This is a genomic window from Fictibacillus halophilus (assembly GCF_016401385.1).
GTDB lineage: Bacteria > Bacillota > Bacilli > Bacillales > Fictibacillaceae > Fictibacillus > Fictibacillus halophilus.
In genome coordinates this window covers 1,204,928-1,262,598 of the sequence record NZ_JAEACF010000001.1, presented here as the reverse complement: position 1 = coordinate 1,262,598, position 57,671 = coordinate 1,204,928, and the positions used below count along the sequence as shown (strand labels likewise).

The window sequence follows — 57,671 nt, the reverse complement described above, 5'->3', positions numbered from 1 at the left end:
TCACAAATTTGTTGATAGCTACAACAACAGGAACCCCAAATTCTTTCAACGTTTCTAAATGCTTCTCAAGGTTAGGCATTCCTTTTTGCAGAGCTTCTAAGTCAGGGTTCTTCAAATATTCTTTTGCAAGACCGCCATGCATCTTAAGCGCTCTTACAGTAGCAACAATAACAACTGCGCTTGGATTGATACCAGCATATCTCGCTTTAATATCTAAGAACTTCTCCGCTCCAAGATCAGCACCGAATCCAGCTTCTGTAACCACCATCTCACCGAGTTTAGATGCCAATTTTGTCGCGATAACACTGTTACAGCCATGAGCAATGTTTGCGAACGGCCCACCATGAACAAGTGCTGGCGTATTTTCCAATGTTTGTACGATATTCGGTCGAATCGCATCTTTTAAAAGTAATGTAAGAGCACCATGAGCATTCAGATGTCCTGCTGTTACGGGCTGATTGTCGTAATTAAACGCGACTACCATCCTTGAAAGTCTCATTTTCAAATCTTCTAGATCGTTTGCCAAACAGAAGATCGCCATCACTTCTGACGCTACTGTAATATCGAATCCGTCCTCTCGGGGAACACCTTGAACGGGTCCGCCTAAGCCGATAACGATCTTTCTTAATGCTCGATCATTCATATCTAATGCACGCTTCCAAACGATTCGGCGTGGATCTATGTTCAATTCATTTCCTTGGTGTATATGGTTATCAATCAATGCTGCTAATGCGTTATTAGCAGTCGTAATGGCATGCAGGTCTCCTGTAAAGTGAAGATTAATATCTTCCATCGGCATCACTTGAGAGTATCCTCCACCTGCTGCACCACCTTTAATACCCATGCTAGGGCCAAGTGATGGTTCACGTAAAGCGATAATCGTTTTCTTTCCAACACGGTTGAGTGCTTGTCCAAGTCCCACGGTTACCGTCGACTTGCCTTCTCCTGCCGGTGTTGGACTAATTGCTGTTACTAAGACTATTTTTCCATCTTCAACATTCTGAAGCTTTTGAAACAGATCTAATGATAGCTTTCCTTTGTATCTTCCATAAGGCTCCCAATCATCTTCTTCAATTCCTAGTTGTCCTACAATTTCTTCGATTCGCAGCATTTTCGCTGATTGGGCAATCTCGATATCACTCTTGAACGTAACCTTTTCTAGCATGTTGATTTAACCCTCCATCATATGTAATTGACTCCACCCTCTATTGTATATGAAACAAGTATGTGATGCGATTAGTTTTTCTATTACAACTTTTAATCATGTAGTTTACTTGGTAAGAGGTTATCGTATAATAAGAATGGAAAGAAATACTAAGTGTTCATCTTAAGGAGGCAGGTAAAATGGCAAGAATTGATGTGCGTGGATTTGGTACATATGAGATTGAGAATGGCAAAAAACTTGTAAATGCACTTGAAGACAATGGAATTGATATCCTTCACCGCTGTGGAGGCAAAGCGAAATGTACAACATGCCGAGTGGAAGTATTGTCAGGAGACTTAGGACCGATCGGAGAAAATGAAGCTAATATTATCGCCACGAAGGGTCTATCAGGAAATGTAAGATTATCATGCCAGATTTGTGTGAGTAAAGATGCATCGATCAACCCTGTTCTTACTGTAACATCAGAAGGATTAGACGCAGGACCTCGACCAGCAGAAGAGTGTTAAAAATAAATTAAAGGCTGTTTTCTTATATTATGGATGCTCTATGAAAGTAGTTGATTTCCGCTCACACTAGCTCGCTTTCCATGGGGCGAACGGTGAGTCTCCTGCCGCTTTGCACCATTAGGAGTCTCCACCTGTCTAGTTGCAGTGGCAAGCCCCTTGAGATCAAAAGTTTAACGGTCAAGAAGGCAAAGTGCGCCTTCCTCGCCCATCCAACTTTTGCTTGTCGGGGCTGAACGTGCCACTTTCACTTTTCAGACCTTCCGCTCGTCCAATAGGAGTCGGCAATCTTACGCTTCAATCAACTTGCATAGGAAGAGAAAAATAAACATTCAAAAGCAACATTCTTTAGTTTAGATTCTAACTAAAAAAGGCCATTATTTTGGCCTTTTTTTAATGCGGATTATTCAGCTTGAAATTACATGAGAGAATCTGCTTCTCGTCCATACTACTTACTCACTTTCTGCCTTCCCACTCCTCAAAAAATTGCTCTAGGAAGTTCTCTAGAAACGCATGCCGGTCATCTGCTAGTTTTTTTGCATAAGGTGTATTCATCCCATGCTTTAATTTTAATAATTTCTCGTAAAAGTGATTAATAGCTGTACTTCTTTCATTACGATATTGCTCTTTTGTCATCGTTTCTCGAACGGGAATCTCAGGATCATACATCAATTGCCCCTTCGCTCCGGAATACGCGAATGTTCTTCCGATTCCTATAGCTCCAATCGCGTCTAAGCGATCTGCGTCCTGTACGACCTTACCCTCAATAGAGTCCATCTCTTTCCCGTTACCGCCTTTAAATGACATCGTAGAGATGATAGACAAAATGTGCGTGATGTATGATTTTTCCACAGAAATGGATTCTAACCATTGTTTCACTTCTTTTAGACCTTCTTCTTCCGTTCCAGCAATTTTTTCGTCAGCTATGTCATGTAAAAGTGCAGCCATCACACAAACAAAATGGTCTGCATTTTCTTTTTCTGCAATGTTCAGAGCTAGATTTTTAACACGATAGATGTGATACCAATCATGACCACTGCTCTCATTTCTTAACTTATCTTTTACAAACTTCTCTGTCTGTTTCATCATTTGTTCTTTCATACTTACCCCACTGTACAAGTTTGTTTTCTTTCGTTGTTGGTTTGTAGCCGATCTAGTAGTTCATACGCTTTTTTCTTTGAGGTGATATTTTCGCTAACTAAAGACTCTAATATGGCTATAAAGTAACTTCCATCAAAAGATAATTGTTTAATTAATGTAACTTCTAAAGCGATTTTCACTTGAGGTTCACTTGCGTCCGTGTAATGTCTTCCGAAATCCACAAAGTGAAGGTCTCCATCACTAAGACGGAAGCCTTTTGAAGCTAATAATGATATATAGTCGTCTAGAACGTTCTCATTCATGTCTACCTCAACCCCAAAATCAAAAGATTCTAGTAAATTGTACCAGTTATATTCAGGAATTATCAATGACTTCTTTCTTCGCCTTTATGATTTTTCCGTTTAATGCTTGTGTTACGAGATGATCGGCATCTTTGTTCTTGTTTCTAGCCACCCATTGATAAACAGGTTCGATCTGAAGTTTCTTAAATAGTGTTTCGATTTTGTCTGCCCAGTTCTGGAGGTTACTTTCATAACAAGGCCATTCACCTTTGAGCTGCTCGATGACAACCTTTGAATCTCCTTGAATTCTAACTTCTTCATATTGGACTCCAAGTTCTTCAAGTTCTTTTACAGCAATCCACAATGCAGCATACTCTGATTCATTATTTGATTCAATATTGGTTAGACTCGCGTTCTTTTTAATACGATAGGTTATATCGTTTTGAGAGAAATGAATAATAATACCTTGACCACTTGTTCCCGTCTCTGACTTGAAACCTCCATCAAAATAAATGGAAATATCTTTTGGTTCTTCTTTTTTCACTTGGGTTAATTTAGTCAGCTCTTTCTTCGTCCACGTCACACCTTTCGTATCGATAAAGATCATCTCAGATACTCTTCCAGTCTTCTCTATATCAGTTGCCGTAAAAAGTGCCTCTGCTAACGACATAGGATCAGATACAAATCGAACCTTTAATGGTGATTTTGGATGTTTGTACATATACTCTATTGAGAAGTTCATAGTAATCTCCTTTTTGTTTTTTATAAAGTCCTTTATAATACGAATATATTCATATAGAGGAGAGACGCAATTGATAGAGATATACATCGATGGTGCAAGTGCTGGTGATCCTGGACTTTCAGGAGCTGGCGTGTATGTGAAAGTTGGAAACGGCACTACACATTCGTATCGCTTTCCGATCGGCACGATGAGTAACCATGAAGCGGAATTTAGAGCTCTTATTCATGGATTGGAATTATGTATTGAAAACAATTGGAGAATCGTTTCGTTCCGTACAGATTCTCAAGCGGTTGAAAGCGCCGTGGATAAAAGATATGCAAAAGATAAACGTTACACAACACTTCTAGAAGAAGCTTTACATCTTACAGAGCAACTAGATCTATTTTTTATTAAGTGGATTCCATCAAAACAAAATAAGATAGCTGATGAACTTGCTCGGCAAGCCATTCAACTAAACAAGAGACCTACTGATGTTTAAGAAGCCTTGGTTTGCTGACTTCAATTTACTCCTTGTAGCTTTAATCTGGGGTTCGACTTTCGTTATCGTCCAAAAAGCAATCGCCTTTTTAGAACCTTATTCGTTCAACAGTGTGCGTTTTACTATTGCAGCCTTAACATTATTGCTAATTATATTTTTGTTTAACCGTTCTTCACTCAGCCATTTTACAAACAAAAAAATTTGGAGTAGCGGTATAACACTTGGTTTTTGGTTATTCTTAGGGTATGGATTTCAAACTGTCGGATTATTATACACAACTTCTTCAAAAGCTGGGTTCATTACAGGATTGAGTGTCGTCTTAGTGCCTTTGTTCAGTTATTTATTGTTAAAGAACAAACTGAATTGGCAAGTAGGTATTAGTTCTTTATTAGCTGTAATCGGTTTATACTTACTAACGATTCACAACAATCTTTCTCTGAACGTCGGTGATGGTTATGTACTATTATGCGCCATTTCATTTGCTCTTCATATCGTGTTCACAGGTAAGTTTTCTTCGTCCTACAACGCTATCTGTTTAACTGTTATCCAACTGTTGACCGTTGCCTCATTTAGTTTCATAACTGCATTCATAATAGAGGACTGGCAACAGATGTTCACAGTAAAAATGGTTCTGCAACCAGAAGTAATCAGTGCACTCTTGATCACATCTTTTTTTGCAACGGCGCTAGCTTTTTTGGCTCAAACACATTTTCAATCGTTCACAACGCCTGCAAGAGTTGCATTAATTTTTGCTATGGAACCTGTTTTTGCTGCACTTACTGCTTACATCTTGCTTCATGAACGACTAGGTTTAAAATCATTACTAGGTTGCGGATTGATATTACTTGGCATGGTTTTGTCTGAAATTAAGTTCAATAAAAATTTCATAAAACGCAAACTAAAAGAGTGGGATCTTACTTAACCCACTCTTATTTGAATCTCTAATTCTTCTAACGCGTTTCGAACCATCTGTTTGTCTAAAATATATCGGCATTCTTCTAAGTCTCTGTCGACTACATCAGGAACATCTGTAAAAATCGTACATAAATCTTTACTAAGAACAGCCATCTCGCGCCCTGCTTCAAGTTTTTTCAAGTACCTCTTGTATCTAGGATCTAGATTCTCAAAATTTTCATAGATGGATTCTACTGCACCGTATTGCTGGATGAGTGGAAGTGCCGCTTTATCGCCAACTCCTGCTACCCCAGGAATATTATCACTCTTATCACCTAACAAGGCTTTCACATCAATCCACTGAGCAGGTGTGATTCCGTACTCTTCTTGAAAATGATTCAACGTATACTTTAACTCATCTCTTTTTACTGAAATAAGCTGTGAAGTTTTTTCGCATAGAAGCTGCAAAAGATCGCGGTCGTTGCTATAGATGATACACTCTCCGTCTCTTTCGTTTCGCCAGCGATGTGCGAGTGTTCCGATGATATCATCCGCTTCATATCTTGGAATTGTAAGCTGCGTGATTCCGATGTTATCAAATAGTTGAACGAGTGTCTCGAACTGCTGAATTAGCGGTTCAGGTAATTCGTTTCTTGTACCCTTATACTCAGCGAATTTTTCTCTTCTCAGTGTTTCATCACGTTTAACATCCCAAGCAACTACAATGTGAGAAGGCTCATGATCTCGTACGAGCATAAGCAATTTCTGAATGGTTACGCGAATTGCATTCGTAAACTGTCCTTTCGAATTTCGAGGCAGATCATGCATTTCTTTTCCATAAGCTGTTGCAAAATAACATCTGCTCAGCAGATTGAATCCATCTATTAAGAGTAATACTTCTTTCTTTTCCATCTTCTTTTATCCCCCGGTAGAAATATGTTATGAAAAAAGCGCATTTTACATGTGATGTAAAATACGCTTGTTGTCGTTTAAGTAAAATCCGCTCTGCCGTGACTTTATATGCCTTTGGAACCTGATCTCTCAGGTGGGTATCCGCAGCTGCCGTTACAGCCTTCCAAGTCGAATGCAAGGCTTGGCTGTCTGACAGATCATATTGGATTCCCGTCATTAGCACATAGGTTAAAGACATGGAAAAGCCACGAACATCGCAGATTTTTATTATACTACCAGTTACTTAAGAAGTAAAATCATTTTGTTTTTTTGCCGTGATGCATCTTTTCAACTTCCATCTCTGCATAAGACGCAAATTCGGTTTGGTTTTCTGCACCATTTTCTTTCACGTTGTTATTGCGCTGTGCATTAGCATTAGCTTTTTTCTGTTTACCCATATCGTATCCCTCCTTTTTCTTACTATGGCTAAATGAAATAAAATTATAACTTACATAATTTTTCCTTGATTGGTTAACTTAAGACTAAAAAGGAGGGTTTCGATAAATGGCAAATCCTTATTTATGTCCAAACTGCAAGACGAACAGAACGCGTTTTAACGTGATCGAACAAAATCCTGTAGCTGTTAAGCTAGATCCATCAACTGGTGATGTTGTTCAACAGTATGAAGATGGTGAGTTAGATATGTTCCATCTCCCGTACAAAGGCTCAGAACGATTGATTCAGTGCGGAGCATGTGGAATTGTTGGAGAAGAAGAGATGTATATCAAACGTGCTCAAAGCAATCCTAGAGCATAGAAAAAAAGACTGCCGCTAAAAATTTTCGGCAGTCTTTTTCTACGATTTATCATTTGGCTGTAGGAAGTTTCAAAGGAACTTCTATCTTTTCTTTTAGAGGATAGATTTTTGTTAATTTTGATAGTGTGATGGTGAGATCATCGTTAGGAAGTCCTTCGTGAAAGAATAATAAAAAACCAGACTGTTCACTGTCGTATGTTTGCATCACATCGAAATTTTGCAGTGTTTTTCCTGTTGAATTTTTGATCATAACGAGGTTATTCATAAAACGTTCTTCTTGTTGAACCTCATCCTCATTATAGTTTGGTTGAAAATGAAAATAGTCTTCTTGTCCTACATTTTCTACTTTGTTATCAATAGAAAACCGAATTCCTTTTTCAACGTTTGAAACATCATTTTCGATCCCTTTGTAAATAACTTTAAAATCAGTGTCGTCAGCGATTACTTCATTCCTTTTAATATCTTTTTCAGGATTGCTCGCAAATTGCTCTAAATCTTGTTTAGATACTGAAAACGAATAAGATTTGTCCGTTCTATGAATGGAGTGTGAAAACGACAATTTCAAATGATCTGAAGCGTTCATATTTAGAAGTTCATCTAAAGCGGAGTATGTTTCCAAATAGTAGCCTGATTCTTCATTTCCTGAGATATCAGTATTTAATGTGAAATGACTCTGATCATTATTATTTTCAATCGTCCCCCATAAAGAAACAAGATCCATAGCAACCTTTGAATCCAACTTGATTCTAGATCCCATTTGATAAACTTCGAACTCATTTAAATGAATCTTTTTGTCATTGAAAAGCTCTAAGGATTTGTCAATCGTCTCTGTAGCCAGAACAGGCGGTACTTCAAAGACATTATGAGGCTTGACTTTAAAAGTTAAGTTATCGATTTTCGTCTTTCCTTTGTTCGAAGTGAATGTTGGGTTAACGAGCTTTAGCGTCTCACTGCTAAAGACCTCCTTCCATTCTTCTTCCGTTTCAATGTTATCGTATTGCGCATGTATCATCATAGACCGGTACAATTTATGTTTGTACACAACACCACCGATCGCCCCTTCGCCTTCATACATACCTATTGGATATGTAAAAGTTTTCCCCTTTTTAGACGTAATCTCTACTTGATCGACCGATAACCGAGGAATATCACTCTCTACTTTATCTCGTTCTAACAAGTCTACACTGTAGAGAATATACAGCTGTTGTCCGAAGTTATAGGTTCTTTCTACCTGAAACTTCCGTTGATTATCGGCTAACGGTATAGAAATCTGACTGTTTTTTAATAACTTGAAGTGATCAGCAAACTTAAGATCGCTGAATTTTGATTTCTCCGCATCCATTAATTCTTCCCAGTCTTTCATCACAACAAAATTTTCATCGTTAACTTGCCACGTTGGCTCAGCGCTTTTTTCGTATTGCGTGTATAATACAAATCCAACTAACAGCAAAAGGCCAATAATGATCTTATTCCGCTTGGTGCTCAAAGTAACCTGTCTCCTTTACCACTTTCATCGTTTGATCAGTTCATGATCATGATGTTCTTATATATAATGTCCACCGGATTTTTAAGAGGCTTTAAATAAGAAAGATTTGATAAAGTAAGCGTTAATTCACTCTCAGGAATCATAATAGGTTTCATCTCACCATTTTCCATCTCTTTCTTGTTATAGAACGTTATATAGTAGGTGGCTTTTTTTTCATTTTCTGAACTATGTACTTCAAAGTTATCCATTCTCGTTTTATTCTCGTCTGAGATTGAGATGATATTGTTTTTATAAACCCGTTCGTAATCGTCAGATACTTCGGCATCACTATAATAATGATCAGGAATCAGGCGCAGGTGATGTAAATGCTGACTCGAATCAGTGAATATGCTCAATTTTATCCTGGGGCTTCCCTCAAACATGGTCATGCCTTCATATCGTATAATCGTATTCCCTATCTTTAAAATTTCTTGGTTCTTTAATACCGGCTGATCTGTATTCGATAGAAACGTTTGTATATCGTTCTTTGGAATTTTCCATGAGAAAGAACGAGGATCTTTGTGTACAGAAGAAGTAAAAGTGACAGACCTTTCTTTTTTATTGTTAACATCGCCTGTCATATCATAGATGGGAACGTAAAACCCATTTTTATTAGTCCCGAGAATCCCATATGTCAAAGGTTGGTCTTGTAATTTATTTTCTTTGCTAGCAAATCCGATTAAACTTTTATCATTTGGGATTTCTACGCTTAGTCTCTGTTCGTAAAGTAAAGCATCAATAGATTTGATCTTAACTTTTTGGTTATCTCCATATGTAAACGTTTGATTGATCGGTTCACTTTTCAATACTTTTGTATAAGGATCTTCAGAAGGTACCGTTAACGCTATATCCTCGATCGAATCTACCCCATGGTTCTTAGAAGAAATGGTTAGGTCCTGTAGCCGAACGATATTAGCTTTTGATACGATCGACCAATCGTTCTCTGAAGAATCAAACATACCGGGCATCAGCATCATGGAACGGTACAAACGGTGCTTATAAACGAACCCTTCGTCTCTTGTACCTGGTTGACCCATCTCTTCACCAGCCTTGAGAACGAGCTCCTTACCCTCTTTTGTTTGAAACTGCATGTTTTTAACAGAGAGCCGTGGGATATGATACTCGTCTTTATCTCTTTCTTTAACGTCCACACTATATAAAAGATACATGCGGCCATTCATGTTCCAAATCTTTTCAATCTTTAACGTTCGATACGATTCTTTTAGCGTCACTGTCTTGTTTATTTCTTTAAGAAATCCGTATTTATCTATCAGCTCTAATTCATCGAACTTGATATATTCTCTTTTCATTCCATCTTTTAATGAGTTTACAACCGAAAATTGTTCCGAATTTACAGTCCAAGTTGGTTCAGCACTTTTTTCGTACTGTGTATAAACAACAAATCCACCAATTAAGACAGAACCGATCAGCAATTTTTTTATGATTTGCAAGTCATACAGCCCCTTTAACATCACTACCATCATATTAGCATAATTTTCCGAATTTTCATTCCGTTTATTTCCATTAATTTGAAAAAATCCTTGATATAATAAAGTAACCTCGTCTGAAGAGACGAGGTTACAATAAATACTTATGACGATACCATTTCACTTACCTTCGTGAGCTGCTTCTCAATCACGTTCAAACCTTTAAGAAGCTGTTCATCAGAGATTACGAGTGGAGACAGAATACGGATCACGTTACTGTAGAGGCCAGCTCCCATAATGGCGACACCATTTTGGTTACAAAGTGAAATGATTTTCTTCGCTCTGTCAGGGTCAGGCGTTTTCGTCACTTTATCTTTGACGATCTCAAGTGCACACATGGCTCCTATACCTCTGACATCACCGATAAATTCGTATTGATCTCTCCATTTTGAAAAGGTTTGAGTAATTATTTTACCAATCTGATTCGCTCTCGTTAACAACCCTTCTTCTTCTATCATCGAAATGACCTCTAATGCGGCAACACATCCTAATGGACTTCCGCCATAGGTACCCCCGATCTCACCTGGAGCCGGAGCATCCATAATCTCCGCTTTGCCTGTTACTGCTGATATCGGCAGTCCAGCAGCTATCGATTTTGACATCGTCATGAGATCTGGTAAAACATCAAAATGTTCCATCGCAAACATCTTTCCTGTACGGCCGAATCCAGTCTGTATCTCATCGGCGATTAACAGGATATTGTATTTATCACAAATCTCGCGAAGGCCACTAACGAACGTTTTTGAAGGAATAACGAATCCTCCCTCTCCTTGAACAGGTTCAAAAATGATCGCTGCAATTTCCTCAGGTGGAACTTCTCCTAAGAAGAAGTCTTCAAATTTCTTTAATATTGCTCTATCGGTTTCCTCAACATTACGATCTTCTCGATAATAATAAGGATAGGGCATCTTATATGTTTCTGGCGCAAAAGGTCCAAACTCGAACTTATATGGCTTTACTTTGCTTGTTAAACTCATGGCGAGCAACGTTCTACCGTGAAATCCACGTTCAAATGAGATGATGGCTTTTCTGCCTGTATATTTCCTTGCGATTTTAACAGCGTTTTCTACAGCTTCTGCGCCACTGTTCAAAAAGAACGTTTTCTTATGATGATCACCAGGTGTGATCTCGTTCAGTTTCTCTGCCAGCTGAACGTACGGTTCATACATCATCACGTGAAAACATGGGTGAATGTATTTTTCAACTTGGTTTTTAAGTGCTTCTACTACTCTTGGCGGACAATGACCAACGTTTAATGTTCCGATCGCTCCAGCAAAATCAATATATTCGTTTCCATCAACATCAACCATCGTACTTCCGCTAGCATGATCCACAAAATTTAAGACCGTATTAAAAGGACCTCTTGGGACGTTTAATTCTTTCCGTTTTAATAGCTCTTCTGATTTCTTCATCCATTCTCGCCTCCACACCAGTCATAGATCGTTAAAGCTATGATTTCAGCAGCTTCCATGATCTTTGAAATCTCAATATATTCGTTCGGATAATGAGCGACCGAAGTAACCCCTGGTCCGAACACGATCGCCGGAGTGTCTCCGACATGAGATAATAAGCCTCCATCTGTTCCCCATGGTGACGCTTCGATTATAGGTTGCTCTCCAACTACATCTTTAAAATTCTTAGAGAGCTTGTTCATCAGTGGATGTTGCGTTTCAATCAAACCTGGCAGCCACTGAGCACCGAACCATTCTACGGAAATCTTATGCTCTTCTAGCCATGGATCTGATATTTTTGATAGATAGCTCTGAAGTTCCTTTTTTACTTCTTCCAATGTTTCGTTAGGAGCAACGCCTATCCTTCCTTCAATTTCAACCGTATCTGGTACGGAAGATGGCCAGTTTCCTCCTGAAATCTTCCCTACATTGATCGGAACCGGGATCGGAATATCCTTGTATAGAGGATCTGTCACTCTATCATTTCGGATCGTTTCCAATTGTTTAATAGCATCTAGTACGACTACCGCTTTTTCAATGGCACTAACTCCTTCATAGCGAGTTCCACCATGTGCCGCTTTTCCTTTTATCGTTAGACGAAACCACATAGAACCTTGCTGTGCAGGAAAGATCTTCATATTTGTCGGTTCAGGAATTATAGCTGCGTCTGCTTTGTACCCACGTAGAACCGCAGCGAGCGTTCCTGCTCCGCCACTCTCTTCTTCTATTACACTATGAAAAAATAAATCGCCTTGTAATTGGACCCCTGTTTCTTTAAGGGCTTGAATGGCGAGCAAAAGGGAGAGGTTTCCACCCTTCATATCTGTTGATCCTCTGCCGTAAAGTTTCCCATTCATTATTTTTCCACTGTAAGGATGATCGTTCCATTGGTTTAGATCACCTTCTGGGACGACATCCACATGACCGTTAAGAACAAGGGAACGCCCCTTTCCTTTTCCTCGCCAGATTCCAACAACATTAGGACTTGTACTGAAATCTGTCCGGCTCGCACAAAAATTGGGATGTTTCGCTAACTCTTCACCATCCGGATACCACATATCAACCTCAAGTCCCATTTCCTCAAGTTTTGTGGCGATTAATTTTTGTACACCCGTTTCATTTCCAGTCGTACTCGCTTCTTGAACCGTTTTTTGTAAAAAATGTATAGCGTTTTCTTGTTCGTTCATCAACCAGTTTGAGAGTTTTTCTTTCACTAACATGATTTACCTCCCTAACTTCTCATTGGAAAACAGATATGTGTTCATCTACAACGATAGGAGCACCTGTTGTCTCGATAACATCCTCTACCGTATAAGGGCTCATGATCTCACGAAGAACTAGTTTGCCATCTTCACAATGAAAAACGGCTTTCTCTGTAATAATCATGTCTGCACCTTCCTTAACAGTAAGTGGAAGAGAACAGCTTCTCACAATTTTAGGGTTTCCATACTTATCAGTGTGGTTCATTAAAATGATGACTTTCTTTGCTTTTTGTGCAAGATCGATCGCCCCACCCATTCCAGGGACCCGCTTTCCTGGTACGATCCAATTGGCGATGTCACCACGTTCACTCACTTCAAGTGCTCCTAGTATCGTTACATCAAGCAATCCTTTTCTGATGATTCCAAATGCCGTAGCGCTGTCAAAGTAAGAAGCGCCTGGCTGGATGGAAACGGGATATCCGCCTGCGTTGGATAAGTTGCCATCCTCGCTGCCAGCTTCTGGTGACCCACCCATGCCTAAGATACCGTTCTCTGTGTGCAGCATGATATGTAGGTCGTTTTCAATATAATCTGCAACAAGAGTGGGGATACCGATGCCAAGATTAACGATCATTCCATTACTTATTTCGAGGGCTGCTCTTCTTGCGATCCTGTGCCTTGTTTCAATTCCCAGACCCATTTCCAGTCCACTCCTTTACTCTGAATGATATAGTCTATAAAGACGCCTGGCGTGATGATCTCTTCTGGGTCAAGGGAGCCTACCGGTACGATCTCTTCTACTTCTGCGATCGTTATCTGTCCCGCAGTAGCGACGAGTGGATTCGTATTTCGAGCGCTTTTATCATAGATAAGATTTCCATACCGATCGGCTTTTTTGGCATATACGATCGCCACATCAGCCGTTAAAGCGGGTTCAATCATGTATTCTTTGTTTTCCACGGTGACTTTTTCTTTGTTCGCTTCAACAACGGTTCCTAGACCAACATCAACTAATATACCGCCGAGCCCCATACCACCAGCTCGTATTTTTTCTGCAAGAGTGCCCTGTGGAACAAATTCCACTTCTAACGTACCTTCTTGCATCTGTTTACCTGCTTCAGGATTTGAGCCAATATGAGAGGCGATTAATTTCTTCACCCTTTTTTCCGTGATCAGCTTTCCGGGTCCGATCCAAGGAAAACCTGTATCGTTACTAATAAGAAATATATCGTTAATATTCTTTTCTAAAATCAGATTAACAAGCGTTGGAGGAGCACCTACTCCTCCAAACCCCCCGACCATTAGTGACATGCCATTATGAAAATAGGCAGAAGCACTTTCAAGTGTGATTTGTTTATCAACACCTTTGGTCATTCACAACACCTCTTTCAACTGGTCGCTTCTGTAATATATAAACCTTCTGTAATGAGTTGAGTCGTCAGTTCACCGATGGATTGATCTAGAATATCTATGATGTCTGCTATCTGTTCTTTCGTAACGTTCAATGGTGGAGATAAAAGAATAGAGTCTCCTGAAAATCCTGTTACTCCACCAACTGCAGGGTAAACGAGCAGTCCGTTATCTAAACAGATAGATAACAGCCGGTCTGTGACTTTTGTAGTGATCTCAAAAGGTTCTCGCGTGATCGGATTCTTAACAAATTCAATGCCACATAATAAACCCTTTCCTCTTACATCGCCGATAAGCGGATACTTCCACTGAAGACGCTGTAGATGGTTCATCAGATATTGGCCCATAACTTCTGCGTTTTCTTGAAGTTTATTTCTTTCCATATAATCGATAACAGCAAGACAAACAGCAGCAGATTGTGGATTTGCGCTAAACGTGTGTCCGCTCATAACCACTTTACTTCCGGCTTCGATCACGTTCATAATACGGTCTGATACGATAGTTGCCGCCATCGGTGTATAGCCCGCACTCATGCCTTTTCCAATCGCAATAATGTCAGGAGTTACATCCCAATGTTCCATCGCGAACATTTTTCCGGTACGTCCCATACCTGTCATCACTTCATCAGCGATCATTAAAATATTATATTTATCACAGATCTCTCGTATTTTCCCAAAGTACTCGTCTGGTGGTACGATCGCTCCTCCAGATGCACCGATGATTGGTTCTGCAATAAATGCAGCGATTTGATCTGGTCCTATCGCTTGAATAGAAGATTCTAAGTCGTCTGCACATTTTACACCACAACCAGGATACGTCTCTTTTAATGGACACTGATAACAATATGGGGGGTGTGCTGCAGGAAAGTCTTCAAGCAATGCCGCGAAACGTTGACGCCTTAATTTATGACCGGACATCGATAGTGCCCCTAATGTAATTCCGTGATAACTGGTCCATCGTGATATGACTTTTGTTTTCGTCATGTCTCCTTGTTCTTGGAAATACTGAATAGCAACCTTAAGTGCCGTCTCGGTTGCTTCTGATCCACTATTTACAAAGAATACGGAATTTAAATCTCCTGGCGCATAATGAGCTATTTTTTCCGCTAGTTGTTCTGCAGCTTCACTTGTAAACTGCGAACGGTATACGAATGATACATGGTTTGCTTGATTCCACATCGCTTCAGCAACTTCATGAACACCGTGACCGATATTACATGTGATCGCACCTGACGAGCCATCAATATATTGCTTTCCTTCTTTATCGTATAAATAGATTCCTTTACCATGACTGATAACAGGATATTCGCTTCCTAGAACCGGTTTGATGAGATGTGATTTTCTCATAAAAAAGGCTCCTTCCTCATGAGGGTTAAAAAGGAAATATCTTTATTTAAAACTATTTTCACTGTCTCTCTCAAGAAGTAGCTAAGATATTTAGCGACTAGCTTTTAGATAATCATTTGATTGAAACGCTCTTTTCTAAAAGTTTGTTGCTTTAAATCCTTGCCAACTTTGACAGTTGATTGGAGTGTAAGTTGCGAGACTCCTACGGGACAAGCGGGCAGTCCTAAAAGTGGAAGAGGCTCGTTCAGCCCCGACCAGTAAAAGGTGAAAGGCTATCAAGGCGCACTTTGCCTTGTGGGCCATTTAACTTTTGACCTAGAGGGGCTAGCCTCTGCAACTAGACAGGTGAGACACTTATACGTAAAACGTACGAATGTGGCTCACTGCCTGCCCCGTGGAAAGCGAGCAGACTGTAATGGAAATCAACACTTCCATACGCAACAAAGATTGCGAAAATAATAATTTAAAAAAGATACTCCCTTACTCTACTGATGTTACAACTTAAAATAATTCTTCTTCAAAAACCTCGGTATGCTCATTAATTCTGCATAAGAAATCTTTGAATCTATCTTCTTTGTATCTATTAACATGAGTTGATCTTCAATCTCATCTACAATATGATCTTCTTGATATTCCATACCACAAGATGAACAGGATACAGAAGGGATCACAGTTATTTGAACGGCTCTTGAACCATCCGGCAGTTCCCAATACCCTGTCAATCCTGCCTGCTCTGCTTCTTCACTCTCACACCATAAGCACTTCATGTTATCCTCCTCTCTATGCATTTCTTTGTTCTTCAGGAGTCGCTGCAATTCCTTCGTCTTTTGTCTGCTCAAACTTATATTTTTTCTCTTTCAATTCATCGCGTTTATCACGTTTATCTTTTAATGAACTATGCTCCGGATTCGTATCATAGTCTTCTCTTCGTTCAAGGCGCTTTAATCCTTTGGGAACGAGGTTGAACGCTTCATCACTCATAAGAGCTGAAACACCGATCGCTGGCTTGATGTGATTCGTTCCCATCACTTCATTAAAATAAGCATCTGCCCTTCCAGCTTGATAGTTTTGAGGTTCAGGGTAAGAAGTGATCACTCCTTCGAAGTTACGAAGCACTACCTTTTCTGGCGATTGAGATATAAGATAGTTTGGCTGAACAGCAATCTTCCCTCCGCCTCCAGGAGCATCTACTACAAACGTTGGAACTGCATAACCAGATGTATGACCACGCAAACCTTCAATAATCTCCAAACCTTTAGAAACAGGTGCACGGAAATGTCCGATGCCTTCAGACAGATCACATTGATAGATATAGTATGGTCTGACTCTGATCTTCACAAGATCATGCATCAGCTTTTTCATGATAGGAACACTATCGTTGATTCCTGCAAGAATAACAGATTGATTGCCTACAGGGACTCCAGCATTCGCGAGCATCTCACACGCTCTTTTTGATTCTTCTGTAATTTCAATTGAAGTATTGAAATGTGTATTTAACCAAACCGGGTGATACTTCTTTAAGATGTTGCATAAGTTTTCTGTAATTCTTTGTGGGAAAACGACTGGAGCTCGAGTTCCGATCCTAATGATCTCTAGATGAGGAATCTCCCTTAAGTTCTTTAATATATATTCTAAGATGTTGTCATTAATTAATAACCCGTCGCCGCCTGAGATTAAACAATCCCTAACTTGAGGATTGTTTCGAATATAGTTGATGGCTGCATCCAATTGTTTCTTGGGTACACCCATACCAATCTGCCCAGAAAAACGTCTTCTCGTACAATAACGGCAATACATCGAACACTGATTGGTTACAAGAAAAAGAACACGATCAGGATAGCGGTGCGTAAGCCCTGGAACAGGGGAATCTTCGTCTTCATGCAAAGGGTCTTCCAAATCGTATTTCGTCTTTAAGATCTCCTTACCGATCGGAACGGACTGCATACGAATCGGACATCGTGGATCATCTTGATCCATGAGCCATGCATAATAAGGTGTAATGTTTAATGGAATCGTCATCGTGGAAATTTTAACGCCTTCTTCTTCTTCGGGCGTCAAGTTAATGATACTTTTAAGATCTTTCAAATTTCTGATCGTGTTAGTCAGCTGCCAAAGCCAATCATTCCATTGCTCTTCTGTGACATCTTTCCATAATTCAAATTCACTCCAGTGTTTCTTTGGTTTGAATAATCCATTCACTACAGGCATTCTAATGACCTCCTTTATTTCTACACTCATTATTCATGCAAGAAGCGTGCCAAGTTACAGAAAGTTCTGAATATATGATTTATCCTATAGTTTATGCATGATCTTCAAAATGTGGGCCTAATGAAAACGAATAAAACAAAGATGAACTGCCGGAAATTCGGCAGTTCATCTTTGTTTTATTTTATATTGCAGGGTTTGTCTTGGTATTCCTAAAATCTTTGCAGCTTGAAGAATATTGCCAGCAGTATGATCTAGTGCCATCTCAATGATGTGTTTCTCATAATCTCCTAATGCCTGTCTTAATGAAGGGATGGTTGTTAATTCTTTTCTTACTACGCGAGCAGGTACATCATTAATCGTTACATGTCTCGGAAGTAAGGAAGCTTCTATCAGCGATTCATCTTCAGCAAAATTCATACAGTGTTCGATCGCATGTTTCAGTTCTCGTACATTTCCGGGCCAGGAATAACGTTGTATGACCTTTACAGCTTCAGAAGTGAATCCTTTTACCTTTTTTCCAAAAGTACGATTAAAGTGGTTAATAAAATGATTCACTAAGTAAGAAATATCCCCTTTTCTTTCTCTCAAAGGTGGCAGTTCAAAATAAACCACATTTAATCGATAATAAAGATCTCTTCGCAGCTTTCCTTGTTCCATACAAACATCTGGTTGTTCGTTTAACGCAGAAATAATCCTAACATCCACACTTCGAGAAACATGACTGCCTATTCGCTCTACCACACCTTCTTGTACGACCCTCAATAGCTTTGCTTGCAATTCAACAGGCATCGAATTGAGTTCATCTAAGAATAAAGTGCCTCCATCTGCTAACTCAAACACTCCTGGCCGATCGATGGCACCTGTAAAACTGCCTTTTGTCGTGCCAAATAAAATCCCTTCAAGCAAAGGTCCCGGAATCGCGGCGCAATTTTGAACAACAAACGGATTGAAAGCACGTTTAGAAGAATTGTGTATCGCTTGAACGAACATCTCTTTCCCTGTGCCTGTTTCTCCATATAACATGATTGGCGAATTGGTCTGAGAAGCTTGGTTACATTGTAATTTTATCTCGTTTAGTTCGGGATCGTCCGTGATGATATCAGAGAAATGGTAAGCTGCAAACGGTTGATCTTTATTTGTTTTTTTCTTAACTTTCATCTTCTTTTGCAGATCAATCAGTTGCTCAGAAAGAACTCTAATTTTTGAAAGATCTTTCGCTACTTCTACAGCACCGATCAGTTCTCCATTCAACCAAAGTGGCAGTGTAGAATTTACTGTGTCGATCTGCTTACCTTTACGATTCGTATAGGATTGATGTTCGTTAAAGATGGGTTTGCCTGTTTCGATCACCTTGAGTAACGTGCTCGTTTCCTTTGTTAAGGAAGGAAATGCATCAAGCACATGATGATGATGAACCTCATCTGATGTTAATCCATCTAATGATGCTGCTACTGAATTATAAAAGATTGTAATTCCATCTGCATCAACGACATGGATTCCTTCATCAATCGTCTTTAAAATTGCATTTAAGGTTTCTGCCGTTTCTAATGATTTAGAAATCAAAAAGATCACCACCAAGAGTGCTTAATTTTTGTCACCTTATGCCTAAAATTCGGCACTCATCTCGATAAATCCTTTACCCAAATGTTCATATCTTCGTATTTGTCAAAAATTTTACAGTTGTTCGCCAGTCTTCCCTTATATACGTAGCCTTTTTGATGGAAAACAGCATTCATGCCAAAAGAGAGCCCTCTCGCAATCGAATAAGAACAATAGATATTTCTTTGAAATAACTCTTTTTCAAGCTGATCGATCAGATGCTTCATAAGACCAAATTTTCGGTGCTCTGGAATCGTCGCACAGTCTGTGATTTCAGCATTATTATAAGTTTCATTAACGTCAGCAGAAGCAGCACTAATGATTTTTCCTTCATGCTCTATGACACAAAATAGAGTGCCTGATTTAATCATCTTCCTTACATACTCAGCATCGTTCATAGGCGTCGGATACACTTGAAACACATCTCCATAAAGCCCTGCAAGTGACTCTGCATCCTGAACATCAGCCATTCTTAAAAAATAGTTGTTCTGGAGAGGCTGATTTTTTGTTCCTGTTTCTAGCTTTAAGACATCTCTTAAAATGCGATCCTCATCTACCCAATATTCGCTGTTTCTTCTTTCATTTGTAAGGTATTTACACATCGCGTATGCTGACGCACCATTAAAATATCCTTTAAACTCTCCTTCATTTATATAGCCGATCTCCTGCCAGGAAGCGATATCATCTCTTTTAGATTTAACAATGATCTTATGAAATCCGTTGTTCTTCGCTTCTTCTTCAAGCCATTCTGAAAAAAAGTTTATGTTTCCACGATAATCGTCTGCTCTTATGCGTTCGCTATAATAATCAAAACATGTATCCGCGATAAAATGAGTCTTATTGATTTCTTTGTTCTCGTAATATGTGGTCTTCATTGTTTCGCCTCCTATTAACTTCCTCTTTTCATAATTTCCATAATATATGCTTAAACTCCTGCACAAAAAACCACCCTCGCTTTAGGGTGGTTACAATGATAGGCTATTAAATTAAGGTTGTTTCCGTAAGTTTTCTTGCTTTTGAAAGTCGTTGATTTCCGTTCACATATACTCGCTTTCCATGGGCGATCGGGAGAGCTCCTGCTTCTTTTATGCCTTTAGGAATCTTGCCCCCATGCGCTCCAATCACCTGTCTATGGAGACAATGATTTAAAAGTAACAATCTTTTTGAAAAAACCGTAAATTAAATCACAAAGCTCTATGTGGAAGTTTCCAATTAAGTTTCAGAGACAACATTCTAAACACAACTAAAGAAACAAAAAGAATCATATACTCCACTGTACTATTCACGATATTAAGGCCAACTACTAAACCACCTAATAAAGCCCAAACTGCATAAATCTCTTCGCGCAATACGACCGGCTTTCGACCAGCTAATACGTCACGAATCATTCCACCGCCGATACCTGTTAAGATTGCAGCAACGATCACTGCACTAATAGGATGATTCATACTTGTTGCAGCGATCGCACCTTGAATCGCGAACGCTGAAAGGCCGATGGCATCAAAAAAGTGAAGGCTTCTCTTTGAAAATTGAATCATGCTCTCTGGCATAAAGAATACGATTCCCATAGATGCTAATGCTGATTTTAATAGAAGTCCCTGCTCCCAAATCGTGTCTACGGGGAGACCGATCAACACATTTCTTAATATTCCTCCGCCAAATGCTGTGACCAGTCCTAATATAAAGACGCCTAAAATATCATAATCTTCTTCCATTGCAACTAAAGCACCTGAAATAGCAAATGCGATCGTTCCAATGATGTTCAATAGATCCCAAGTCAAACCCATTCTTCCTCTCACAATCAATATGTTCCGTATTGAATCTTATAAGGTTCTAGGCCGACTAGCAAGCATTATTTACGAAAACGTTTTAAAACATCTATGGTGCTGATCGGGACTGAACAGCTTCCAATGTCACCATGGAAAACTTCCCCGTTACGAAAACCGTGAAAATCACTACCTGCTGTTTTTATTAAGGAGTGTTTATCTGCTAATTTCTCATAATAAGCAACCTGTTTCTCCGTATGATCTGGATGGTAAAATTCTAGTCCGACTAGTCCATTCTCACTTAGAATCGGAATGAGTTCATCTGCTCCATATATACCTGGATGAGCTAGTACAGGTACTCCTTTTGCTTTTTTGATCAATTGAATCGCTTCGATTGGAGAGATGCGGTCTGTGGAAGCATAAGCAGCTTTCCCTTTTCCTAAAAACTTTTCAAAAGCTTCAGGAAGTGACTTCACGATTCCTTTTTCCATCAAAATCTCTGCAATGTGCCCTCTTCCAACATTTCCATTGCCATGTCTTTTTGCTTCTAACTCAGATTCCTTTACAGGGATGCCAAGGTTGTTCAAATTTTCAAGAATCATCTTATTTCTTTTATCTCTAACAGAAGTAAGGGAGCTTAGTGCTTTTAAAAAGTTTTCATCTTCATAGTCTATAAAATAACCTAATACATGGATATCTTGACCTTCGTATAGGGTACTTATCTCAATACCTGGGATTACCGTAAAGTCTTCATGCTTTTTGGCTTCTATCATCGCTTCCCGAATTCCATTAACTGTATCATGATCGGTGATCGCTATAGCGCCGAGACCTTTTTCAAAAGCTCTCCTAACATTTTCTGCAGGAGTAAAGGTCCCATCAGATGCTGTGGTATGGGTATGTAAATCGCTTTGTTTCATTTTTATCTCCTAAAACATTTTTATTTACGGTACATGAAATTTTATTTGGTAGCTTCTTTTAGTATTGGATTTTCATCATAACTGATCCAATCACTCCAGCTGCCAGCATAAAGAGCTTTGTTCGTGATTCCCGCTTCATCCATTGCAAGTATGTTGACGCATGCTGTAACACCTGAGCCACAATATACTACCACAGGATTGCTTTCATTCATTCCACTATACTTCGTTTCAAGTTCTTCTCGGCTTTTCCACCAGCCGGGTTTTAGCATATGACTTTCCCAAGGTATGTTTTTGGCACCTGGTATATGACCCGCCTTATGATCGATAGGCTCGATCTCTCCTTTATATCGTTTGGGTTCTCGTGCATCTATGATAAGAGTATCCTTATTGTTCATTTCTCGTAACACGTCATCTTTGTTCATTAACATTTCTTTCCTTACTTTTGGAGTAAAATATACAGGTTTTTCGACAGGCATTTTACTTGAGATGACATATCCTTTTTCTTTATAGTGTGTATAGCCGCCTTGCATGACATAAACGTTATCATGTCCTAAGTATTTCAAGATCCACCAAAGTCTTGCAGCCATGCTGCCTGATTGATCATCATAGGCGACTACAATTTTTTCTTGGTCAACACCACAACGGCTAAAAAATTGTGATAGTATGTTTACGGAAGGTAATGGATGACGACCACCATGGGTAGATACTGTGCTTGAGAGATGTTGATCAAGATCAGCATAAATGGCACCTTCGATGTGATCGTTCTTATACAGTTCATATCCCTTTGAAGGTTCAGCTAATGAGAACCTGCAATCAAAGATCACGACATCAGCACTGTTCACTTTTTGGTTCACCCATTCAGGACTTACGAAATTCGACATATTTGACCTCCTGTTTTATGAAGTAGTTCGTTATTTTAACTACATCTAGGGAAAGCTGTAACTATTAGAAAAGATAGAAAGAAGTGACGTACAGATGATACATAGTATTCCTAACGCATCCATCGTATTGTTCGGAGCGACTGGTGACCTTGCTCACAGAAAACTTTTCCCCGCTCTTTATCAATTGTATCAAAAGGGACATATGAAAGAGAACTTTTCTGTTGTAGGTGTTTCAAGAAAAGAATTCTCTCATGAAGAGTTTCAAGCTGAGGTTATGTCTGCTATACATGAACATGCACAAGGTGCAGATCGCCAAATCGTAGAAAAGTTTGCTTCTCATTTTTATTATCTAAAGATGGATGTAACGAGTGAAGCAAGCTATCATGAGCTAGAAGAGCTTTTGAACGTACTCGACAGAGATTATCAGACAAACGGAAATCGCCTGTATTATCTGGCGATGGCTCCTAAGTTCTTCGGAACGATTCCTACCTTCTTAAAATCAGAAGGAATCACGAATACGGAAGGTTGGCAACGGATTGTAATTGAAAAACCATTCGGTAATGACTTGCCTTCTGCAACAAAATTAAATGAAGAGATTCAGCAAAGTTTCAATGAAAATGATATTTACCGCATCGATCACTATCTTGGAAAAGAGATGGTTCAGAACATCCAAGTGATCCGTTTCGGAAATGCCATTTTTGAATCCATCTGGAACAATAAATATATTGACTCGGTTCAGATCACATCAAGTGAAACATTAGGTGTTGAAGACCGTGCAGGTTATTATGAAAAATCAGGTGCCCTACTTGATATGGTACAAAACCATATGCTTCAAATGGTCATGATGGTGGCCATGGAACCGCCGGGTGAATTAAAGCCTGAACACATCCGTGACGAAAAAGTGAAGGTCCTACGTTCCCTACGCTTCTTTTCAGAAGAAGAAGTGAAGAAGAATGTAATCCGTGGACAATATTCAGAAGGATCAATGAACGGAGAACAAGTTCCTGGTTATTTAAATGAAGAGAATGTTGATCCGAAGTCTCAAACAGAAACATTTGTAGCAGCTAAGTTGTTTATTGACAATTTCCGTTGGACAGGCGTTCCGTTTTATATTCGAACAGGTAAACGAATGGCTGTAAAATCTACAGAGATCGTCATTCAATTTAAACAAGGTCCGATGGCACTCTATCATGCGAACACAGAAAACTATCTACCAAATTTATTAAGAATTCATGTTCAACCAGATGAAGGTGTTAGTCTAACTCTAAATGCTAAACCAAAAGGTGACACGCCTGACCTCTTGCCGATCGATATGACATACAACAATAAGAATACAGCCGAAATGAACTCACCAGAAGCATATGAGAAGCTTCTGCACGATTGCCTTCTTGGTAATTCTACTTATTTCACACGCTGGGATGAAGTGGCACTGAGCTGGGACTTTATTGACCGAATTACGAAATCATGGCAAGACGGAACGGGAGCTCCACTCACTCACTATCCGTCAGGAAGCATGGGACCTGTGGAAGCGGACGAACTCTTGAAAGCTGACGGACATTCTTGGTGGGAACCTACAAAAGTTAGAGAGGAATGTTAGTTCATGAAAATATATGATGTCTCATTACCGATTTTCGAGGGAATGCCGGTCTATAAAAACAAACCTGAGAAACAACCACAGTTCAACACAGCACAAAATGGTCATGTTACAGAAACGCGTATCTCAATGGATGTTCACACAGGAACACATGTTGACGCTCCTCTACATATGGTTCCTGGCGGTGATACGATTGAAACCCTTCCGATCGAAAAATTGGTTCGAAAAGCGAAAGTCATCGATCTTACAAGTTCTACTGGTTACATTTCAGCTGAAGATTTGGCTGATAAAGATATTCAAAAAGATGATTTCGTCCTTTTTAAAACAAAAAATTCCTGGGACACAGAATTCAACTTTGAATTTATTTACGTAAACAGTGATGCCGCCAAAGTATTGGCTGAAATCGGTATAGTAGGTGTTGGAATCGACGCATTAGGGGTAGAGAGAGCACAAGAAAATCATCCTACTCACAAACAGCTTTTTCAAAACAACATCATTATTATCGAAGGACTTCAATTAAAAGAAGTTCCTGAAGGCGAATATTTGATGGTGGCTGCTCCGCTTAAAATAAGAGGGCTTGATGCATCACCTGCAAGAATCGTACTCATCAAACAATAATAAAAACAAGGGCTTGCATAGATTTTAAATGCAATGCCCTTGTTTTTTGTTCACTGACTTTTATTCTAAAGCAGGTTTTAATTTTGACGTTGGCTTAGGATCTTTCTTCTCTTCGTCTCCCCCACCCTTTTTCTTCTCAGGTTTGATAGCAAAGAATGCAGCAATGGCTCCAATAATACTCACACCTGCAGAAGTATAAAAGACGATCTCATGTGACTGTTTCATCAAGATAGCGTAGATAGGAGGCCCGAGCGCCACACCCACAAACCTCATCGAACTATAGATCGAAGTTATCGTTCCTCTTGCCTCTTTTTCAATTCCTTCTGTAATGAGGGCATCTAAACTTGGTAGCGCAGCACCAATTCCTATACCTGCCACAAAAAGAGCCCCTAAAAGAAAATAGACGTTCTCTGTAAATGTGATTAAAAAGACGGAACCACCTAACAGAGCCATCGAGATAAACGTACACCACTTCATGATGATCTTATTTTGTTTGATCTTCTTTCCTGCAATAAAGGAGGCTATGGAAAGTGCTAATAAAGGTACAGCGATTACTAATCCTTTCATGACACCCTTCACACCATATTTCTCTTCTAATATGGTCGATAGATAGAACAAGATACCAAACAGTACGAACATGATAATGCCACCGATTAAAAAAATGGCTGTCAGCCATCTTCCTTCGTTATGAAAAATTTGCTTCACGTTTTTTAGATATTCTTTAAAAGGTTGTTGTTCTTGATCCTTTTTTGGAACTTTAACTAAGAATAATACTAACAAAATTGAAACAACACAAAATACAGGGATAAGCCAGAACGGTAAAAACCAAACGATTGTTGCAAGAAATGCTCCTAGGATAGGACTTAATACTTTTCCGACTGTATTGGATGTTTCGATTAATCCTAAGCCGGAACTCACTTCCTCTTCTTCTTTGAACATGTCTCCTACTAAAGGTAGAACAACCGGTGCTGCACCTGAAGAGCCAACACCTTGAAAAAACCTTCCGATAAGTATAAAAGTAAAGGCATGATCGGATTGCCATGCGGCCCAACCACAGATCAAACCTCCGATTCCGGCAATAAAAAGACTAGGGATGATTACTTTTTTACGGCCAAAACGGTCTGACAGATATCCAGCGATCGGAATCAACAAGATAGCAACGATCGAATACACCGTAATGATTAAAGAAACCTGAAAAGAACTGATGTTAAGTTCTTTCCCGATCTCAGGCAAAACGGGTATCAGCATAGAATTCCCCAATGTCATCACAAGGGGAATGGATGCGAGTGCAAGTAAGTCCCACTTTTTCTTTGCTTCCATAATTTCCTCCAAAACCGTACTATTACATCTTTAGTATTGTAAAAAGTCATAAAACCATACAAGAAAATCCACCCATTGACTCAAGAAAGCAAATAAAGCTACACTAATGGCAACGTTTCATTTGTCAATTGGTGCGAAATCATGAAAGGAAGTTATTTTTGTGGAACATTTATTAAACAACAGAGCAAAAGACATACAAATCTCAGGCATTCGCAAATTCTTTAATGAAGTTACTCAGTTTCCAAATGCAATCTCATTAACATTAGGACAACCTGACTTTCCAACACCTATGCATGTTAAAGAAGCTGCAATCAGAGCGATACATAATAATCAAACCGTTTATTCTCATAACGCAGGTTATATGGAACTAAGAGAAGCTGCCTCTTCTTTCTTACAAGAAAAATATGCTCTACATTATGATCCATCGTCAGAAATAATCGTAACGACAGGAGCGAGTGAAGCGATCGATATTACATTACGAACCATCTTAAGTGAAGGTGATGATGTGCTCCTTCCTGCTCCCATTTATCCTGGTTATGAACCCGTAATTACTCTATGCGGTGCGAACACTATCTATATAGATACAACACATACAGGGTTTAAGGTAACACCTGAACTAATCGAAAAACATATAACAGAAAAGACAAAAGCGATTATTATCCCAACTCCTTCTAATCCGACAGGTGCCGTTCTGGAGGAACATGAAATCAAGGCTCTTGCTCATTACTTTTCTAACAAAGATATCTTTGTACTATCCGATGAAATCTATAGCGAGCTAAAATACGATGGTGAACATCGATCGATTGCGAACTATGAAGGAATGCGAGAAAAAACATTTGTTATCAATGGGCTTTCAAAATCACATAGCATGACAGGTTGGAGAATCGGGTTGCTTTTCGGACCAAGTAATCTTATGCAGCATGTCTTAAAGGTTCACCAGTACAACGTTACTTGTGCCTCAACCATCTCTCAAAGAGCTGCTATCGAGGCATTAACAAACGGTAAAGATGATGCATATGAAATGCGAAACGCCTATAAAGAACGGTTAGATTATTGTTACAATCGCCTTCACGATATGGGGTTCAGGTTCGTAAAACCAAACGGAGCGTTTTATATCTTTGTTTCCATAAAAAGATACGGTCTCTCTTCTTATCAATTTGCTTTAAAGCTTTTACAAGAACAAGAAGTTGCCGTCGTACCAGGTGATGCTTTTACAGTTATTGGAGAAGGATACATTCGCATCTCCTATGCCGCCTCAATGGAACAGTTAAAAAAAGGTATGGATGGTATCGAAAACTTTATAAATTCCCTTACTTAAACTGCCCTCAAAATGGGCAGTTTTTTCGAATAAGTTAACATAAACATATTACGGTTAATTTAATGTTTCTGAATAAGAACTTAAATTAGAAAAAAACTAAAATTAATTTATTCAAAGGATGCGTTTTTGTGAAGTTAAAAGCTTTATTAAGCCACTTGTCTATATCTACAACCATTGAGGATGATCCTGAGATCACAGGGATCACATCTCACTCTAAAAAAGTAAAACCAGGATACTTGTTTTTTGCTATTTCTGGTGTTCAAGCTGATGGCCATCAGTACATACAAGAAGCATTTGAAAATGGTGCAGCAGCTGTAATCGGGGAATATGAAGAAAACATTGGCCCTGGTGTTTATCTATATGCTCGTGATACAAAACGTTTATTAAGTTTGGCCGCTTCCTACTTTTATGAAGAGCCATATAAAAAACACAAGATGACCGGCATTACGGGAACGAACGGCAAAACAACCACATCCTTTTTATTACAGCATATCCTCAATGTTCATGATATGACTTCTGCTCTGTTCGGTACGGTATATCACTATATCAATTCCGAAATTGTGAAAAGTTCACATACTACCCCAGATCCTGTTACATTGCAGAAGATGCTGCAAAAAAGCAACGATGATGTTGTAGTAATGGAAGTTAGCTCGCATGGGATCGAACAGAATAGAATCGATGGGATTACGTATGATCAAGCGCTCTTTCTAAATTTAACTCATGATCATCTTGATTATCATGGTACGATGGAGTCTTACTACCTCTGCAAATCTAAATTGTTTTCATACTTAAAAAGTAAAGGAACAGCCATAATCTGCAGTGAAGGTGAGTATGGTAAACGGCTAAGAGATGAACTGCGATCAAAAGATGACTTACAGATTTGGACTTATGGTAAACGAAAGTCAGATGACTTCTATATAGAAGACGTAGGAATAGATTCTTTTAACCTTGTTCATGAAACGCTTCAAGTGACCGTTTCATTACCACTACCAGGAGAATACAACGCCTTAAACACGACTGCTGCGATCGCTGCAGCCTTAGATTATGGGATACCTATCAAGAACTCCGTTGAATATCTAAAAAGTTTCGAAGGAATTCCTGGTCGCTTTGAAGAGATCACCCTTCATAATGGGACAGAAGTAATCGTGGATTATGCGCATACCCCAGATGGAGTTTCTCAGGTGCTTGAAGCAGCGAGCAAAAAAGCGGGAAACAGACCCCTTTATCATGTATTTGGATTTAGAGGAAACAGAGATCTAACAAAACGCACTGACATGATTAGCATCTCTTTAGAATACAGTACGAAGACCGTCTTAACGGTAGATGATTTAAACGGAATAGATCGTGATCAACTTCTGGAAGAAACAGAGAAAGCGATTCCTACATCTTCTCACAGACCTGTGATCATAGGAGATCGAACCGATGCTATATTCTTTGCTCTCAAAGAAGCTCCAGCAAACTCAGTAGTGATCATTACGGGTAAAGGACCTGAAAAGTATAAAGAAACATACAATCATCCTTCAAACTCTGATCTTGCTTCTGTAGAGCTTTATCAGTCTTTAAACAAACCGACTTTTATATAATTTTAAAGCGAACATGAAAGAACAGCACCCTCATCAAAGAGGGTGCTGTTCTAATTTTTGTATAGCTTTAGTAAACTTTGTAGTTGGTTTTCGTTTAAGGTGCTCGCTTTTTTGCGGGACAGGCGGTATGCCACATTCTTTCCTCGGACTAACGATTATTTTTCAAGCTTTCTAATCTGTGTAAGTGAGTTGTTTAATTCTTGAATTCTTGCCTCTAGATCACCAGGCTTCTTCAATTCTTCAAAATAGTGAAAAACCTGATTGATAATGTGCGTTTTGTATGCTTTTTCTGTGTTGACTAAAACATCTTCATAATGGTCGGTGAGTTTCTTTTCAGCTTCCATCAACCAATTTTCTACTTCACTGTCTACCTCATCAACAAGGTGATTCTTCAGATCGTTCGAACCATCTTGTTCAAAGAACTGTTTCGGATTCTTAAAATAAGATAGCCACTTCTTCAGTTTTGATTCATCCTGTATCTCAAAATCCAAAGAAAAGGATGGAGTTTTGAACAGATCTCCAGTCTCATTTCTCTCTTGCAAACTCACACCTTCTTGATCTGCTTTAGATGTTAAATGAGCTACTTTTTCTTTCATGTCTTTTTGAATCCAATGATCTAAACGTAACGAACATGCCTTGAACTCTTGATGCAAATCATGCGAAATCTTTCCATAAAGTTCTCCGATGCTTTGAGCTAATGCATTCTTAGAACTTTGAACAGCGGCCGGATGGATCGTCTCTTTATAAAGATCGTGATAACGAATCAATACCCGCTGTTTTGTATAATACAAAAGTTCTTTTTGTTCTTGAAGGAATTGTTTTTTTGATATTCTAATATAATCATTACTAAATTCAATCAGCGTGTTTTCTCTCTTTTGAAGACTCTCTAAATACTCGTCTTCTTTCTCCATTCTTTGAACCGTTTCTTTAATCATATTTTCAATGACTGTTTTAGCATGTGTAACGGACGATCTTGCACTCTTGATCATGGCATTTTCCAACTCATGTTCGATGTAATGAGTTAAGCTTGATGAAAATGCATCAAAGCCACTGTCTTTACGTTTACTCGCAATCAGTTCGTTTTTACTAGAAACCGGGAATAATCTCGGATTTCTGATTCCGAATGTAAGAAGGTTGTTCTTCACATGATGGACGACATCGTTCTTGTCTTCTTCCGTTTCAGCTAGATCGGAAGCATTGATCGCAAAGAACATCTTATCTGATGAGAAGGTATCTTTTATTCTTCCTAACTGAATCAAAAATTCTCGGTCCGCATATGAAAACGCATGGTTAAAGTAAGTAAGATAAATGATGATATCCGCATGTTTCATATATTCGAACGCGACTTCAGTATGGCGAGAATGAATCGAGTTCGCTCCTGGTGTATCGACGAGCACAAGTCCTTTTTCGGTTAACGGGCAGTTGTAATAGATCGTAATTTTTTTAATAAAACAAGCTCTTGTCTCAACTGCAGCATAATCGCCGATCTCAGAGATTTCTTTATTTAGGACGTTTCCTAAATGACCCTTAGCCCACAAGTAGCCTGCTTTGTATGAAGCCAGTCTCTTATCTGATGAATTAAGTAACTCGCTCAATGCTTGATTTGTTGTTTTTAAGAGAATATTGAGCTCTTGTGTTAGTTCTTCTTCACTCTTCATCTCGATCTTGATCGATCCATGGGGATGTTCACGATCTGGATACCTTATCTCATTAATAGCAGCTGTCGTAGGATTTGGTGAAGATGGAAGAATACTCTCACCAAATAAGGCGTTCGCAAACGATGATTTTCCGGCTGAAAACGCACCGAAGAGAACCATCGTAAACGATCGTTTATCTAGTCTCTCTTGAAGTTCCTCCATTTCAGCAGCTAAGTGTGTGAGCCCTCTGACCGGCTGAAGTATTCTTGCTGCCATAGATAATTTTTCTGTTTCTTTAGAAAGTGAATCTTCATTTGAATGTAATGTAACGTGATTTTCCTCTTCAAATTGATCTTTGGGGTTTTCTATCCGTTCTTTATCAAACTTTTCCTTAAACGTCTCGATCGAAAGAGGCTGGTATTCAGCAAGAAACTTTCTTTCAAATTCATCTATAGATCGATCACCAGATACATTGGCATACAGCAGTTCATGAAGTTCATGTTTTTCTTCATCCCAGTTTTCTGCAATCTCTTTTTCATGATGTAGCGTTTCCCGTTCTTTTTCTAGTCTGTTTAACTCTTCTTTTAAGTTTGATAGCTCATGATCTGCTTTTGAGTTTAAACATGTTTTGACAGCATTTATACATTCTGTGACCTCTTGACGTGCTTTCTTTTTAACGTCATTTGATAAATTGTTGCAATAGTTTAAAAGACCTTGCCCTTGTGAAGATAGACCCGGTGTGACGAATGAATATAACATGTCTTTATCTGCTTTTATGGGTCCCCAATCTGGAAGGTTATGGTCCACCTCTTTTTGAAGTGAGCTTACGAAATTTTGAGCATGCCAGTTGATATGCGCATCGATCGACTCTTGAAGTTTTCCTAGTAACGCATCTGTTCGGTAAGTCCGTTCTTGTTCTGTTTTCTGCTTAGAAAAGAATACACCTACTTTAAAGTCTTTTTTGGCAGATTCGATAAAGGAGCTTGCTTTTTCTCTCGTCTCATATGGCATTAATTGTGCTGATTCTAAAATGTTAACAAGTTGCTCCTTAACACTTTCTTCTTTTTCATTGATGTCCTGTTTTATCTGAGATAACTTTTTCGATAGATCTTCATGTTCTTGAGACAGAGAAGCTAATCTCTGGCTAACAATATCAATGGTTACTAAACCTTCTTCTGTTCTTTTTACAAAATCATGCACAAAATGATGAAGCTGATTATTCACTTGCTTTAAAAGAAGTGCATCTTTGTTTTGCTCGATTCTTTTTAGATAAGCCATTAGAGCAGTTAGATCATTATGAGATACATTTTGCTTTTTAACACTTGTAAAAAAGATATGCTCTTTTGGTATTCCAAGAGATTGAAAAGATTCAAACACGTTTTCCTTAAAAGATGTAAACTTCAATTCTTCTTCACGATGCTTATCAATCTGATTAACGATTAAACGGACATCTTTTCCTCTTTGAATCAGTGATGAGATGAATGCCATGTTCGTCTCAGAGAGTATGTGATTATAATCCATTACATAAAAGATCAGATCCGCTAAATAGACAACGTTTTCTGTCGCTTTCTTATGAAGAGGATCGGTCGAATCTATTCCTGGTGTGTCGTAATAAGCGATATTCTCTATGTTCTTTTCGTCACCACCATAATAGATCTCTATCTCCTCAACAAGCTCTGCATCTTTACAGAGTTCTTTTATCTCATTTACGTCATATGGAGAATGAAATGTAACTACTTCTTTATTTTTCAAAGTAACTACTGCTCTTTCCTCTCCTCTTACCATCTTAACGATGTTTGCACTTGTAGGAATTGGAGAGGATGGAAGTATTCCAGTTTGTGATAGTGCATTAATCAAGCTAGATTTTCCTGCAGAAAAATGCCCGCAAAAAGCTATAGCAAACTCTTCCTTCGCTACTTTAAGGAATAGTTTGCTTAATTGATCTTCTTCTTTTCGATTGTTCATTTGTTGAAACGCTTCATATAAACCGATCAATCTTTGTTTTTCTGTTATCAATAGTTCTTTTTCAGTTGACTTCATCGTATCCACCTGTCTTCAATACTGTATCACTATCCACTTTACCATATATATGATAGCGATTTCACCATTGATTATCTATTATCTTGGAATCCGATTGAGTTATTTTTGAGTTGAGTTAAAAAAATACGCCATGAAGTATTCATCTTCATATTCGCCTTCTATAATAACTTGATCTCTTTGCTTTCCTTCGATTATAAAACCAGCTTTTTCATAAACCTTTACCGCCTTCTCGTTTCCGGAAAAAACAGTAAGCCATATCTTATGTAAATTGTTATTCTCTCCCCATCTTAACGTATGAGCTAGAAGTTCTTTTCCAATACCTAGGCCTTGTGCTTCGGGGTGAATCCAAGTTCTAAAAACACCGGTGTGTTTTTTCATTTGAAGTTCTCCTTTTAGCACTCTAGCGATACCTACTACTTTTCCGTTACGTTCGACCGCTGTGTACAAATTACCCTTTCGCTTAACCTCATGAATAAACTCAATCTCTTCTGAAACTGAATGCAGCTCCTCTTTTTGAAGGTATCTACCGGCTTTTACGATCGCTTCTATATGTTGTGTGATATCTGCTGCATCTTTTTCTTCTACTGGTCTTAAGATGATCTCTTCCCCATTTTTTGCTGTAAAGAAGAATTTGTCCCCATTTGGCATGATTTTTATTCCTCCAAGTGTTGTGATTGTATTATTATGTCTTCTTTACAGGTTGTCATGCATTAAGAAAAATAATGATGAGTAAGTGTGAACGTTGACTGATGTATTTCTGCGATGCCATACGAAAATTGCTTCTGCCTTCTTTTATCTGTAGGCGAACCGGGATTGAAAAGTACCGTATCACCTTTTTCTTCATGAAACGGGATGTGAGAATGTCCAAATATGATCAGGTCAGCGCGATCTTTTTCGCATTCTCTGTATGCGCGTTCAGGTGTCGATCTTCCCTTTCCAAGATGTCCATGAACCATTGCAATTTTTACATCTTCAATATAGACAAGTACTTTTTCAGGAAGAGTATGGCTCCAACTCTCTTTGTCTACGTTCCCCTTTACTCCATAAACAGGCGCTAACGTTTTGAGTTCTTCATAAACAGATTGTGCCGTCCAGTCTCCTGCATGAAATATGTAATCGATATCCTTCCTTAGTATGTCTAAAAGTGGTTCAGGAAATCTCTTTCCTTTTTTCGGCATATGGGTATCAGAAATGATTAAAATTTTTTTCAACTCTGTAAACCTCTCTTCATGATAGACCAGTATTTACTGTTGTATTATTGATAGTTCGTATGATTCATTTAAACATAGTTATGAAACGAAAACAAAAAAGCAAGGGAGATCTCCCTTGCTTCTTAGTATGATTTATCTGTTTTTAAAATCTTCACGAACACGTTTTTGTGAACGGTATGATTGATCACGGCTGCCGCTGCTGCTGCGGTTTCCACCATCACGAGAACCACTGCGCTCGCCTTTAGAGTATCCAGAACGGCGATTATCTCTTCCGCCTCCACCCTCTCTTTTAGGGCCTCCTCCAGAACGTCTACGATCAGAGAAACGATTATTAGGACGTCTCTTTTTAACTGATAATGGCGGCTCATCTGTAAGGTTGATCGGAGTCGTATCAGGTTCTTTTGTAAGAAGCTTAAGCGCTGCAGCTAATAGTGTTACTGAATCGTTCTCTTCAAGTAATTCAACCGCTGTTTGCTTATAACCGTTAAAGTTATCTTGCTCTACAACTTCCATCAACTTTTCAAGCGTGATCTGCTGTTGTCCTTCCATTGCTTCTGATACAGAAGGAATGGCACGTTTTACCATTTTACGTTTTGTGATTTTTTCGATCGTGTATAGGTGATCGATTTCACGTGGCGTGATAAACGTTAATGCATAACCAGTTTTTCCTGCACGACCAGTACGTCCAATACGGTGAACATAGCTTTCTGGATCTTGAGGAATATCGAAGTTATAAACGTGTGATACACCAGAGATGTCAAGACCACGAGCAGCTACGTCTGTGGCAACAAGAACTTCGATCGTGTTGTTTTTGAACGCGCGTAACACTTTGTCACGTTTTGCTTGCGGAAGGTCACCGTGAATCCCTTCAGCTGAATATCCACGTTTGCTTAAAGCTTCAGATAATTCATCTACACGACGCTTCGTACGACCGAAAACAATCGCAAGCTCTGGAGAGTGAATATCCATAAAGCGGCAAAGCGCATCAAACTTCTGACGTTCTTTCACCTCAACATACTCTTGTTCAATGTTCTTTACTGTCATTTCAGACGCTTTTACTTTAATAAGCAATACGTCCTTCATGAATTTAGCAGCCAAGTTTTGAATCTGCTTAGGCATTGTTGCAGAGAAAAGCATCGTGTGACGTTCTGTTGGAACGTTTTCTAAGATCTTTTCAATGTCTTCAACAAATCCCATGTTAAGCATTTCGTCCGCTTCATCAAGCACTACAGTATGAACGCTATCAAGTTTCAATGTTTTTCTGTTGATGTGGTCTTGCACACGTCCAGGAGTACCTACTACGATGTGTGGACCATTTTTAAGTGCTTTGATTTGTCGAACAATGGATTGTCCACCATAAATCGGCAATGTTTTAATTCCTTTGAATTGACCGATTTTATTGAGTTCTTCTGCTACTTGAACAGCTAACTCACGAGTTGGAGCTAATACGATTCCTTGAACGAATCGTGATCTAGTATCCATTTTTTCGATTAGCGGTATACCAAACGCAGCTGTCTTACCAGTCCCTGTTTGTGCCTGGCCAATAAGGTCAGTCCCCTTAAGTGCTGTTGGAATGGTATCACGCTGAATCGGTGTTGCTTCCTCAAATCCCATGTTATTAATGGATTGAAGCAACTCAGGACTTAGTCCTAGTTCTTGAAATGTTGTCAATGTTCTATCTCCTTTTCTGTGACGAAAAAGGTTTTACGATAACCTCGTGGATCCGGCATGGATTGTAATGTTAAGCTGCCGGCCAATTTGTTTTTTCAAAATACATCATGATTTGCACATAAAATAGCATTTCCTTATTAAGTATTGATGGGAAATGCTTAGCCATGTGAATATGCGTAAAAATTAAACGTTAATAGTTACAAGGCTATCCGTAATTCAAACTTGTTCCGTCCATATATATTCCGTTGTTAAACTTATCACGTAAACATAATAAATGCAACTCTTTACATAGGAAGTGGTGTTTAAATTTTATTCATCTAACTTTTTAAACATGTGATATTTCACTTGAACGGTATTATTCTAACCAATAGAGTTTTAGATGAAACGTCTTTTCTTTCCTTAGAAAGAATAAATTTTTGAAAGCATCACACGCTAACAGTATTATCTCCTGTAGGAAAGAAGGGCACTTCATGGATCAAAATTGGGTTTCTGTCATCCCGTTCTTAGTGGTAATCCCTATAGCAATCAAGACTAAACAAGTTCTCCCAGGTTTGATCGCTGGTCTATTGACCGGCTCATATCTTCTCCACCCTTCTCTTGTTGGCGGTTTAGAGAAGATGGTCCAATTTTTAGTCAAGGGACTAGTAGATCCTAAAAACATTAAGATTTTAGTGTTTCTGTATGCTTTTTCCGGACTCATCTCAATGATTAAACTTTCTGGAGGAATTAAAGGTTTTGTAGAAGAAGCGTCTAACAGGATTGAAACAAAAAAAGGAGCATTATTGCTTACTTATGTTTCTACGATCGGAACTTTTGCAGCTCCAAGTTTTCGTTTCGTTACGATCGCTCCGATCATGAGAGCTCTTTTAAAAAAGGTAAAGATGTCTACTCAAGAGCTCGGTTTTGTCATTGAGACAACTGCAACTCCCATTATTGTGTTGATACCAATCGCTACCGCTTTTGTTGGATACATGACTTCAATTGTAGACATATCTTTGAAAAACGAAAATATTACCGCAGATCCGTATTCCCTTTTTATACAAAGCATTCCGTTTAACTTTTTCTCTTTTGTCATGATCATTGTAGGAATCTACCTAAGCTTCTTTCATCATTCAAAATCAACAGAAGAAACAGATCCGAAAGATGTGGGTGAAAGTGAAGAGGATGACTGGCATAGTTGTGATCCTGCCGTACACAAAGAACTTCCAAACAAACCTTGGAACTTACTTATTCCACTCATCTTAGTCGTCTTTCTTACTCTATTGTTAACGTGGTGGGATGGTTACAAAAAAACGAAAGGAAGTTTTTTTGAAGCCTTTATTTCAGCAGATGTTATGGATGCAATGCTGATCGCTCTGTTGTTTACCACAATATTCACGTTTCTTTTCCTTCGTTTTCAAAAAATGAAAACAGGTGATCTGTTGAATGGGTTTATTTTTGGTGGTAACGAATTAATGAGTGTCATTGTACTATTAGCTGTAGTTTGGGGCTTATCTTCCGTTACTGAAGAACTTGGTTTCTCAGCTTTTGTAACGAGATACGCAGGATGGATTCCTGGATCAGTTATCGTCCCTCTATTGTTTATCTTCGGCTGTGCTGTCTCCTATTTTATTGGATCTGCCTGGGGTACGTGGGGAATATTGATGCCTCTCGGAGTATCGATGGCAGGAGTGGCGGATGTTTCTTTGCCTCTTGTGATCGGAGCGGTCTTTGCAAGTGGAACATTCGGAGCGTTCGCTTCACCTTTAAGTGATGATACGAATACGATCGCACGCATCTTAAACCTATCCGTCATCACCTATGCACGATACAAACTTAAACCTGCATTAATAGCTGCCGGAATAACAGCTGTACTATACGGAGCCACTGTATTCTTCATTTGAACCTCCTGATTTTAGGAGGTTCGTTTTTTTCCTTCTTCTCTTACTTTATTTATAACGTCTTTATAACGAGCTCTAGACCATGAATTATAAGATGGGTGTGGGACACCTTCTATAATGGTTAAATTCTCTTTAATAGACAGTTTGTTAACATATTTCTCTGCGAATCGTCCACATGGAATGATGATCGTGTTTCCTTTAATCAATGATGTTAACCTACTTTCGAAATGGCTGAGAAGCAATTGATCGAATGAGGCTCTCACTTCGTCTTTAAACACTTTCGTTGAACTAGTTCTTACTGCTTCAGCAATTTTGATCTCATCTCTATATCGGTTTACGAATGGAGGGTCAGGATATGCTGCACCTTGCAATGGAAACGGACAAACATTTACGATCCCAAACACCGTTTTCTTACTCTCGTTTATGTACTGTTTTAACAACTTTCCCATCGGAAGGCTATCTTCGACTGCAAATAATTCTTTCGCCATCGATCTGCCTGATAGACCAGCCAAAGGTACTCCAGATTTGATCTCCTCTTTATGAGGTGATTCTAAAATAAATATCATATTCGTATGTTCAGAAACTAAATCTTGAACGCTATAAAGGGCTGTTGCTTCTTCAAAAAAAGATTGAATATCCACCAAATATGCCTCCTTCAATCTTTAATAATTGTGCTTTCTACATTCATATGCCACAATATCATCATTACTTTAAAGCAATTTTTAAGGAGTGAATATACTTTGAAAATCATTATGAATGAAGATACTGCAAAATACGTAATCAATGATCTTCAAGCATCCTCGAACGATTCCATCCGTTTTTTCGTTCGCCTTGGAGGATGCAGTACGGTACAAGACGGCTTTTCGTTAGGACTTACAAAAGATACACCAAAACATCCAGCTGCTGAAATTCTTGTAGAGAATCATAAATTTTTCATCGAGCAAGAAGATGAATGGTTTTTTGATGGAAACGATCTGACCGTTTCCATTACAGATGGAGAAATAAAGTACGATTTTAACGAGAACAAAAGCTAGACTTATAAGAACTTTTGAAGTTCTTTGATTCTTCCTTCTCGAGTCATGATTTCTACTTGCTTATCCCCGATGAGGTCAAAATGGGGGTAAGCATCTCGTTCATGGATCCATTCTTCTTTTAAACCATAAGCTCTTCCCCAGTCTGATAATTTCTTTCTATCGTTACACCCTACTTTTGTTACACTTTTTGCGGTTGGAAATCGAGAATCGTACCAAAAATGGGTAAGGAATGCGATGTTACCCGACTCTACTTCTTTTTTCCATCTCTTTAAGTCTCTTCGTTTTATTCCGAAAGCCATTATTCAGTTCTGCTCATTTCCATATACGCTTCATGCCACTCAGGAAAATATTTTTTGATGGAGATCGGTCGAAAATTTTCTTTTTTCACACAAACATGAGTGGATTCCCCTGTAACACATAACTCGTTTTGATCGTTAAAGATCTCATAATAATAAACAACCTTGATTCCCGAATATTCTTTTACAGCTGTTTTAATATGGGCTTTTTGTCCATATGTTAAGGGTTTTTTATAAGAAGCTTGAATGTCTGTTACGGGAGAAAGGATCCCTTCTCTTTCCATGTCTGCATATTTAAACCCTAAATGTTCAATGAGCTTTGTTCTACCGATCTCAAACCAAACCAAATAGTTCGCATGATACACGACACCCATCTGATCTGTCTCTGCATATCTAACATCAACGCTACTTTCAACAAATTTCATAATTCATCTGTTTCCCTTCGTGTTGTCTTTTCTTATCACTTTAGTAGAAAATGAAAAAAAAGACCAGCAATATGCCGGTCTTTATCTTATTGAAGGTCGTTGCCTTCTCTATAAGCCTTTTCTTCTTGAATCTCATTTTGAAACTGCTCAATGGATTCTTGTCTATGTTGATTCTTCTCTTTGATCTGTTCTTTTTGGCTTGCAGTAAGTTCTGTGTTAGCTGCAGTCTGGTTAGCTTCTGAAATGTTCTGTTCTGTGTTTTGAACCATTTGTTCTAATCGTTCAACATTATTGCTTCGATCGTCTCGGTTTGGTTTGTTCATGATGATTTCTCCTTTTTAAAAAGTTAGTACCATCATAGTTTGTACAAATAACCGATATGGTTATTCTTTAATTTTTTTGCAAGAGAATCGGACTCATGTTTTGAACGCTGGATTCACAGAGTTCAGAAAGGTATTTCCAGTATTCCACTACACTGTCATCTTCTGAATTTTTCATTGTGATTTCTAGCCATGCTAACTCCTCGGCTAGCCTGATCGATGAACCTATCCAATATTTTTTGTTTTTCACCGTAATCTGGAACGGTTCTTCAAATCGAAAAGGAAGGTAGAAACCTTCTGTGTTCGGATGCAAGATGATATGCTGATAAACGGTTCCTTTAGTAAGCTTTGCATAGAACAAAAATACCCCATCATTCTTTGCTGCCGCTTTTTTTAACTTTTCAAGCGTTTCAACATTTCCTAGTTCCATCGTTGTAATTTCTTTATCCCAGTTCAACTCTTCACGGAAAGGAACAAGGTGTCCCAATCGTTGCATTTCAATCTCTAACTGACGATATAAATAATCCTGATCATCTTTGTTATGTGATACAGGTAATGGTTTGACAGATGCCGTAATCAAACGTACCCCTCCTAATTCTTTCACTACATACACTTTTTCGACAAAATCTTTCGTATATGGGAGTCAAAAGAAAAAAATATGGAGAGGTAATTTTTACAAAGCAACGTGTTATTTTCCTTTTGGTGGTACATAATCAGCATGATCGTGCGATTTGTTAGCCATCTTTTTTCCATTGTTACTGTTGCTCTCACGCGGTTGAGTGCCGATATGGTTTGGAACAAAATCTTCAGGAAAGCGTTTTGGATTACTCAAAGGTCTTACCTCCTTTCGTCTTCTATTTACTTTTCCATTAATCAAAATCAACTATTCATGTATGCAGTGGCAATTATTTTTTTAAAGTCTGATTATTACGATTTTATCTTGGCTATATTGATATTATCGAAAGTGAAGAGGTGCAAGTGATGAGGAAAAATCGAAAAATGAATTTTAGAGAACTCGTGAATGAGAACAAAAGACAATTGCTGAAAGATGAGTCTTATATTGAACAGCTGGAAATCAAACTCGAAGAAAAACATATGAAAAAAGCATAAAAAAATCCTTTGCCTAAAAAAATTGGCAAAGGATTTTTTTATTAGTTTTGAGTTTGAGAAGAATGTGCAAGTTTGTTACGAAGTACCATTGGAAGAATCCCACCGTGACGGTAGTACTCAATCTCAACTTCGCTGTCAAAACGAGCAACAACTTCAAATGTTTTTTCTGTTCCATCTTCAAAAACAGCTGTTACTTGAACAAGATCACGCGGTCTAACCGTTTCATCAACTGAAACCGTGAATGACTCTTTACCTGTAAGTCCAAACGTCTCAGCATTCTCACCATCTTTGAATTGAAGAGGAAGTACACCCATCAACACTAGGTTTGAACGGTGGATACGTTCGAAGCTTTCAGCAAGTACAGTTTGAATTCCAAGTAATGTAGTACCTTTTGCTGCCCAGTCACGAGATGATCCCATTCCGTAATCTTTTCCTGCGATTACCATAAGGCCCGTACCGTTCTCTTTGTATTTCATAGCAGCATCATATATGCTCATCACTTGGTTAGTTGGCCAGTAAGTCGTCCATCCACCTTCAGTACCAGGAGCGACAGCGTTACGAATACGGATATTCGCAAATGTACCACGCATCATTACTTCATGGTTACCACGACGAGAACCGTAAGAGTTAAAGTCACGTGGTTCAACACCGTTTTGAATCAAGTATCTTCCTGCAGGTGTATCTTTTCCGATCGCACCAGCTGGAGAAATGTGGTCTGTCGTAACAGAATCTCCGAATTTAGCGATAAGCTTAAGATCTTTAAGAGGTTGAATCTCTTTAAGTTCTGCAGATAGCTCTTCAAAGAACGGAGGGTTTTGAATGTATGTTGATGATGTATCAAAACCATACAGTTGGTCAGCTGAAGTCTTCAGTTCGTTCCAGCGTTCGTTCTCGTCAAATACACGCTCGTATTCTTTCTTGAACAATTCTGGAGTAACGGCTTTCTTCATCGCTTCGTTGATTTCTTCAGTTGTTGGCCAAATATCTTTAAAGTAAACTTCGTTACCATCTTTGTCTGTTCCGAAAGAATCAGATTGAAGATTGAAATCTACAGTTCCTGCAAGTGCGTATGCTACTACTAACGGTGGAGAAGCTAAGTAGTTGGCTTTTACAAGAGGATGGATACGTCCTTCAAAGTTTCTGTTACCTGAAAGTACGGAAGTAACAGTTAGATCGTTCTTAGAGATCGCATTTTCAACTTCAAGCGCCAAAGGACCTGAGTTACCGATACATGTTGTACAGCCGTAACCAACAAGGTTGAACCCTAACTGATCCATATAGCTCATTAAGCCTGCTTCTTCTAAATAACGTGTAACAACTTTAGATCCCGGAGCTAATGACGTTTTTACATAGCCAGGAACTTTTAAGCCTTTTTCGATTGCTTTCTTAGCTACTAATCCAGCACCTAACATTACGTACGGGTTAGACGTATTCGTACAGCTTGTGATCGCAGCGATCGCAACTGCACCAGTCTTCATAGTAGAAGTTTCGTTATTCGGATGCTTAACAGTAACTTCTTTGTTAATTTCATCAGCTGTTAGACCAAACCCTGCATTTCCTTGTGGAGCTACAAGCGCTTTATTAAAGCTGTCTTTCATTTGAGATAAAGGAATCAAATCTTGTGGACGTTTTGGTCCAGACAAGTTTGGTTCAATCTCAGAAAGATTGATTTCAACAACGTCTGTAAATTCTGGATCTGCATCTCCTGCTGTATAGAACAAGCCGTTTGCTTTGCAATACGCTTCTACAAGCTGAATTTGATCTTCTGTTCTACCTGTTAAGCGAAGATAGTTTAAAGCTTCTTCGTCAACTGGGAAGAAACCACAAGTTGCACCATATTCAGGAGCCATGTTTGAAACCGTAGCACGGTCTGCAAGCGGCATATCCGCAAGTCCTGGACCAAAGAATTCAACAAACTTTCCTACTACTTTCTTTTCACGCAATACTTGCGTTACTTTAAGTGCAAGGTCAGTTGCAGTCGTTCCGTTTGGAAGCGTGCCTGTTAATTTAACACCGATTACTTCTGGAACCGGGAAGTAAGAAGGCTGTCCTAACATACCCGCTTCCGCTTCAATTCCACCAACACCCCATCCTAATACTCCAAGACCATTGATCATTGTTGTATGAGAATCAGTACCTACTAGTGAATCAGGGAAAGCGATTGTTTCACCTTCAGATTCGCTCGTAAGGACTACAGGCGCTAAGTACTCTAAGTTAACTTGGTGGACGATACCTGTTGCAGGAGGTACTGCACGGTAGTTGTCAAACGCTGATTGAGCCCAGCTCAAAAGTTTGTAACGCTCTTCATTTCGAGCAAATTCAAGGTTCATGTTGAAAGCAAGTGAATCTTCCGTACCTGCTTTATCAACTTGTACAGAGTGGTCAACTACAAGATCAACTGGAATTTCAGGGTTGATCTGAGAAGGGTCTCCACCCATATCCTTCATCGCTTTACGAAGAGAAGCTAAGTCAACAACAGCTGGTACTCCTGTAAAGTCCTGAAGAATAACACGTGAAGGCTTGAAAGGAACATCGATATCTTTAAGTTCAGTCGTGCCCCACTTTGCAAGGTTTTCAACGTGTTCTTTGTTGATTACTTTTCCATCAAATTGTCTTAATACAGATTCTAATAATACTTTTACAGAGTAGGGTAATTTTGATACGTTACCAATTCCCGCTTCTTCTAACGCGCCTAAACGGTAATAGCTATATTCCTTACCGTTCACATCAAAAGTAGAACGGGCATTAAATACATCATTTCTTTTCATGTTCCACTCTCTCCCTTCACTAACAATCATACACGATTATGAGAAAAATTGTCGAAAAAATGTGTTCAATTTCCTACTACAATCACACAAAATCTTTTTTTCCCTCTATTATCATACGTAAAACCCTTTCATAAGTAAAATAGTTAATGGTTATCAATCGACATAAGTTTTTCTTATGGCAGGAATATCACCATCATTCTCATGCTTGCATATAGTAAATTACGTAATACTTCTTTTAGTTTTCCGCTTTAGTACCACTCTTCAATAGATCGGAGGGAAACAGGATGGAATGGTTAAAAAAACTTGCCGCGTTACTCGTTTTGATCGGAGCTTTAAACTGGGGAGCAATCGGACTTTTTGATTTGAACGTTGTTACAGAAGTTTTTGGAAGCGCTACCACGGTAACAAAAGTTTTATACAGTTTGATCGGACTTTCTGGCGTCTGGCTGCTGCTCAGTAAATATAAATCGTGAACGATAAAGAAGCACTCCTTTTTTTGGAGTGCTTCTTCTTTTTGATATTGCACAAACTAAATTCATCGGAGGTGACAAACCAATGGGAAGAAATAAAGCTAATCACTCTCGTCCTGGAATGAATGCTGCAAAAGCTCAAGGCAAAGGTGCTGGATATGATACAGAATTCGGTAACGAATCGCTATCCTTACCTAACGAAAAGCTAAGTGAAGCTGAGCGTCAAAACAATAAGAAAACGAAAAAACGACATTAAGGTTTTGGAAACTGACTCTGAAGCTGTTGAAGCTCATTTAAAAAGCCCTTTAACTGTGGCTGTTGATGTTCAGAGGCGGTTTCGAGCGCATTTTGTATTTGTTGACAAGCCTTTTCATTTTCTGTCATAAAATGAGCATAGAAAACGCCATATTCACTGTTTGAAGCATCCAGTGTTTTGGAGATATCCATCGCATGGTGATAACCTTGCTCAGCAGCTTGATATGCTTGTTGTTTGTTTTTATGATAGGGCATAATTACCATCCTTTGTTTTGATATACCTTTAACGTTCCAATATTATCTATAATTATTCAATAAATTGCTTTCTATTGCTGAGCAATTGCACAGATGTGGTTGATTTACGTTCCAGGTGCTCGCTTTTTGGGGGCGTGCGGTGAGCCACCTCGGGGCTATGCTCCGTTAGGTGTCTCATCTGTCACGCTGATCCCCCAGAAGTCTCACACCTTGCACTACAATCAACTAACTATACAAAAGTGAAAAGAAAGATAGGAGGCTTATTATGGGAGAGCATAATACGTTTAAAGATATCCGAAAGAACGCTCCAAAAGGGGAAAACCCTGGACAACCAGCTCCTATGAGTGGTTCTAAAAAAGTAAAGCAACGTAATCATACGGGACAAAACCGTGGAGAAGGCAGTTAATACTTTAATACAAAAGGGACTGACAGATGGTCTGTCAGTCCCTTTTTCTTAGTCGATAGAACGTATCGCGTCTTCAACCGTCAGAAGCTCTTCCTCGGAAATCGTTCTGAAATCAAGTAGGACCTCTTCTTCTTTGATCCTCACGATAATAGGGGTTTGATAGTTCCGAAAAGCTCTTGCTAAGTATTCTGCACCTTTAGGATGTTTGATTCCGAGACAAAAAGTAGGTAACTTTACATCTGGCATCGTTCCTCCCCCAACTTGAGAAAACTCTTCTAGAATTCTGATGATGAAAGAAGGATGATCTTCGACCTTTCTTTTTAGTCGCCAAACTACCTCTCTTATCTCGTCAGGCGTTTTTAATATATCTCTAACTGTAGGAATTTCTGTATAGTCCTCATTCATATACGACTGCAACGTTTCGTTTAAAGCAGCGATCGTAAATTTATCCACCCTTAGAACCCGTGCTAGCTGATGTTTCTTTAGTATATCGATGATGTTCTTTTTCCCTGCTATAATCCCAGCTTGCGGGCCGCCCAATAGTTTATCACCGCTAAAAGATACAACATCCAATCCTTTATTGATAACAGAGGAGATCAATGGTTCATCACCAATTCCCTCAGACTGAAAAGGATAGAGCGCTCCGCTTCCAAGATCTTCGTAGATAATCAGTTCCGGATTATCCTTTTTCAACAGCATCAATTCGCTAGAAGAAACTTCTTTCGTAAACCCGATCACCTTAAAATTACTTGTGTGAACCTTCATGATCATACCGGTTTTATCAGTAATCGCTCCTTCATAATCAAAGAAATGTGTTTTATTTGTCGTTCCAACTTCTCGTAGTTCCGCTCCACTTTCTTCCATTATAGAAGAGACACGAAATGAGCCTCCGATCTCAACAAGCTCACCTCTAGAAACGATGACTTCTTTGTTTTTAGCTAGGGCTTTGAGGATGAGGTAAACGGCTGCAGCATTATTGTTCACGACCATCGCTGCTTCTGCACCCGTCACTTGTTTAATTAGATCTTCTGTCAGATCATGCCTTGATCCTCTTTTTCCTTCTTCCAAGTTATACTCTAAATTAGAGTACATTCTTGCTGTTTCACTCATCCGTTCTACACTTTTCTCACTAAGTCTAGAACGTCCGAGATTTGTATGTATAACGATCCCGCTAGCATTAATCAATGAACGAATCTGATCGGTAGGATGAGCTAATTTGGACTTTGCTGAATTCTTTACGAGTGATCTGATATCAGTTTTCAAGTCAATAGCATGGTGGTCTTTAAGTATATTATTCCGCCAATGTTTGATTGCATCTTGAACAGCTCGTGTTATTTCCTTTTCCGGTTTGCCACTCACTTCAGAACTGATATCTTTTACTACATCATGCACAGCAGGTAGCTGCCTTAACAAGTAAGATTTTGACAAAATGAAGCTCCTCCTTAAAGGGCACAACGACCCCTATAAGGAGGGCATCGTTTTTTTAAGCCTTTAATTTTTCTAAGTGTTGTATGATCAGATCATGATCCGGAAATTCTCCGGTCTCTTTTTTTGAATAAATCTTTTCGCCATTGACGGATACTTCAAAAACTCCGCCAGAGCTAGGAATCAGTTCTAGCGATGTAATGTTAGATCGAAAATGGTTGAACAGGTCTTCCGCGAGACTCGCGGCTTTTGGTGCAAAGTTTCACATCATGCAGAATTCAATGGATACTTTCATCTTTCATCCTCCTTTTTTAAGACTATTTTAGTATATCCTTAGGCATTTCACAAAAATAATGTTTATACTAACAAAAGGAGGTGTCTTTTCATTATGACAAGCAAAGATAAAGTTAAGCTCACTCACCTTTCCTCAAAAGGTGGTTGAGGCTGTAAAATTGGTCCAGAAGACCTGGCGCAAGTTTTGCGTCATCTACCAAAACGTGAATATGATCCAAATCTTTTAGTTGGTTTAGATACTTCAGACGATGCAGGAGTCTATAAGTTAACAGATGACCTTGCCATGATACAGACTGTCGACTTCTTTACACCAATCGTAGACGATCCTTATATGTTCGGACAAATCGCGGCTGCCAATTCTCTAAGCGATGTTTATGCGATGGGAGGACGACCTACAACAGTTATGAATATCGTAGGCTTTCCGATCAACACTCTCGGTCACGATGTTCTCGCTGAAATCCTAAAGGGAGCGGCCGATAAAGTGAAAGAATCGGGTGCAGTGCTGGTTGGAGGACACTCGATCGACGACTCAGAGCCTAAGTTTGGTCTGTCTGTTACAGGACTCGTACATCCATCAAAAGTATATAAAAATGTTGGTGCGAGACCCGGAGATGTACTTGTATTAACAAAACCAATCGGTGTGGGTATACAAACCACAGCGATAAAAAAAGACAAGCTTACCGTCGAGCAGCTTCAGCTCGTCAGCGAAACGATGGCAGCATTGAATAAGACTGCTGCTGAATGTTTAGACGGTCTATCCCCAAACGCCGTCACTGATGTAACTGGCTTTGGTCTTCTTGGTCATGCGACTGAGATGGCGAAAGGAACAGGAGATATCACAATCGAGATCAATTATGACCGAGTACCACTTTTACCAGGCACTACAGAGCTTGCTCAAGAAGGAATCGTACCCGGGGGTTCTAAAGCCAATCATCGTTGGATCAAAGATGATGTCCTCTACAACAACGATCTTTCCCAGTGGCAACAATGGATATTATGTGACGCTGTAACTTCTGGAGGATTACTCGTAAGTCTACCTGAAAGTGAAGCGCTAGAATATGTAGAGAGACTTCAGGCTAATGGCATAAATGACGCAAGCATCGTTGGTCGTGTTCTTGCATTCTCTGATAAACCGATCAAAGCCAATTGAACACAAAAAAAACTCCGACCGACATCGGAGTTTTTTTGTGTTCGATTTAAGATGAATGGTTATAGATCTCAGCATACACCGTATCGTCAAAATCTTCAGGTGTACCATCAAAAACAAGCTTTCCATTTTTTAGTGCAATGATTCTTGTGGCGAATTTTTTTGCAAGAACGACATCGTGCACGTTAATGATCGAAACAAGATTTCGTTTTACATGTGTTTCTTTTAATAGTTGAAAAATCCTATCAGCCGTTCCAGGATCTAAACTTGCAACAGGTTCGTCTCCTAAGAAAACTTTAGGGTTCTGCACAAGTGCTCGAGCGATCGCAACTCTTTGTTTTTGCCCACCGCTTAACCTCTCCACTCGTCTTGTTGGTTCAACCGTTAGTTCCACTTGATTTATAGCTTCTAAAGCTTGCAATCGATCACTAGATTTAAACAATCCTAACAAATTTTCATACGATTTTTTATATCCAAACAGACCGGTCAAGATGTTCTGAACGACGCTCATCCTCGGAATTAAGTTAAAATGCTGAAAGATCATACCTGTTTTCCTGCGAACTTCTAACGTTTCTTTGTGAGTCATCTCACTTAACGTTTTATCTTCCCATTTCACATAACCTTCAGATACAGGTTGCAACCCGTTAATACATCTGATAAACGTTGATTTTCCTGCACCGCTTCTTCCTAAGACACAAACGAACTCCCCTTTTTGGAAAGTAATATTCACATCTGCTAGAGAAGGTTCTTTAGCACCAGGATACGTGACAGATACATTCTTAAATTCAATCATGTGATCACCTAAATAACCTTTTCCCGAATTTTGCTGCCAATATAATCCACCATGATCACCATGATCATGATGAGTAGTACGTCAACTGAGACTAGTTGATATTGGAACGTTTTAAAATGAATAAACAACTGTTGCCCGATTCCCCCGCCACCAATCAGACCTAAAATGAGTGAAGTTCGAATAGCCACTTCAAATCGGTAGAAAAATTGAGACAGGACATTCGGCCATATTTGTGGCAACACGGCAAATAGATTCCCAATCCACTTACTCGCTCCAACTGCAGACATCGCTTCCATCGGACCCTTATCAGCTGACTCGATCAGCTCTGATATCAGCTTTCCTAATACTCCAATGTTATGAAATATAATGGCGATAACGGCAGGAAACGGCCCAAGTCCAAGTGTTGTTAAAAGAATTAAACCGAACACAAATTCAGGTACTGATCGTAAAAAACTAAGCAAAAAGCGTGTCAGGAAATAGACAAAACGATTTTTACTCGTATTCCGAGCGGCCATAAAACTTAACGGAAGTGCGATGATCAGACCGAATAAGCTCCCCAAAAATGCGATAGCGATCGTTAATAAACTTTCTTGAAACAGAAATGGCAGACTTTCTGTGTTCATCGGAAACCATTTCGACAGAAAGTCACCCATATTCTGAAAATCACTAAACTTTGAAAGATCAAACTCCGTTAACTTCATGCTTCCTATCACGAGTAAGCTTAAGCATACTACGATTAAAAATTGGCTCCTCTTAAACCAAACCATGGTTCCCCTCTATTCTTGAATGGTACCCTCTTTAATTGCTGCTTTTCGGATACTTTCGTAATCCTTGTTGTCGGCCTTTGTAAACCCGGTTGCACCAAAGGCATCTAAGATCTCTTTATCTTTAATATCTAAAAAGATTTCTTGAAGTTTCTTCATCGTTTTTTCATCTGTACTTTTAGATACAGCCCATGGATATTGGAACAATTTCTCTGACTTCCAGATCACTTTAAACTGTTCTCCGTCAATCGCTCCTTCTTCAATCAACTTATCATAAATGGCACTATCGATCGCTCCAACATCCACCTGTTTGTTTTGAACAGCAAGAGCAGTCGCATCATGTGAACCGGTAAACCTAACATTGTTAAAATCACTATCAGATTCACTTCTGTAGATGCCTTCCTCTTTTAGTTTAATGCTAGGAATCAATGATCCTGAAGTGGAGGATGGGTCACCAAAAGCAAACTTGACGTTCTTCACATCAGATACCATATCCTCAAGGTTCTTATATTCGCTGTCTTTGTGCGTGATCAAATACGAATAGTAGAAAGGTTCACCTTTGATCAATTGTGTTACGATCGCTTTAGCTCCACTCTCTTCATGAGCGACAACGTATGTAAGAGGCCCAAAATAAGCCATGTCGATCTTATCATAGTTCATCGCTTCAACTACACCGTTGTAATCCGGATAAGATGTAATCTTAACTTCACGTTCCATTTTCTCACTAAGCACTTTCTGCAGTTTATCAAGTGCTCCCTTCATCTCACCCTCTGTTTGGGCTGGAATTACCCCAATCGTAAAAACCTCATCTTTATTTGATTTTGTTTCCTTCTTATCTTCCTTGTTCGTTCCGCAGGCTGATAAGATTAAAATCATAGTCAGCAGCAATAAGCTAAGTTTTTTCATCATATGCTCTCCTTTTTTTCTTCTAAACTTTATATAATTCCATATAAGAGTCTATTTCTTTCTTCATAGTGTGGTTCTCTTCTATGGTTTGATACCCCTTATCACTAAATTGTTTATACATTACTTGATTGGTAATAACTTTTTTTATAGAATGATATAATTCTTCTTGAGTTTGAAACAATAATCCGTTTATTCCGTGCTGTATGATGCTAGCGTTACCGGCGTTATCCCTTGCGATTACAGGCTTTCTGAAACTCATCGCTTCTAACAATGATGTCGGCTGTCCTTCTGAGATTGATGTGTTCAGTACAACATCTCCCCATTCATATAGCTTTTTCATTCGGCTTAACTCTACTTCCGGCAAATAATGCAGCCAGTCATACTTGTTCTCTGCTTCTTTCACTCGTGAAAATTCTTCAGAATCTAAGTTTGCTCCTACTATTAATAAGACGAGATTAGAGAAATCATTAGACAACCTTATCATGCTTTGTAATGCAAAAAGAACATCTTTAACTGGACGAATTCCAGCTGGCAGTAACAATTTAGGGTTGCCATCCGGCAGAGTGAACACTTCACTATTAGGGTAAGTGCTAGGCAAAAAAATACTTTGAGGTATCACATGTACAATATTTTCACTAAGTCCATAATCTTCTACAAGCACATGTTTAGCTTGCTGTGTAAAGACAGTGATCGCTTTTGCTTTACGCAACAGAGGAAGATACCTTTCTTCGTCCTCTATTAGCGAGTGGTTGAGATCAGTTCCTCCAGAGGTAATAATATAAGGTTTGTCCAACTTAACCTCATTTTTTTCAGCCCATTGAACAAATCTAGAAAAATGAAGAATGTGATAGAGATCCGCTTTCTCCATCCATTCAAAAAGAGTAGGATTAACACTTACTTCTTCATATGAAAATAAAGAAAGCTCAACTTTTTCAGATAATCCGTGCTCTAATCGTTTAGCCGTAGTGGAATTACCACGATTTTGTCTATAGTATGGCGTAAAAAAGACAACTCTCACATATTACACCCATTTCCTAACATTAGATTCTCGCATCGTATACCCTTCAGAATCCATGCATTCCAGAATTGGTATTAAAAACTTTCTTGATGTATGAAGAACCGCTTTAGCGTCTTGCACGGAGAAGGATGAATCCGTATGGACTCGCAGGTGTTCAACGGCTGAATCAAATGCCTTTCTACTCAACAACACTTCATCAGATAGCATGACCACTTGATTTGTTTTCATCAAAAAATACTTAAACTCTTGGTAAAGAGCTTCTGGAAGTTGCTGAGCGTTGTAGATGGACAAGAGGTCAGCCGGCTCAAGCTGTGCTTCTTCCAACAAAGAGAGAACATTCGTCATCCTTTTAGCCCATTTTTCTGGATAATGTGGTTTGAAATGTGATAAATGAACAAATTGATCCGTGATTGAAATGGTTGAATTCATGATCCATTTTTCAAGAAGCGTATTAACTATCTTAGGATTTATTTCACCTTGCAAGGATTGAACAATCTCTGCCTTTGGTATACCTTGCCTTAAGCTATACTCATTATGGAAGTTTTGAAGTTTGTTCATGATGCTAGATTCAATAAGCTGTACAGTGGATTTAGAAACTAAATCATTCTGTATTCGTTCAATAGAACCCTCACGCAATAGTTCTTCTATCGTGTGTTGAAGTAATTCCTCGTCCATTCCGCTTGATCTCTTGAGTTCTAGTTCTGTCATCGATCCTTCTTTATTAAGTAGCTGCAGGACCTGTTCCCCAGGGGTTCCTTCATGTTTATTTTTTAATCGTTCGATCGTCTCAGTTCCAAACTTATAAACTGATCCGTTCGGGTCGATGACTTCTCCTCCTCCAATGGTCTCCTCAGGAGTTGGTCGTCTTAAGATGAAACGATCACCTCGTTTTGTTACAATCTCCTGATCTAGTCGAACTTGACAATAGATTCGCTCTTCATTGTTTTCAAGTTCATTTCGGTCAAAAAGAACAAGTTTTCCCATCACTTCAGACGTACCACTATAAAACTTAACAAGTGAGCGTTGTTTCAATTTCCCTTGCCACGCTTCACCCGTTGATAACACGAGATCAATGGTATCTGTTGTCGAATAAACATTCGGCTCTACTAAAACATGCCCTCTTTTCCAATCGGCTTTTGAACCTCCTGAAAGGTTTAGTGCTGCTCTTTGTCCGGCTCTAGCGAAATGAACATCTTGTTTATGCACTTGAAGTTTTCGTATCTTCACTTTATCGTTGCCAGGCTGAACAATAAGTTCATCACCTTCATGCACTTCACCTTCATAGACCGTACCTCTTACAACAGTACCTTGTCCTTTTACGGTAAAGATGTGATCGATCGGCATGCGAAAAGCGCCATGTGAAGATTTAACAGGTGTGTCGCTCAAGAGGTTAATGATTTCACTTTTCAATGCGTCTATTCCAGCTGAAGAAACACTGTCTACAAAATGTATCGGAAAATGCTCAAAAACCGATGAATTCGTAAGTTCAATAATGTCTTCTTCGACTAGCAACCGCATCTCATCATCAATCATATCTGACTTCGTAACAACGATAATTCCCTTTTCAATACCTAAGAAGGAAAGAATCTCAAAGTGCTCTCTCGTTTGAGGCATCACGCCTTCATCTCCAGCGATTACTAGGAGCACTAGATCGATTCCTGCCACACCAGCAATCATTTGCCGGATCAACTTTTCATGACCCGGTACATCTACGATGGATGTGTGCAGATCTTTTGTTAACGGAAAAGGTGCAAACCCTGGCTCGATCGTAATCTTGCGAGCTTTTTCTTCTTTTAGCGTATCCGTATCGATGCCACTCAAAGCTTTTGTTAGAGTCGTTTTCCCGTGATCAATGTGGCCTGCCATTCCAATCGTATAATATTTAATCGTCATATGTTTAACCACCTATATGTACATACTCTTCTACACTTTATGAAAAGGAGATGTAAAAAACAAGAATAACGCATTATTCATTGTTGAAAAATAGCGAAATTCGCCCGATCCATATTATTTCCCAAATCGATATAAGTGAATGTATATTTATTCATCCCTGTATACTCACAGGTTATCCACAGAACAAGTTATTCACACTTGTCCACAGGATGAACTGTTATAGTGGAGAAAACAATCTGTTATAATGCCAAGCTGTTATAGTTGAATATTCCTTCTGTTACAGTCGTGACTCACCACCGTTCGACAAATCTACTCTCCCCTATCGTATGGAATAAGTCACAAGTGTTGTCCTAATAGGGTAAAATGCTGTATAATGCAATAGCGAGCTAGAGATTTCACTTGGGGCCAGATGTGTAGCTGGTGCTTGCCTGGGTCTTCAAAACCTTTTGGGAGGCGCGTGCCGTCTCCGGTGGGTTCGATTCCCACATGGTCCCGCCAAAAAAATTTATACATATGAGGTGGACGCATTGTCTGGATGGTTCATCACTTTTATCGTGTTATGGTCCGTTTTTTTATTTACAATGTTTGCAATAGGCGGATATTTTATGTTTCGTAAATTTTTAAAACGGCTGCCAAAAGAAGATGGAAAATCGATTTTAGATTGGCAAGAACATTACATCAATCAAACCATACATCTTTGGACGGATGATCAAAAGAAACTTCTTAATGAACTGGTTGCTCCGGTTCCTGAACTCTTTAGGGACGTAGCTAAAGAAAAGATCGCTGGTAAGATCGGAGAATTAGCATTACAAGAAAAGGCAACTTCTATGTCACAGGACTTAATCATTCGCGGATATATTATCGCAACACCAAAAAGAGATCATAAATGGTTGATTAAGACTTTAAAAAAGAAAAACATCGACATTAAACCTTATCATTCACTACTCGCATAAAAACCCCCCTGAATCTCATGATTCAGGGGGGTTCTTCTTGTTTGTTATAATGCGATCTCATTTTTCTTTTTATTGAACAAAACGAGCATGGCAAGTCTCCACGGTAGAATCATTCCAAACGCAACGATGAAGAATAACGAACTTGTTTCAAAGATAGATATCGTGGAACCAATATACCATTTTAGAGCTAAGCGGATAGCAAACAATCCGATAATGATAAAGATAAAGGCTTTCGATCGAACCAAGTATACATGATCACCTTTAATTTCGAATTTGCTTGTCATGATAAGAAATATAGAAAACATGATTCCAACTAAGAACGCCTCCCCCGCTTCCGTCCATGTAATATGAAAAGCAGGAATCACGAACTGAAGAAAACCTGTGCTCATAGCCAATGGGGGTATGATGATCTTTTTAGTCGTCACAGGTTCTCTTGTTTCTTTCATTCGAAAATTAAAAATAATCACAGCCATAATGATGGCAAAGCATGTACTCGCAATAAAAAACACGGTTAGTTCCCTTCCCCTACTTCTTTCTCGATCTTATCTTCTGCAATTGAGAGGATAATGGTCATCGTAACTCCAATTACTGTCAAATATACACCTAAGTCAAAGAGCATCGCTGTAGCAAGCTCGGTCTTCCCTAATAACGGGAATTGAAAATAACCAAAACTATGACTTAAAAACGGAACTCCCAATACAAACGAACCAGCACCTGTGAGTATGGCGATTAATAAGCCTGCAGCTATCATGTACGTAAAGTTGATCGGCAAGATTCTATGTACTGGCTGTAATCCGTAGGAAACATAAAGAAGAAGAAATGCTCCTGCTCCCATTAACCCTCCGATAAATCCTCCTCCTGGAGCATTATGCCCTGAAAGTAGCATGTTTACCGAAAAAGCTAAAATAACAAAGACAATGATATTCGTTGTTGTTTTTAAGATAAGGTCATTCGATCGTGAATGCATGATGTAAATCCCCTTTCCATATTACTCTTAAAAACCTTTGAATCCTCCAAACACACGGTTTGTTAGAAATGAAGTTAATTGCGTTAGCCAATCAAAGTATAACAGGATTCCCATGACTACCATAAGAGTCCCTCCAACCACCATGAACTGACGGTTGAACTTTTTTATTACTTTTAGTTTATCCAAAAAGAAGCTTAAAACAAAGAAAGGAACAGCAAAACCTAAAACATAGGCGATCATATACGTCAAAGATGCTGCCGGATTTGATACCCCGAGAGCAATCACGCCTGCTAGAATCGGCCCCATACAAGGTGTCCATCCTGCTGCAAAACCAATTCCGATTAACACTGAACCCAGATAACCAGTAGGGCGTGATTGAAACCTTACTTTCTTATCCCTCATTAAAAAGGTAGGCGTTATGAATCCCATTACAACAAGACCGAAAAAGATAATAACAATAGCACCAATTTGCCTTAATAGTGTTTGATATTGTACGAAAAGATCACCGATTATCGTAGTCGATAAACCAAGGAAAAGAAATATGATTGAAAAACCTATTAAGAAAAATGTAGTATGTAGAAGCGCCGTTTTTCTAAGCATGGCGTTTTCTTCTTTAAGTTCCTGAACAGAGATCCCTGTTATGTAAGATAAGAAAGCGGGATACAATGGTAAACAACACGGTGAAATAAAGGAGAGCAGCCCAGCTCCAAAAGCTAGCAGAATATTAAGATCGGTCATTTTTTTAGTAAGCTCCTTTTTACAGTTCTCTCTCTATTTTAATGGGAATATCCATTTTGTTCAAACATAACATTTTGTTCAAACATAAAGAAAGACAGCTTAGAAAAAAGCTGTCAGAGATGTTTTAAGGTTTTTGTAAATATTCTTCGAGCGTAATGCCCTGCTCGTGAATTTTTTTAGCATGATCCACCCCAACATATCGAAGATGCCAAGGTTCATATTGATATCCCGTAATCTCTTCTTTCCCTTTAAGATATCTGATGATGAATCCGTACTTATGTGCATTTTCAGCTAGCCACTTTCCTTCTTTCGTCTCACCAAACGCTTCTACGAGTTCAAAGTTCACTTCTTGAGAAGTAACGTCCATTGATAATCCTGTCTGATGCTCACTCTGGCCTGGCTTAGAGCTCGTTTTGTTCGCTACATCTTCCCCCTTTTGTTCAGCATTAAAGGCAAAGATGGACACTTGCGTATCATATGAACGATAACCGGATTGAGCTAGCAACTCGAGGCCGTCCTCTTCAGCGGCCTTAAATAGTACTTCTAAAGAAAGAGCAGCTTCTTTTCTTAATTTTTTCTTAGGCAGATCCTCTTTAAAAGGGAATGGAACATTTGGTGTGACTAAATCTTTCGGTTCATAATTACCTGGTAGATTTCTTTCCTTATTCGCAACGATTAACAGATCGTCTAAATTCTGCACAACCGCTTTCCCGTCACCGGATACCGTAATTGTTTCTTCTAACCACGGCAGATCAGCTTCTGTTGGTTGTTCAGCATTATTTTCTGTTTTGTTTTCATCATTTGGTTTTGGCTTAGTTTGTTCATTTGAAATCTGTTTTTCGTTCTCTTCAGAATTCTCTTCATTAAAGGCAGCATCCCATTTCTTTTCTGCCCAATCAACTGGCTTACATGCCGAAAGGACAACCATGCTGCCGATCAACATTGATGGTAGTACATATTTCTTCAAAGCATTCTCATCCTTTTATTCAGTTTGTCTGTACGTGTATGCTATCTTATAATAGGATAATTTGCAAATAAGTCAATCACTTAATTCAGAAGTTCATATTTTCGAAAAATTAAAGTAAAAAATAGGTACCACTCCAACCTACTGTCAGAGAAGACAACGAATTGAAAGCAACAATCTTTTAGAGAAGAACAGCATAAAAAGTATAAGACAGCTCTTTATAGGTAGAGCTGTCATTTAATAAGTATACCATTCAGTTAATTAACCAACATCGTTCATAGAATCCTTTCCATGTTGCAATAGGAACATCTTATGATACAACCCTCGCTGTCTTAACAGTTCTTGGTGAGTCCCTCTTTCGACGATTTCTCCTTTATGCAACACAAGGATGAGTTCAGCATCTTGTATCGTTGATAACCTATGTGCGATAGCAATTGTCGTTCTGCCGCTGCGCATTTTGTGAAGAGCTTCTTGAATCTCTTCTTCAGTCTCTGTATCAATGTTTGCCGTCGCTTCGTCGAGTATCAAAATTTTAGGAGAAAAAGCCATCGTGCGCGCAAAAGAGATCAGCTGCCTTTGTCCACTCGAAAAAGTAGCCCCTCTCTCTCCTAACTCTGTTTGGTAACCCTCAGGCAGTCTTTCAATAAACGTTGATGCTTGAACAAATCTAGCTGCACTCTTTACATCCTCGTCTGTAATTGTTATATCGTATAACCTTACGTTTTGCATAATATCGCCAACAAATAAAAAGGGATCTTGCAAAACGAGTCCCATCTTGTTTCTTAACTCTTTGTTTTCAAAGTTTGATAAAGGAACGTCATCAATCAAAATCTCACCTTTATTCACTTCATAAAAACGCATGAGCAAATTGATGATCGAGCTCTTACCACTTCCGGTATGACCGACGAGAGCCACTGTTTGACCGGGCTCTGCCG

General features: G+C 39.0%; 61 protein-coding genes, 1 tRNA gene and 1 other RNA gene (2 of these 63 running past the window's edge). 17 read left to right on the top strand and 46 right to left on the bottom strand.

Annotated elements, in window-relative coordinates:
* Window positions 1-1,165: the 5' portion of a formate--tetrahydrofolate ligase gene (locus I5J82_RS06630; protein ID WP_198767162.1), read on the bottom strand. Its footprint begins 524 nt before the window's first position; 1,165 of the gene's 1,689 nt are visible here — the first part of the coding sequence; the start codon lies at window positions 1,163-1,165; the stop codon falls past the left edge of the window.
* A 179-nt stretch (window positions 1,166-1,344) separates the two neighbouring features.
* On the opposite strand from I5J82_RS06630, the gene I5J82_RS06625 reads away from it, so the two are divergent.
* The gene (locus I5J82_RS06625) at window positions 1,345-1,671 is read left to right on the top strand and encodes a 2Fe-2S iron-sulfur cluster-binding protein (RefSeq protein WP_198767161.1); all 327 of its coding nucleotides are present in this window, start codon (window positions 1,345-1,347) and stop codon (window positions 1,669-1,671) included.
* 453 nt (window positions 1,672-2,124) lie between these two features.
* Here I5J82_RS06625 and I5J82_RS06620 read toward each other — a convergent pair whose 3' ends face one another.
* From I5J82_RS06620 to I5J82_RS06610, 3 genes are read right to left on the bottom strand one after another with little or no spacing between them, the layout of a single operon-like run.
* Complete coding sequence (locus tag I5J82_RS06620) at window positions 2,125-2,769, bottom strand: HD domain-containing protein (protein WP_198767160.1); 645 nt, start codon at window positions 2,767-2,769, stop codon at window positions 2,125-2,127.
* Window positions 2,770-2,771: 2 nt separating this feature from the next.
* Entirely contained in the window at window positions 2,772-3,071 is a 300-nt protein-coding gene (locus I5J82_RS06615; protein ID WP_198767159.1) for a DUF6123 family protein, read from the bottom strand.
* Window positions 3,072-3,123: 52 nt separating this feature from the next.
* On the bottom strand, window positions 3,124-3,792 hold the full coding sequence (locus I5J82_RS06610; protein ID WP_198767158.1) for a reverse transcriptase-like protein: 669 nt from the start codon (window positions 3,790-3,792) through the stop codon (window positions 3,124-3,126).
* 70 nt (window positions 3,793-3,862) lie between these two features.
* Here I5J82_RS06610 and I5J82_RS06605 point away from each other — a divergent pair, with 70 nt between their 5' ends.
* Window positions 3,863-4,270, top strand: a complete 408-nt coding sequence (locus I5J82_RS06605; RefSeq protein ID WP_198767157.1) for a reverse transcriptase-like protein — start codon at window positions 3,863-3,865, stop codon at window positions 4,268-4,270.
* Window positions 4,263-5,192 carry a DMT family transporter gene (locus I5J82_RS06600; protein ID WP_198767156.1) on the top strand — a complete coding sequence of 310 codons (930 nt, stop codon included), beginning with the start codon at window positions 4,263-4,265 and terminating at the stop codon, window positions 5,190-5,192. Before I5J82_RS06605 ends, I5J82_RS06600 begins: the two co-directional genes overlap by 8 nt.
* Here I5J82_RS06600 and I5J82_RS06595 read toward each other — a convergent pair.
* The 3 genes from I5J82_RS06595 to I5J82_RS06585 form a co-directional block, all read right to left on the bottom strand.
* The gene (locus I5J82_RS06595) at window positions 5,189-6,076 is read right to left on the bottom strand and encodes a 5'-3' exonuclease (protein ID WP_198767155.1); all 888 of its coding nucleotides are present in this window, start codon (window positions 6,074-6,076) and stop codon (window positions 5,189-5,191) included. The genes I5J82_RS06600 and I5J82_RS06595 overlap by 4 nt on opposite strands.
* Before the next feature lie 81 nt (window positions 6,077-6,157).
* Window positions 6,158-6,342: non-coding RNA, 6S RNA (ssrS, locus tag I5J82_RS06590), on the bottom strand.
* 30 nt (window positions 6,343-6,372) lie between these two features.
* Window positions 6,373-6,513: a hypothetical protein gene (locus tag I5J82_RS06585; protein WP_186320522.1), complete on the bottom strand. Its 141-nt coding sequence runs from the start codon at window positions 6,511-6,513 to the stop codon at window positions 6,373-6,375.
* Between the two features lie 106 nt (window positions 6,514-6,619).
* Between I5J82_RS06585 and I5J82_RS06580 the strand changes: the two genes are divergently transcribed.
* Window positions 6,620-6,871, top strand: a complete 252-nt coding sequence (locus I5J82_RS06580; RefSeq protein WP_066394007.1) for a DNA alkylation repair protein — start codon at window positions 6,620-6,622, stop codon at window positions 6,869-6,871.
* A gap of 49 nt (window positions 6,872-6,920) precedes the next feature.
* Here I5J82_RS06580 and I5J82_RS06575 read toward each other — a convergent pair whose 3' ends face one another.
* From I5J82_RS06575 to I5J82_RS06510, 14 genes are all read right to left on the bottom strand, one after another.
* On the bottom strand, window positions 6,921-8,357 hold the full coding sequence (locus I5J82_RS06575; protein WP_198767154.1) for a hypothetical protein: 1,437 nt from the start codon (window positions 8,355-8,357) through the stop codon (window positions 6,921-6,923).
* Between the two features lie 35 nt (window positions 8,358-8,392).
* Window positions 8,393-9,847 carry a hypothetical protein gene (locus I5J82_RS06570; protein WP_198767153.1) on the bottom strand — a complete coding sequence of 485 codons (1,455 nt, stop codon included), beginning with the start codon at window positions 9,845-9,847 and terminating at the stop codon, window positions 8,393-8,395.
* A gap of 140 nt (window positions 9,848-9,987) precedes the next feature.
* Entirely contained in the window at window positions 9,988-11,295 is a 1,308-nt protein-coding gene (gabT, locus tag I5J82_RS06565) for a 4-aminobutyrate--2-oxoglutarate transaminase (protein WP_198767152.1), read from the bottom strand.
* On the bottom strand, window positions 11,292-12,554 hold the full coding sequence (locus tag I5J82_RS06560) for a peptidase (protein ID WP_198767151.1): 1,263 nt from the start codon (window positions 12,552-12,554) through the stop codon (window positions 11,292-11,294). The genes gabT and I5J82_RS06560 overlap by 4 nt, the downstream gene beginning before the upstream one ends.
* A gap of 19 nt (window positions 12,555-12,573) precedes the next feature.
* The gene (locus I5J82_RS06555; protein WP_198767150.1) at window positions 12,574-13,236 is read right to left on the bottom strand and encodes a 3-oxoacid CoA-transferase subunit B; all 663 of its coding nucleotides are present in this window, start codon (window positions 13,234-13,236) and stop codon (window positions 12,574-12,576) included.
* Window positions 13,179-13,910, bottom strand: coding sequence for a CoA transferase subunit A (locus tag I5J82_RS06550; RefSeq protein ID WP_198767149.1), 732 nt, complete (start codon window positions 13,908-13,910; stop codon window positions 13,179-13,181). The genes I5J82_RS06555 and I5J82_RS06550 overlap by 58 nt, the downstream gene beginning before the upstream one ends.
* Window positions 13,911-13,924: 14 nt before the next feature.
* A complete protein-coding gene (locus tag I5J82_RS06545) occupies window positions 13,925-15,292 on the bottom strand; it encodes an aspartate aminotransferase family protein (RefSeq protein ID WP_198767148.1) in 1,368 nt (455 codons plus the stop codon).
* A 494-nt stretch (window positions 15,293-15,786) separates the two neighbouring features.
* Window positions 15,787-16,059, bottom strand: a complete 273-nt coding sequence (locus I5J82_RS06540) for a YokU family protein (protein ID WP_198767147.1) — start codon at window positions 16,057-16,059, stop codon at window positions 15,787-15,789.
* A 13-nt stretch (window positions 16,060-16,072) separates the two neighbouring features.
* Window positions 16,073-17,500 (bottom strand): lysine 2,3-aminomutase, encoded by a 1,428-nt coding sequence (kamA, locus tag I5J82_RS06535; RefSeq protein WP_198767146.1) that lies wholly within the window; start codon window positions 17,498-17,500, stop codon window positions 16,073-16,075.
* 165 nt (window positions 17,501-17,665) lie between these two features.
* Window positions 17,666-19,072, bottom strand: a complete 1,407-nt coding sequence (locus I5J82_RS06530; RefSeq protein ID WP_408610386.1) for a sigma-54 interaction domain-containing protein — start codon at window positions 19,070-19,072, stop codon at window positions 17,666-17,668.
* Window positions 19,073-19,119: 47 nt separating this feature from the next.
* A complete protein-coding gene (gene ablB, locus I5J82_RS06525) occupies window positions 19,120-19,974 on the bottom strand; it encodes a putative beta-lysine N-acetyltransferase (RefSeq protein ID WP_198767144.1) in 855 nt (284 codons plus the stop codon).
* A gap of 309 nt (window positions 19,975-20,283) precedes the next feature.
* Window positions 20,284-20,880 (bottom strand): trimeric intracellular cation channel family protein, encoded by a 597-nt coding sequence (locus I5J82_RS06520; protein WP_198767143.1) that lies wholly within the window; start codon window positions 20,878-20,880, stop codon window positions 20,284-20,286.
* Window positions 20,881-20,951: 71 nt separating this feature from the next.
* Window positions 20,952-21,782, bottom strand: a complete 831-nt coding sequence (locus tag I5J82_RS06515) for a PHP domain-containing protein (protein ID WP_198767142.1) — start codon at window positions 21,780-21,782, stop codon at window positions 20,952-20,954.
* Window positions 21,783-21,823: 41 nt separating this feature from the next.
* Window positions 21,824-22,663 (bottom strand): sulfurtransferase, encoded by an 840-nt coding sequence (locus tag I5J82_RS06510; RefSeq protein ID WP_198767141.1) that lies wholly within the window; start codon window positions 22,661-22,663, stop codon window positions 21,824-21,826.
* 94 nt (window positions 22,664-22,757) lie between these two features.
* On the opposite strand from I5J82_RS06510, the gene zwf reads away from it, so the two are divergent.
* Together zwf and I5J82_RS06500 are read left to right on the top strand one after the other, a co-directional pair.
* Window positions 22,758-24,260: a glucose-6-phosphate dehydrogenase gene (zwf, locus tag I5J82_RS06505; RefSeq protein ID WP_198767140.1), complete on the top strand. Its 1,503-nt coding sequence runs from the start codon at window positions 22,758-22,760 to the stop codon at window positions 24,258-24,260.
* Between the two features lie 3 nt (window positions 24,261-24,263).
* Window positions 24,264-24,875: a cyclase family protein gene (locus I5J82_RS06500; RefSeq protein WP_198767139.1), complete on the top strand. Its 612-nt coding sequence runs from the start codon at window positions 24,264-24,266 to the stop codon at window positions 24,873-24,875.
* Window positions 24,876-24,935: 60 nt separating this feature from the next.
* On the opposite strand, the gene bcbE is transcribed toward I5J82_RS06500, so the two are convergent.
* Window positions 24,936-26,195, bottom strand: coding sequence for a bacillibactin exporter BcbE (bcbE, locus tag I5J82_RS06495; protein WP_198767138.1), 1,260 nt, complete (start codon window positions 26,193-26,195; stop codon window positions 24,936-24,938).
* A 160-nt stretch (window positions 26,196-26,355) separates the two neighbouring features.
* Between bcbE and I5J82_RS06490 the strand changes: the two genes are divergently transcribed.
* Together I5J82_RS06490 and I5J82_RS06485 are read left to right on the top strand one after the other, a co-directional pair.
* Window positions 26,356-27,513: an aminotransferase A gene (locus I5J82_RS06490; protein ID WP_198767137.1), complete on the top strand. Its 1,158-nt coding sequence runs from the start codon at window positions 26,356-26,358 to the stop codon at window positions 27,511-27,513.
* A gap of 128 nt (window positions 27,514-27,641) precedes the next feature.
* Window positions 27,642-29,096: a UDP-N-acetylmuramoyl-L-alanyl-D-glutamate--2,6-diaminopimelate ligase gene (locus I5J82_RS06485; protein WP_198767136.1), complete on the top strand. Its 1,455-nt coding sequence runs from the start codon at window positions 27,642-27,644 to the stop codon at window positions 29,094-29,096.
* Between the two features lie 155 nt (window positions 29,097-29,251).
* On the opposite strand, the gene I5J82_RS06480 is transcribed toward I5J82_RS06485, so the two are convergent.
* From I5J82_RS06480 to cshA, 4 genes are all read right to left on the bottom strand, one after another.
* Window positions 29,252-32,773 (bottom strand): dynamin family protein, encoded by a 3,522-nt coding sequence (locus I5J82_RS06480; protein WP_198767135.1) that lies wholly within the window; start codon window positions 32,771-32,773, stop codon window positions 29,252-29,254.
* A 99-nt stretch (window positions 32,774-32,872) separates the two neighbouring features.
* Window positions 32,873-33,421, bottom strand: coding sequence for a GNAT family N-acetyltransferase (locus tag I5J82_RS06475; protein ID WP_198767134.1), 549 nt, complete (start codon window positions 33,419-33,421; stop codon window positions 32,873-32,875).
* 62 nt (window positions 33,422-33,483) lie between these two features.
* Window positions 33,484-33,984 (bottom strand): metallophosphoesterase family protein, encoded by a 501-nt coding sequence (locus tag I5J82_RS06470; protein ID WP_198767133.1) that lies wholly within the window; start codon window positions 33,982-33,984, stop codon window positions 33,484-33,486.
* A gap of 132 nt (window positions 33,985-34,116) precedes the next feature.
* Entirely contained in the window at window positions 34,117-35,655 is a 1,539-nt protein-coding gene (gene cshA, locus I5J82_RS06465; RefSeq protein ID WP_269819565.1) for a degradosome RNA helicase CshA, read from the bottom strand.
* Window positions 35,656-36,125: 470 nt separating this feature from the next.
* Here cshA and I5J82_RS06460 point away from each other — a divergent pair, with 470 nt between their 5' ends.
* Entirely contained in the window at window positions 36,126-37,538 is a 1,413-nt protein-coding gene (locus I5J82_RS06460) for a Na+/H+ antiporter NhaC family protein (RefSeq protein WP_198767132.1), read from the top strand.
* Between the two features lie 11 nt (window positions 37,539-37,549).
* Here I5J82_RS06460 and I5J82_RS06455 read toward each other — a convergent pair whose 3' ends face one another.
* Window positions 37,550-38,176, bottom strand: a complete 627-nt coding sequence (locus I5J82_RS06455; RefSeq protein ID WP_198767131.1) for a uracil-DNA glycosylase family protein — start codon at window positions 38,174-38,176, stop codon at window positions 37,550-37,552.
* Between the two features lie 111 nt (window positions 38,177-38,287).
* On the opposite strand from I5J82_RS06455, the gene I5J82_RS06450 reads away from it, so the two are divergent.
* Window positions 38,288-38,569, top strand: a complete 282-nt coding sequence (locus I5J82_RS06450) for a HesB/YadR/YfhF family protein (RefSeq protein ID WP_198768934.1) — start codon at window positions 38,288-38,290, stop codon at window positions 38,567-38,569.
* A gap of 2 nt (window positions 38,570-38,571) precedes the next feature.
* Here the strand turns inward: I5J82_RS06450 and I5J82_RS06445 are convergent, their stop codons facing one another.
* The 5 genes from I5J82_RS06445 to I5J82_RS06425 form a co-directional block, all read right to left on the bottom strand.
* Window positions 38,572-38,868, bottom strand: a complete 297-nt coding sequence (locus I5J82_RS06445; protein ID WP_198767130.1) for a hypothetical protein — start codon at window positions 38,866-38,868, stop codon at window positions 38,572-38,574.
* Entirely contained in the window at window positions 38,868-39,290 is a 423-nt protein-coding gene (locus I5J82_RS06440) for an acyl-CoA thioesterase (RefSeq protein WP_198767129.1), read from the bottom strand. Before I5J82_RS06440 ends, I5J82_RS06445 begins: the two co-directional genes overlap by 1 nt.
* A gap of 86 nt (window positions 39,291-39,376) precedes the next feature.
* Window positions 39,377-39,613, bottom strand: a complete 237-nt coding sequence (gene tlp / locus I5J82_RS06435; RefSeq protein ID WP_066393949.1) for a small acid-soluble spore protein Tlp — start codon at window positions 39,611-39,613, stop codon at window positions 39,377-39,379.
* 67 nt (window positions 39,614-39,680) lie between these two features.
* Window positions 39,681-40,190: a hypothetical protein gene (locus tag I5J82_RS06430; RefSeq protein ID WP_198767128.1), complete on the bottom strand. Its 510-nt coding sequence runs from the start codon at window positions 40,188-40,190 to the stop codon at window positions 39,681-39,683.
* A 108-nt stretch (window positions 40,191-40,298) separates the two neighbouring features.
* Window positions 40,299-40,442 carry an acid-soluble spore protein N gene (locus tag I5J82_RS06425; protein ID WP_066241162.1) on the bottom strand — a complete coding sequence of 48 codons (144 nt, stop codon included), beginning with the start codon at window positions 40,440-40,442 and terminating at the stop codon, window positions 40,299-40,301.
* A 149-nt stretch (window positions 40,443-40,591) separates the two neighbouring features.
* Here I5J82_RS06425 and I5J82_RS06420 point away from each other — a divergent pair, with 149 nt between their 5' ends.
* On the top strand, window positions 40,592-40,720 hold the full coding sequence (locus tag I5J82_RS06420; RefSeq protein WP_198767127.1) for an FbpB family small basic protein: 129 nt from the start codon (window positions 40,592-40,594) through the stop codon (window positions 40,718-40,720).
* Between the two features lie 41 nt (window positions 40,721-40,761).
* Here I5J82_RS06420 and acnA read toward each other — a convergent pair whose 3' ends face one another.
* Window positions 40,762-43,488: an aconitate hydratase AcnA gene (acnA, locus tag I5J82_RS06415; RefSeq protein WP_198767126.1), complete on the bottom strand. Its 2,727-nt coding sequence runs from the start codon at window positions 43,486-43,488 to the stop codon at window positions 40,762-40,764.
* 284 nt (window positions 43,489-43,772) lie between these two features.
* On the opposite strand from acnA, the gene I5J82_RS06410 reads away from it, so the two are divergent.
* Complete coding sequence (locus tag I5J82_RS06410; protein ID WP_198767125.1) at window positions 43,773-43,961, top strand: DUF378 domain-containing protein; 189 nt, start codon at window positions 43,773-43,775, stop codon at window positions 43,959-43,961.
* A gap of 82 nt (window positions 43,962-44,043) precedes the next feature.
* Window positions 44,044-44,214, top strand: coding sequence for a small acid-soluble spore protein SspO (gene sspO, locus I5J82_RS06405; RefSeq protein WP_137789569.1), 171 nt, complete (start codon window positions 44,044-44,046; stop codon window positions 44,212-44,214).
* Here the strand turns inward: sspO and I5J82_RS06400 are convergent.
* Complete coding sequence (locus I5J82_RS06400) at window positions 44,211-44,468, bottom strand: hypothetical protein (protein ID WP_198767124.1); 258 nt, start codon at window positions 44,466-44,468, stop codon at window positions 44,211-44,213. The two genes, sspO and I5J82_RS06400, sit on opposite strands and share 4 nt — an antisense overlap.
* 265 nt (window positions 44,469-44,733) lie before the next feature.
* Here I5J82_RS06400 and I5J82_RS06395 point away from each other — a divergent pair, with 265 nt between their 5' ends.
* The gene (locus I5J82_RS06395) at window positions 44,734-44,874 is read left to right on the top strand and encodes a small acid-soluble spore protein P (protein ID WP_066393930.1); all 141 of its coding nucleotides are present in this window, start codon (window positions 44,734-44,736) and stop codon (window positions 44,872-44,874) included.
* 48 nt (window positions 44,875-44,922) lie between these two features.
* Here I5J82_RS06395 and selA read toward each other — a convergent pair whose 3' ends face one another.
* Window positions 44,923-46,302, bottom strand: a complete 1,380-nt coding sequence (gene selA, locus I5J82_RS06390) for an L-seryl-tRNA(Sec) selenium transferase (protein WP_198767123.1) — start codon at window positions 46,300-46,302, stop codon at window positions 44,923-44,925.
* A gap of 55 nt (window positions 46,303-46,357) precedes the next feature.
* Window positions 46,358-46,594, bottom strand: coding sequence for an Rdx family protein (locus I5J82_RS20495; RefSeq protein WP_332873635.1), 237 nt, complete (start codon window positions 46,592-46,594; stop codon window positions 46,358-46,360).
* Window positions 46,595-46,687: 93 nt separating this feature from the next.
* On the opposite strand from I5J82_RS20495, the gene selD reads away from it, so the two are divergent.
* Window positions 46,688-47,743 carry a selenide, water dikinase SelD gene (selD, locus tag I5J82_RS06380; RefSeq protein WP_198767122.1) on the top strand — a complete coding sequence of 352 codons (1,056 nt, stop codon included), beginning with the start codon at window positions 46,688-46,690 and terminating at the stop codon, window positions 47,741-47,743.
* Between the two features lie 46 nt (window positions 47,744-47,789).
* Here the strand turns inward: selD and phnC are convergent, their stop codons facing one another.
* From phnC to selB, 5 genes are read right to left on the bottom strand one after another with little or no spacing between them, the layout of a single operon-like run.
* Window positions 47,790-48,533 (bottom strand): phosphonate ABC transporter ATP-binding protein, encoded by a 744-nt coding sequence (phnC, locus tag I5J82_RS06375; RefSeq protein WP_198767121.1) that lies wholly within the window; start codon window positions 48,531-48,533, stop codon window positions 47,790-47,792.
* A gap of 8 nt (window positions 48,534-48,541) precedes the next feature.
* The gene (phnE, locus tag I5J82_RS06370; protein WP_198767120.1) at window positions 48,542-49,300 is read right to left on the bottom strand and encodes a phosphonate ABC transporter, permease protein PhnE; all 759 of its coding nucleotides are present in this window, start codon (window positions 49,298-49,300) and stop codon (window positions 48,542-48,544) included.
* Between the two features lie 9 nt (window positions 49,301-49,309).
* The gene (gene phnD, locus I5J82_RS06365; protein ID WP_198767119.1) at window positions 49,310-50,203 is read right to left on the bottom strand and encodes a phosphate/phosphite/phosphonate ABC transporter substrate-binding protein; all 894 of its coding nucleotides are present in this window, start codon (window positions 50,201-50,203) and stop codon (window positions 49,310-49,312) included.
* A gap of 22 nt (window positions 50,204-50,225) precedes the next feature.
* A complete protein-coding gene (locus I5J82_RS06360) occupies window positions 50,226-51,221 on the bottom strand; it encodes a glycosyltransferase (RefSeq protein WP_198767118.1) in 996 nt (331 codons plus the stop codon).
* A 3-nt stretch (window positions 51,222-51,224) separates the two neighbouring features.
* The gene (gene selB, locus I5J82_RS06355; RefSeq protein WP_198767117.1) at window positions 51,225-53,114 is read right to left on the bottom strand and encodes a selenocysteine-specific translation elongation factor; all 1,890 of its coding nucleotides are present in this window, start codon (window positions 53,112-53,114) and stop codon (window positions 51,225-51,227) included.
* Between the two features lie 401 nt (window positions 53,115-53,515).
* On the opposite strand from selB, the gene I5J82_RS06350 reads away from it, so the two are divergent.
* Both I5J82_RS06350 and I5J82_RS06345 read left to right on the top strand, forming a co-directional pair.
* Window positions 53,516-53,612 (top strand) — tRNA-Sec (locus I5J82_RS06350).
* Window positions 53,613-53,641: 29 nt separating this feature from the next.
* On the top strand, window positions 53,642-54,067 hold the full coding sequence (locus tag I5J82_RS06345) for a DUF2621 domain-containing protein (RefSeq protein WP_198767116.1): 426 nt from the start codon (window positions 53,642-53,644) through the stop codon (window positions 54,065-54,067).
* Between the two features lie 44 nt (window positions 54,068-54,111).
* Here the strand turns inward: I5J82_RS06345 and I5J82_RS06340 are convergent, their stop codons facing one another.
* The 5 genes from I5J82_RS06340 to I5J82_RS06320 form a co-directional block, all read right to left on the bottom strand.
* Window positions 54,112-54,576, bottom strand: coding sequence for a CcdC family protein (locus I5J82_RS06340; RefSeq protein ID WP_197127828.1), 465 nt, complete (start codon window positions 54,574-54,576; stop codon window positions 54,112-54,114).
* Window positions 54,577-54,578: 2 nt separating this feature from the next.
* A complete protein-coding gene (locus I5J82_RS06335) occupies window positions 54,579-55,037 on the bottom strand; it encodes a Na(+)/H(+) antiporter subunit B (RefSeq protein WP_332873678.1) in 459 nt (152 codons plus the stop codon).
* Window positions 55,038-55,061: 24 nt separating this feature from the next.
* Entirely contained in the window at window positions 55,062-55,772 is a 711-nt protein-coding gene (locus tag I5J82_RS06330; protein ID WP_198767114.1) for a cytochrome c biogenesis CcdA family protein, read from the bottom strand.
* A 124-nt stretch (window positions 55,773-55,896) separates the two neighbouring features.
* Entirely contained in the window at window positions 55,897-56,739 is an 843-nt protein-coding gene (locus tag I5J82_RS06325) for a M15 family metallopeptidase (RefSeq protein WP_233096421.1), read from the bottom strand.
* Between the two features lie 258 nt (window positions 56,740-56,997).
* Window positions 56,998-57,671, bottom strand: partial view of an ABC transporter ATP-binding protein gene (locus I5J82_RS06320; protein ID WP_408610385.1) — the end only. The gene runs 1,129 nt beyond the window's last position; 674 of the gene's 1,803 nt are visible here — the last part of the coding sequence; the start codon falls outside the window, past its right edge; its stop codon occupies window positions 56,998-57,000.

What these genes read in the sequence shown, in the direction of transcription:
- I5J82_RS06620 (WP_198767160.1), bottom strand. Translation starts at nt 2,769, where the DNA reads ATGAAAGAACAAATGATGAAACAGACAGAGAAGTTTGTAAAAGATAAG.
- sspO (WP_137789569.1), top strand. Translation starts at nt 44,044, where the DNA reads ATGGGAAGAAATAAAGCTAATCACTCTCGTCCTGGAATGAATGCTGCA.
- phnD (WP_198767119.1), bottom strand. Translation starts at nt 50,203, where the DNA reads ATGAAAAAACTTAGCTTATTGCTGCTGACTATGATTTTAATCTTATCA.
- ablB (WP_198767144.1), bottom strand. Translation starts at nt 19,974, where the DNA reads ATGAAGACCACATATTACGAGAACAAAGAAATCAATAAGACTCATTTT.
- I5J82_RS06540 (WP_198767147.1), bottom strand. Translation starts at nt 16,059, where the DNA reads ATGAAGTGCTTATGGTGTGAGAGTGAAGAAGCAGAGCAGGCAGGATTG.
- bcbE (WP_198767138.1), bottom strand. Translation starts at nt 26,195, where the DNA reads ATGGAAGCAAAGAAAAAGTGGGACTTACTTGCACTCGCATCCATTCCC.
- I5J82_RS06580 (WP_066394007.1), top strand. Translation starts at nt 6,620, where the DNA reads ATGGCAAATCCTTATTTATGTCCAAACTGCAAGACGAACAGAACGCGT.
- I5J82_RS06610 (WP_198767158.1), bottom strand. Translation starts at nt 3,792, where the DNA reads ATGAACTTCTCAATAGAGTATATGTACAAACATCCAAAATCACCATTA.
- gabT (WP_198767152.1), bottom strand. Translation starts at nt 11,295, where the DNA reads ATGAAGAAATCAGAAGAGCTATTAAAACGGAAAGAATTAAACGTCCCA.
- I5J82_RS06450 (WP_198768934.1), top strand. Translation starts at nt 38,288, where the DNA reads ATGAATGAAGATACTGCAAAATACGTAATCAATGATCTTCAAGCATCC.
- I5J82_RS06510 (WP_198767141.1), bottom strand. Translation starts at nt 22,663, where the DNA reads ATGTCGAATTTCGTAAGTCCTGAATGGGTGAACCAAAAAGTGAACAGT.
- phnC (WP_198767121.1), bottom strand. Translation starts at nt 48,533, where the DNA reads ATGATTGAATTTAAGAATGTATCTGTCACGTATCCTGGTGCTAAAGAA.
- I5J82_RS06555 (WP_198767150.1), bottom strand. Translation starts at nt 13,236, where the DNA reads ATGGGTCTGGGAATTGAAACAAGGCACAGGATCGCAAGAAGAGCAGCC.
- I5J82_RS06625 (WP_198767161.1), top strand. Translation starts at nt 1,345, where the DNA reads ATGGCAAGAATTGATGTGCGTGGATTTGGTACATATGAGATTGAGAAT.
- I5J82_RS06420 (WP_198767127.1), top strand. Translation starts at nt 40,592, where the DNA reads ATGAGGAAAAATCGAAAAATGAATTTTAGAGAACTCGTGAATGAGAAC.
- I5J82_RS06440 (WP_198767129.1), bottom strand. Translation starts at nt 39,290, where the DNA reads ATGAAATTTGTTGAAAGTAGCGTTGATGTTAGATATGCAGAGACAGAT.
- I5J82_RS06600 (WP_198767156.1), top strand. Translation starts at nt 4,263, where the DNA reads ATGTTTAAGAAGCCTTGGTTTGCTGACTTCAATTTACTCCTTGTAGCT.
- I5J82_RS06445 (WP_198767130.1), bottom strand. Translation starts at nt 38,868, where the DNA reads ATGGCTTTCGGAATAAAACGAAGAGACTTAAAGAGATGGAAAAAAGAA.
- I5J82_RS06475 (WP_198767134.1), bottom strand. Translation starts at nt 33,421, where the DNA reads ATGCCAAATGGGGACAAATTCTTCTTTACAGCAAAAAATGGGGAAGAG.
- I5J82_RS06550 (WP_198767149.1), bottom strand. Translation starts at nt 13,910, where the DNA reads ATGACCAAAGGTGTTGATAAACAAATCACACTTGAAAGTGCTTCTGCC.
- I5J82_RS06515 (WP_198767142.1), bottom strand. Translation starts at nt 21,782, where the DNA reads ATGAAACAAAGCGATTTACATACCCATACCACAGCATCTGATGGGACC.
- I5J82_RS06400 (WP_198767124.1), bottom strand. Translation starts at nt 44,468, where the DNA reads ATGCCCTATCATAAAAACAAACAACAAGCATATCAAGCTGCTGAGCAA.
- I5J82_RS06330 (WP_198767114.1), bottom strand. Translation starts at nt 55,772, where the DNA reads ATGACCGATCTTAATATTCTGCTAGCTTTTGGAGCTGGGCTGCTCTCC.
- zwf (WP_198767140.1), top strand. Translation starts at nt 22,758, where the DNA reads ATGATACATAGTATTCCTAACGCATCCATCGTATTGTTCGGAGCGACT.
- kamA (WP_198767146.1), bottom strand. Translation starts at nt 17,500, where the DNA reads ATGCCTGTAGTGAATGGATTATTCAAACCAAAGAAACACTGGAGTGAA.
- phnE (WP_198767120.1), bottom strand. Translation starts at nt 49,300, where the DNA reads ATGGTTTGGTTTAAGAGGAGCCAATTTTTAATCGTAGTATGCTTAAGC.
- I5J82_RS06545 (WP_198767148.1), bottom strand. Translation starts at nt 15,292, where the DNA reads ATGAGAAAATCACATCTCATCAAACCGGTTCTAGGAAGCGAATATCCT.
- I5J82_RS06615 (WP_198767159.1), bottom strand. Translation starts at nt 3,071, where the DNA reads ATGAATGAGAACGTTCTAGACGACTATATATCATTATTAGCTTCAAAA.
- I5J82_RS06500 (WP_198767139.1), top strand. Translation starts at nt 24,264, where the DNA reads ATGAAAATATATGATGTCTCATTACCGATTTTCGAGGGAATGCCGGTC.
- I5J82_RS06595 (WP_198767155.1), bottom strand. Translation starts at nt 6,076, where the DNA reads ATGGAAAAGAAAGAAGTATTACTCTTAATAGATGGATTCAATCTGCTG.
- acnA (WP_198767126.1), bottom strand. Translation starts at nt 43,488, where the DNA reads ATGAAAAGAAATGATGTATTTAATGCCCGTTCTACTTTTGATGTGAAC.
- I5J82_RS06395 (WP_066393930.1), top strand. Translation starts at nt 44,734, where the DNA reads ATGGGAGAGCATAATACGTTTAAAGATATCCGAAAGAACGCTCCAAAA.
- tlp (WP_066393949.1), bottom strand. Translation starts at nt 39,613, where the DNA reads ATGAACAAACCAAACCGAGACGATCGAAGCAATAATGTTGAACGATTA.
- I5J82_RS06460 (WP_198767132.1), top strand. Translation starts at nt 36,126, where the DNA reads ATGGATCAAAATTGGGTTTCTGTCATCCCGTTCTTAGTGGTAATCCCT.
- selB (WP_198767117.1), bottom strand. Translation starts at nt 53,114, where the DNA reads ATGACGATTAAATATTATACGATTGGAATGGCAGGCCACATTGATCAC.
- I5J82_RS06410 (WP_198767125.1), top strand. Translation starts at nt 43,773, where the DNA reads ATGGAATGGTTAAAAAAACTTGCCGCGTTACTCGTTTTGATCGGAGCT.
- I5J82_RS06560 (WP_198767151.1), bottom strand. Translation starts at nt 12,554, where the DNA reads ATGTTAGTGAAAGAAAAACTCTCAAACTGGTTGATGAACGAACAAGAA.
- I5J82_RS06585 (WP_186320522.1), bottom strand. Translation starts at nt 6,513, where the DNA reads ATGGGTAAACAGAAAAAAGCTAATGCTAATGCACAGCGCAATAACAAC.
- I5J82_RS06480 (WP_198767135.1), bottom strand. Translation starts at nt 32,773, where the DNA reads ATGAAGTCAACTGAAAAAGAACTATTGATAACAGAAAAACAAAGATTG.